General features: G+C 68.9%; 45 protein-coding genes (1 of these 45 cut by a window edge). 23 read left to right on the forward strand and 22 right to left on the reverse strand.

Features of this window, described 5'->3' with window-relative positions; translation table 11 throughout:
- The 4 genes from QMA07_RS11015 to QMA07_RS11030 form a co-directional block, all read right to left on the reverse strand.
- On the reverse strand, positions 1–1,099 hold the 5' portion of the coding sequence (locus QMA07_RS11015; RefSeq protein ID WP_290161793.1) for a beta-L-arabinofuranosidase domain-containing protein. The gene continues 764 nt to the left of window position 1, outside the view; only the first 1,099 of its 1,863 coding nucleotides appear in the window; it begins with the start codon at positions 1,097–1,099; the stop codon falls past the left edge of the window.
- A 2-nt stretch (positions 1,100–1,101) separates the two neighbouring features.
- Positions 1,102–1,992: a carbohydrate ABC transporter permease gene (locus QMA07_RS11020; protein WP_290161794.1), complete on the reverse strand. Its 891-nt coding sequence runs from the start codon at positions 1,990–1,992 to the stop codon at positions 1,102–1,104.
- 24 nt (positions 1,993–2,016) lie between these two features.
- Positions 2,017–2,922 carry a sugar ABC transporter permease gene (locus QMA07_RS11025; protein ID WP_290161796.1) on the reverse strand — a complete coding sequence of 302 codons (906 nt, stop codon included), beginning with the start codon at positions 2,920–2,922 and terminating at the stop codon, positions 2,017–2,019.
- A 71-nt stretch (positions 2,923–2,993) separates the two neighbouring features.
- Positions 2,994–4,289 carry a sugar ABC transporter substrate-binding protein gene (locus QMA07_RS11030; protein ID WP_290161798.1) on the reverse strand — a complete coding sequence of 432 codons (1,296 nt, stop codon included), beginning with the start codon at positions 4,287–4,289 and terminating at the stop codon, positions 2,994–2,996.
- Positions 4,290–4,478: 189 nt separating this feature from the next.
- On the opposite strand from QMA07_RS11030, the gene QMA07_RS11035 reads away from it, so the two are divergent.
- Positions 4,479–5,501: a LacI family DNA-binding transcriptional regulator gene (locus QMA07_RS11035; RefSeq protein ID WP_290161800.1), complete on the forward strand. Its 1,023-nt coding sequence runs from the start codon at positions 4,479–4,481 to the stop codon at positions 5,499–5,501.
- 49 nt (positions 5,502–5,550) lie between these two features.
- Here QMA07_RS11035 and QMA07_RS11040 read toward each other — a convergent pair whose 3' ends face one another.
- The 3 genes from QMA07_RS11040 to QMA07_RS11050 all read right to left on the reverse strand — a co-directional run bounded on the left by QMA07_RS11040 (position 5,551) and on the right by QMA07_RS11050 (position 7,913).
- Positions 5,551–6,270 carry a hypothetical protein gene (locus QMA07_RS11040; protein WP_290161802.1) on the reverse strand — a complete coding sequence of 240 codons (720 nt, stop codon included), beginning with the start codon at positions 6,268–6,270 and terminating at the stop codon, positions 5,551–5,553.
- 17 nt (positions 6,271–6,287) lie between these two features.
- Positions 6,288–6,920, reverse strand: a complete 633-nt coding sequence (locus tag QMA07_RS11045; RefSeq protein ID WP_290161805.1) for a hypothetical protein — start codon at positions 6,918–6,920, stop codon at positions 6,288–6,290.
- 147 nt (positions 6,921–7,067) lie between these two features.
- Complete coding sequence (locus QMA07_RS11050; protein WP_290161807.1) at positions 7,068–7,913, reverse strand: NAD(P)-dependent oxidoreductase; 846 nt, start codon at positions 7,911–7,913, stop codon at positions 7,068–7,070.
- A 57-nt stretch (positions 7,914–7,970) separates the two neighbouring features.
- Between QMA07_RS11050 and QMA07_RS11055 the strand changes: the two genes are divergently transcribed.
- From QMA07_RS11055 to QMA07_RS11075, 5 genes are all read left to right on the forward strand, one after another.
- Positions 7,971–8,987, forward strand: a complete 1,017-nt coding sequence (locus tag QMA07_RS11055; RefSeq protein WP_290161809.1) for a LacI family DNA-binding transcriptional regulator — start codon at positions 7,971–7,973, stop codon at positions 8,985–8,987.
- Positions 8,988–9,329: 342 nt separating this feature from the next.
- Complete coding sequence (locus QMA07_RS11060; RefSeq protein WP_290161882.1) at positions 9,330–10,016, forward strand: L-ribulose-5-phosphate 4-epimerase; 687 nt, start codon at positions 9,330–9,332, stop codon at positions 10,014–10,016.
- Entirely contained in the window at positions 10,013–11,614 is a 1,602-nt protein-coding gene (locus QMA07_RS11065) for an FGGY-family carbohydrate kinase (RefSeq protein ID WP_290161811.1), read from the forward strand. Before QMA07_RS11060 ends, QMA07_RS11065 begins: the two co-directional genes overlap by 4 nt.
- Positions 11,615–11,656: 42 nt before the next feature.
- Complete coding sequence (araA, locus tag QMA07_RS11070; RefSeq protein ID WP_290161813.1) at positions 11,657–13,180, forward strand: L-arabinose isomerase; 1,524 nt, start codon at positions 11,657–11,659, stop codon at positions 13,178–13,180.
- Positions 13,180–14,136, forward strand: coding sequence for an aldose 1-epimerase family protein (locus tag QMA07_RS11075; protein WP_290161815.1), 957 nt, complete (start codon positions 13,180–13,182; stop codon positions 14,134–14,136). The genes araA and QMA07_RS11075 overlap by 1 nt, the downstream gene beginning before the upstream one ends.
- Before the next feature lie 186 nt (positions 14,137–14,322).
- On the opposite strand, the gene QMA07_RS11080 is transcribed toward QMA07_RS11075, so the two are convergent.
- Positions 14,323–14,910 (reverse strand): antibiotic biosynthesis monooxygenase, encoded by a 588-nt coding sequence (locus tag QMA07_RS11080; RefSeq protein ID WP_290161817.1) that lies wholly within the window; start codon positions 14,908–14,910, stop codon positions 14,323–14,325.
- A gap of 198 nt (positions 14,911–15,108) precedes the next feature.
- Here QMA07_RS11080 and QMA07_RS11085 point away from each other — a divergent pair, with 198 nt between their 5' ends.
- Positions 15,109–16,293 (forward strand): acetyl-CoA C-acyltransferase, encoded by a 1,185-nt coding sequence (locus tag QMA07_RS11085; protein WP_290161819.1) that lies wholly within the window; start codon positions 15,109–15,111, stop codon positions 16,291–16,293.
- Between the two features lie 150 nt (positions 16,294–16,443).
- On the opposite strand, the gene QMA07_RS11090 is transcribed toward QMA07_RS11085, so the two are convergent.
- Positions 16,444–17,193 carry a DUF559 domain-containing protein gene (locus QMA07_RS11090; protein ID WP_290161821.1) on the reverse strand — a complete coding sequence of 250 codons (750 nt, stop codon included), beginning with the start codon at positions 17,191–17,193 and terminating at the stop codon, positions 16,444–16,446.
- 700 nt (positions 17,194–17,893) lie between these two features.
- On the opposite strand from QMA07_RS11090, the gene pulA reads away from it, so the two are divergent.
- Positions 17,894–23,926, forward strand: a complete 6,033-nt coding sequence (gene pulA, locus QMA07_RS11095; protein ID WP_290161823.1) for a pullulanase-type alpha-1,6-glucosidase — start codon at positions 17,894–17,896, stop codon at positions 23,924–23,926.
- 62 nt (positions 23,927–23,988) lie between these two features.
- Here pulA and QMA07_RS11100 read toward each other — a convergent pair whose 3' ends face one another.
- The 9 genes from QMA07_RS11100 to QMA07_RS11140 form a co-directional block, all read right to left on the reverse strand.
- A complete protein-coding gene (locus QMA07_RS11100; protein ID WP_290161825.1) occupies positions 23,989–24,954 on the reverse strand; it encodes an aldo/keto reductase in 966 nt (321 codons plus the stop codon).
- Positions 24,954–27,014 (reverse strand): beta-galactosidase, encoded by a 2,061-nt coding sequence (locus QMA07_RS11105; RefSeq protein WP_290161827.1) that lies wholly within the window; start codon positions 27,012–27,014, stop codon positions 24,954–24,956. The genes QMA07_RS11100 and QMA07_RS11105 overlap by 1 nt, the downstream gene beginning before the upstream one ends.
- 44 nt (positions 27,015–27,058) lie before the next feature.
- Positions 27,059–28,060, reverse strand: coding sequence for a LacI family DNA-binding transcriptional regulator (locus tag QMA07_RS11110; RefSeq protein WP_290161829.1), 1,002 nt, complete (start codon positions 28,058–28,060; stop codon positions 27,059–27,061).
- The gene (locus tag QMA07_RS11115) at positions 28,053–29,201 is read right to left on the reverse strand and encodes a ThuA domain-containing protein (RefSeq protein ID WP_290161831.1); all 1,149 of its coding nucleotides are present in this window, start codon (positions 29,199–29,201) and stop codon (positions 28,053–28,055) included. The genes QMA07_RS11110 and QMA07_RS11115 overlap by 8 nt, the downstream gene beginning before the upstream one ends.
- Positions 29,194–30,159 carry an aldo/keto reductase gene (locus QMA07_RS11120; RefSeq protein ID WP_290161833.1) on the reverse strand — a complete coding sequence of 322 codons (966 nt, stop codon included), beginning with the start codon at positions 30,157–30,159 and terminating at the stop codon, positions 29,194–29,196. The genes QMA07_RS11115 and QMA07_RS11120 overlap by 8 nt, the downstream gene beginning before the upstream one ends.
- On the reverse strand, positions 30,156–31,160 hold the full coding sequence (locus tag QMA07_RS11125) for an ABC transporter permease (protein ID WP_290161836.1): 1,005 nt from the start codon (positions 31,158–31,160) through the stop codon (positions 30,156–30,158). The genes QMA07_RS11120 and QMA07_RS11125 overlap by 4 nt, the downstream gene beginning before the upstream one ends.
- Positions 31,157–32,167, reverse strand: a complete 1,011-nt coding sequence (locus QMA07_RS11130) for an ABC transporter permease (protein ID WP_290161838.1) — start codon at positions 32,165–32,167, stop codon at positions 31,157–31,159. The genes QMA07_RS11125 and QMA07_RS11130 overlap by 4 nt, the downstream gene beginning before the upstream one ends.
- Positions 32,168–32,207: 40 nt before the next feature.
- Entirely contained in the window at positions 32,208–33,287 is a 1,080-nt protein-coding gene (locus tag QMA07_RS11135; RefSeq protein WP_290161840.1) for a substrate-binding domain-containing protein, read from the reverse strand.
- A 71-nt stretch (positions 33,288–33,358) separates the two neighbouring features.
- Positions 33,359–34,168 (reverse strand): ATP-binding cassette domain-containing protein, encoded by an 810-nt coding sequence (locus tag QMA07_RS11140; RefSeq protein ID WP_290161841.1) that lies wholly within the window; start codon positions 34,166–34,168, stop codon positions 33,359–33,361.
- 208 nt (positions 34,169–34,376) lie between these two features.
- On the opposite strand from QMA07_RS11140, the gene QMA07_RS11145 reads away from it, so the two are divergent.
- From QMA07_RS11145 to QMA07_RS11160, 4 genes are read left to right on the forward strand one after another with little or no spacing between them, the layout of a single operon-like run.
- Positions 34,377–35,879, forward strand: coding sequence for a CoA-acylating methylmalonate-semialdehyde dehydrogenase (locus tag QMA07_RS11145; protein WP_290161843.1), 1,503 nt, complete (start codon positions 34,377–34,379; stop codon positions 35,877–35,879).
- A 31-nt stretch (positions 35,880–35,910) separates the two neighbouring features.
- A complete protein-coding gene (locus QMA07_RS11150; protein WP_290161845.1) occupies positions 35,911–37,092 on the forward strand; it encodes an acyl-CoA dehydrogenase family protein in 1,182 nt (393 codons plus the stop codon).
- A complete protein-coding gene (gene mmsB / locus QMA07_RS11155; RefSeq protein ID WP_290161847.1) occupies positions 37,089–37,997 on the forward strand; it encodes a 3-hydroxyisobutyrate dehydrogenase in 909 nt (302 codons plus the stop codon). Before QMA07_RS11150 ends, mmsB begins: the two co-directional genes overlap by 4 nt.
- Positions 37,998–38,036: 39 nt before the next feature.
- Complete coding sequence (locus tag QMA07_RS11160; RefSeq protein WP_290161849.1) at positions 38,037–38,813, forward strand: enoyl-CoA hydratase; 777 nt, start codon at positions 38,037–38,039, stop codon at positions 38,811–38,813.
- A gap of 127 nt (positions 38,814–38,940) precedes the next feature.
- Here QMA07_RS11160 and QMA07_RS11165 read toward each other — a convergent pair whose 3' ends face one another.
- Genes QMA07_RS11165 through QMA07_RS11175 form a run of 3 tightly spaced genes read right to left on the reverse strand, consistent with a single transcriptional unit; the run spans position 38,941 to position 40,401 of the window.
- Entirely contained in the window at positions 38,941–39,384 is a 444-nt protein-coding gene (locus QMA07_RS11165) for a YdeI/OmpD-associated family protein (RefSeq protein WP_290161850.1), read from the reverse strand.
- Positions 39,381–39,863 carry an SRPBCC family protein gene (locus QMA07_RS11170; protein ID WP_290161852.1) on the reverse strand — a complete coding sequence of 161 codons (483 nt, stop codon included), beginning with the start codon at positions 39,861–39,863 and terminating at the stop codon, positions 39,381–39,383. Before QMA07_RS11170 ends, QMA07_RS11165 begins: the two co-directional genes overlap by 4 nt.
- A 1-nt stretch (position 39,864) precedes the next feature.
- A complete protein-coding gene (locus QMA07_RS11175) occupies positions 39,865–40,401 on the reverse strand; it encodes a MarR family transcriptional regulator (protein ID WP_290161854.1) in 537 nt (178 codons plus the stop codon).
- 131 nt (positions 40,402–40,532) lie between these two features.
- Between QMA07_RS11175 and QMA07_RS11180 the strand changes: the two genes are divergently transcribed.
- The 3 genes from QMA07_RS11180 (at position 40,533) to QMA07_RS11190 (ending at position 43,967) form a co-directional block, all read left to right on the forward strand.
- The gene (locus tag QMA07_RS11180; protein WP_290161856.1) at positions 40,533–41,309 is read left to right on the forward strand and encodes an electron transfer flavoprotein subunit beta/FixA family protein; all 777 of its coding nucleotides are present in this window, start codon (positions 40,533–40,535) and stop codon (positions 41,307–41,309) included.
- A 1-nt stretch (position 41,310) separates the two neighbouring features.
- Positions 41,311–42,282 carry an electron transfer flavoprotein subunit alpha/FixB family protein gene (locus tag QMA07_RS11185; RefSeq protein WP_290161858.1) on the forward strand — a complete coding sequence of 324 codons (972 nt, stop codon included), beginning with the start codon at positions 41,311–41,313 and terminating at the stop codon, positions 42,280–42,282.
- Positions 42,283–42,725: 443 nt separating this feature from the next.
- The gene (locus QMA07_RS11190) at positions 42,726–43,967 is read left to right on the forward strand and encodes a cytochrome b/b6 domain-containing protein (RefSeq protein ID WP_290161860.1); all 1,242 of its coding nucleotides are present in this window, start codon (positions 42,726–42,728) and stop codon (positions 43,965–43,967) included.
- Between the two features lie 112 nt (positions 43,968–44,079).
- Here the strand turns inward: QMA07_RS11190 and QMA07_RS11195 are convergent, their stop codons facing one another.
- Positions 44,080–44,586: a GNAT family N-acetyltransferase gene (locus QMA07_RS11195; RefSeq protein WP_140038193.1), complete on the reverse strand. Its 507-nt coding sequence runs from the start codon at positions 44,584–44,586 to the stop codon at positions 44,080–44,082.
- Between the two features lie 130 nt (positions 44,587–44,716).
- Here QMA07_RS11195 and QMA07_RS11200 point away from each other — a divergent pair, with 130 nt between their 5' ends.
- The 8 genes from QMA07_RS11200 to rocD all read left to right on the forward strand — a co-directional run bounded on the left by QMA07_RS11200 (position 44,717) and on the right by rocD (position 54,182).
- The gene (locus tag QMA07_RS11200; protein ID WP_290161865.1) at positions 44,717–45,277 is read left to right on the forward strand and encodes an acyl-CoA thioesterase; all 561 of its coding nucleotides are present in this window, start codon (positions 44,717–44,719) and stop codon (positions 45,275–45,277) included.
- A gap of 4 nt (positions 45,278–45,281) precedes the next feature.
- A complete protein-coding gene (locus tag QMA07_RS11205; RefSeq protein WP_290161867.1) occupies positions 45,282–46,106 on the forward strand; it encodes a hypothetical protein in 825 nt (274 codons plus the stop codon).
- 131 nt (positions 46,107–46,237) lie between these two features.
- The gene (locus QMA07_RS11210) at positions 46,238–49,930 is read left to right on the forward strand and encodes a proline dehydrogenase family protein (RefSeq protein WP_290161869.1); all 3,693 of its coding nucleotides are present in this window, start codon (positions 46,238–46,240) and stop codon (positions 49,928–49,930) included.
- Positions 49,931–50,209: 279 nt separating this feature from the next.
- Entirely contained in the window at positions 50,210–50,656 is a 447-nt protein-coding gene (locus QMA07_RS11215; protein ID WP_290161871.1) for a hypothetical protein, read from the forward strand.
- Positions 50,656–50,886, forward strand: coding sequence for a helix-turn-helix transcriptional regulator (locus QMA07_RS11220; RefSeq protein ID WP_042541438.1), 231 nt, complete (start codon positions 50,656–50,658; stop codon positions 50,884–50,886). Before QMA07_RS11215 ends, QMA07_RS11220 begins: the two co-directional genes overlap by 1 nt.
- A gap of 1 nt (position 50,887) precedes the next feature.
- Positions 50,888–51,934, forward strand: a complete 1,047-nt coding sequence (locus tag QMA07_RS11225) for an NAD(P)-dependent alcohol dehydrogenase (RefSeq protein ID WP_290161875.1) — start codon at positions 50,888–50,890, stop codon at positions 51,932–51,934.
- A gap of 164 nt (positions 51,935–52,098) precedes the next feature.
- Complete coding sequence (ddaH, locus tag QMA07_RS11230; RefSeq protein WP_290161876.1) at positions 52,099–52,986, forward strand: dimethylargininase; 888 nt, start codon at positions 52,099–52,101, stop codon at positions 52,984–52,986.
- Complete coding sequence (gene rocD / locus QMA07_RS11235) at positions 52,983–54,182, forward strand: ornithine--oxo-acid transaminase (protein ID WP_290161878.1); 1,200 nt, start codon at positions 52,983–52,985, stop codon at positions 54,180–54,182. Before ddaH ends, rocD begins: the two co-directional genes overlap by 4 nt.
- Positions 54,183–54,323 lie beyond the last annotated feature (141 nt).

A 54,323-nucleotide genomic window follows, 5' to 3' on the forward strand; every position in this document is an offset into this window, starting at 1 on the left:
ACCCCGGCGACGTCGCGACCACGTTGAACAGGGTGCGCTCGATCAGATCGGCGTACTGCGACTCGCCGGTCGCGAGCAGCAGCCGCCACGAGAACATGATCGAGCCGATGCCGGCGCAGGTCTCGGAGTAGGCGCGATCCGGCGGCAGCTCCCAGTCGTCTCCGAAGGCCTCGTCCTGATGGTGCGACCCCTGGCCGCCCGTGACATACGTGCGCCGTTCGACCGTGCGATCCCACTGCGACCGCAGCGAGGCGAGCAGCGCGTCGTCTGAGAGCTCCGCTGCGACATCGGCCGCCGCCGACGAGAGGTAGTTCGCCCGCACGGAGTGCCCGCGCAGTGCCTCCGCCTCACGCACAGACACGTCATCCTGGAAGTAGCTGCGGCCCCACTCGATCTCGCCCAGAGACCCCCGGCCATGCCGCTCGACGAACAGCGCCGCCTGGTCGATGTAACGCTGCTCGCCGAGAGCGCGCCCGAGTTCTGCGAGACCGACCTCGACCTCGGCGTGCCCGCAGATCGCGTCGCGCCCGTCCGGGCCGAACTCGAGGCACACGAGTTCCGCAGCGCGGCGCGCGATGTCGATCAGCCCGTCGTCGGCATCCGGCCTCGTTCGCACCCGAGCGACGGCCGCCTGGAACAGGTGTCCGAGGCAGTAGAGCTCGTGCCCCCACTGCAGCGCCGACCAGCGTTCGCCCTGTCCCTCACGCCCGAACATGGTGTTGAGGTACCCGTCGGGCTCCTGCGCGGCGGCGACACGGTCGACCACGCGGCGGAATCGCTGCTCGAGGTCGCCTTCGGCCGTGGCATCCGTCCGTCCGATCTCCCACGCCATCGCCTCGAGGAACTTGTAGATCTCGGAATCCGCGAACTCGCGCCCCCGGCGCCCCTCCGGCAGGGTGCCGGCGGCGGCGAGGTCGAAGTTCGGCAGCCACCCCTCGGACTCGAGGCGCGACTCGATGTGCGCGAGGGTGGCAGCGCCGTTCACAGTCTGGCGGTCACCCCAGAATCCTCCGGTGATGCGCACCTCGTCGAGGCCGAGAGGGCGCAGACGGCCGCGGGTGGGAACCACCGGCGCTGCCGGTGCAGTGGTGTCGAACATGGTCATCCCTTGAAAGCGCCGGACATGAAGCCGCGCACGTAGTGTCGTTGCAGGATCAGGAAGAGCAGGATGCAGGGGAGCGCCAGCACGACGACTCCCGCCTCGGTGGCGCCGTAGTCGACGACGCCCTGCACCTGCCCACGGAGGTTGGCGACCGCGAGCGGCAGCGTCATGCGGTTCGTGTCGTTGATGAGGATCAGCGGAGCCATGAAGTCGTTCCACGCCGTGAGGAACGCGAACAGCCCGACCGTGACGAGCCCGGGCTTGACCGCCGGGAGCAGCACCCGCCACAGGGCGCCCCAGCTGGAGCATCCGTCGACCATCGCGGCCTCGTCCATCTCGCGCGGGATCGACTCGAAAGAGATGCGCATCATGAACATCGAGAACGGCAGCTGGAACATCGTGATCACGAGCGCCACACCGACGAGCGAGTTCTGCAGGCCGACCGCGTTGAGGATCACGTAGAGGGGGATCAGCAGCGTCGCGTAGGGCACCATCAGGATCGCGAGGGTCAGCAGGAACAGCGCGTTCTTGCCGGGAAAAGAGAAGCGCGCGAACGCGTATCCGCCCAGCAGCGAGATGAACAGCGTGAGGGCCACGGTGAGCACCGAGACGAACAGCGAGTTGCCGAGGTAGACCCAGATGCCGGCCTGGTACTCGCCGAGCGCGGCGTAGTTGCCGAAGCCCCAGCCGTCGGTCTGACTGGTGCCGGCCAGCGGACTCACGGACGAGACGCCGGTCCAGATCAGGGGGTAGAGGAAGATCACCGCGAGGGCGGTCGTGAACACCCAGTAGGGGATGCCGAACACGACGCGGGCCGCCTTCGAGCGGTACCGGGGTGCGGTGGGCTGATGATTCGGGGCGACGATGGTGCGGGTCAATGTCTGTGACATGATTCTCAGCTCTCGGTTCGGTTCTCAGTCGTCTTCTGGGCGGCGGAACGCGCGCAGCTGGAAGACGTTGATGACGATGAGCGCGAGCAGCACGATCACCGAGAGGGCGCCGGCGATGCCGAGGCTGTTCTGCCCCTGGAAGGCGACGTTGTAGATCAGCTGCACGACGGTCATGGTGCTGTTGTCGGGTCCGCCTTTGGTGAGGATGTAGAACTGCTCGAACGCGAGCAGCGACCCCGTCACGCACATCACTGTGGTGAGGGCGAAGGTCGGCTTGAGCAGCGGCACCGTGATGTCGCGGAACGTCTGCCACCGGTTCGCTCCGTCGATGCGCGCCGCCTCGTACACGTCGTCGGGGATGCCCTGCAGGCCCACGAGCATCAGCAGCATGTAGAAGCCCGCATAGCGCCAGACGATCAGGAAGATCGTCGACCACAACGCGCCTTCGGGAGTGCCGAGGAACGTGATTCCCCACGACTTCATGAGGTCTGCGAAAGGTCCGGCGATCGGGGAGTACAGCACGTAGAAGAGCAGCGAGGCGGATGCCAGGCCGAGGGCGCTCGGGATCAGGAACGCCGTGCGCAGGAACCCCTTCCAGCGGGTCGACTCCTGCACGAGCAGGGCGAGGGCGAGTCCGAGGCCGATCAGGATCACGGTCGTGATGAGCGTGTAGAGCAGGGTGAAGCGGATCGAGTCCCAGAAGAGGCGGTGGGTGACGGCATCCGCGTAGTTCTCGGGGAAGTTGATGCCCTGATTTCCGCTCAGCAGAGGCCAGTCGGATGCCGACATCTGCACCACCAGCACCAGCGGCACGATGAAGAGCAGAGCGACGAAGATCGCCGTCGGGGCCGCGTACAGCCAGCCCTGCACCGGGCCGCCGAAGGCGGTGCGGCGTCTGCGGCGACGCAGCGGAGGTGCGGTCGAGGTCATCAGATTCTCTTTCGATCGGGGGACTGATGAGCGGATGCGGGGGCGGTGCGCGGCACCGCCCCCGCGATGGGTCACTGCGACAGGATCGCTGTGATCTCCTCGTTGTCGGCCGGCACCGAGTCGTCGCCGTTCAGCACCGCGTTGCGCACCAGCGTCAGCCACGGGCTGCCCGGGGCGTTGAAAGCCTGCTGGAAGTTCAGCGCCACCGGGGTGTCGCCCTGGGCGGCGACCTCGTTGATCGTGACCAGTCGCGGGTCGGCGGCGGCGTACTCGTTGTCGGCGAGGTCGCCGCGTGAGACGGCGTTGCCGTCCTTCGCGAGCACCTCGACCTGCGCCTCCTCCGACATCATCCAGTTGAGGAAGTTCCAGGCCTGCGCCGCCTTCTCAGAGTCCTTCGAGATGCCGATGCCGTCGCCGCCGACGAACGTCGAGGCGCCGCCGTCGACACCGGGGATGCCGGCGACTCCTGCGTCGAACTCCAGGGAGGGGAGCAGCGTCGCGGGGAACGGCATCACGCCGACCTTGCCCTCGCTGAACGCCGCGGTCCAGGTGGGGCCGGCCTCATCCGTCGAGCTGGGCAGGATCGCCCCGGCATCCTGCAGCTCGGCCCACGTGTCGTAGACGGCCTGGGCGGAGTCGCCGTCGAGCAGGGATTCGGTGCCGTCGTCGCTCATGACCTCGTCGCCCGATGCCCAGATCGAGGGGAACCAGGTGAAGACCAGGCAGCCTCCGCAGTTGAGGCCGGTCGCCGTTCCGTAGGTGTCCGGCTTGTTCAGCGCCTGCACGGCCATGGCCGCCTCGGCGAACTCCTCGAGTGTCGCGGGTGCCTTCTCGGGGTCGAGGCCCGCTTCGGCGAACAGCTCCTTGTTCCAGAAGAGCATCGAGAGGTCGAGGGCGAAGGGCAGCACATACTCCGCGCCGTCGACCGTGCCGGCCGACAGATGACCGGGGTTGATCTCGTCCTTGAAGTCGAGCGCATCGATCTGCTCGGACATGTCTTGGAACAGGCCCTGTTGAGCCCAGTTGGGCACGTAGACGATGTCGGCGGCGAACAGGTCGGGCAGACCGTCCGACCCTGCAGCGGCACCGACCTTGGCGACGTAGTCATCGTTGGGGACGACCGTCAGCTCGACCTGGTTCTCGTGGCTGTCGTTGTAGGCGTCGACGAGCAGCTTGGCCTGGCGCTCGATCGGAGCGCGGGTCCACAGCGTCAGCGTCGTGCCGTCGTCGGTGCCTTCGGCGGGGATCGGCTCGTTCGACGCCTCGTCGGCGGCGGGTGCGCAGGCGGCGAGACCGCCGACGAGCAGACCGGCCGCGATGACCGCGGCTGCGGCCCGGCGGGCGGCGTGGGTTCGAGTGGTGTTCATGGGCGGGGGCTCCTCTGGGCTCTTCCTCGAGCGGATGCGGTGTGGCGCTTCGACAGTGCAGCGCCGGGAGTGAGGTGGTGTGCGATCGGGAATCTCGAAATCTACGAAAACCCTTTCGAAAAGGTATAGCGTGGTTCTCGCAGGGCCGTCAACCCTTGTTCCGATAACCTTTCAGCAACAGGGAGTGGGATGACTGATACGAGTGGAACGCGGGCTGTGACCCTCGGTGACGTCGCCGCGCGTGCGGGGGTGTCGATCTCGACGGCCTCGAAGGCGCTGAACGATCGCGGTGACGTCTCGGCGGCGACACGGGTCAAGGTGCGGGCGATCGCCGACGAGCTGTCGTTCACGCCGAACGCCATGGCGCGCGGCCTGCTTGCAGGGCGCACGGGCACCGTCGGCCTGCTCACCAGCGACCTCGAGGGCCGCTTCATGCTGCCGATCCTGATGGGCGCTGAGGATGCCTTCGGCGCCGGTCGCATCAACGTCTTCCTGTGCGATGCGCGCGGCGACGCGATCCGTGAGCAGCATCATCTCCGTGAGCTCCTCAGCCGCCGGGTCGACGGCATCATCGTCGTCGGGCGGCAGACAGATCCGCGGCCCTCGCTCGGGCAGGAGATCCCCGTGCCGGTCGTCTACGCGTACGCGCCGTCCGACGACCCTCGCGACCTCTCACTGACTCCTGACAACTACGCGGGCGGACGGCTGGCGATCGAGCATCTGCTGGCGTGCGGGCGTCGGCGCATCGCACACATCTCGGGCGACCCGACGTATGCCGCAGCTCAAGACCGCCTCGCCGGGGCCAGGGCCGCCCTCGCCGAAGCCGGCCTCGAGCTCGTCGGCGAGCCGATGTTCTCGGAGTGGACGGAGCACTGGGGGCGCGACGCCGCGGCGATGCTGCTGAACCGGCATCCCGACATCGACGCCGTGTTCTGCGGCTCGGACCAGATCGCTCGCGGCGTGCTCGACTCGGCGCGGGATCTCGGCCGATCGGTGCCCGACGACCTTGCGGTGATCGGCTACGACAACTGGGAAGTGCTCGCGACGAACGCGCGACCCGAGCTCACCAGCATCGACGCCAACCTGCAGCAGCTGGGGCGTCAGGCGGCGCTTCGGGTGTTCGACGCGATCGACGGCATCGACATCGGCGAGGGGTCGCACCATCTGCCGGTGCGGCTCGTGATCCGCGGATCGACCATCGCCCGGCGCTGAGGCTCGCACGCCCGCGCCGGGGTGCGGTCAGGTCCTGCCGCGCCGTCCGTCAGCCGATGATGAGCTTGCGTTGCTCGTCAGTCAGGCCATCCAACCGCCCTCCCGGGAGAACGTCGGTGAGTTCCCCGGTTGCGCGCGATCCCAAGAACGGCCAGATCTGTTCGCCAGGGTCGGATGGGTTGGTGACGATGAACCCCTGGGGGCTCACGAGGGGCCATCGGGGTTTGCCTGCCGCCTCAGCGTCGCCTGTCTCGACTCGATACTCCTCGGACACCTGCAGCTGCTCTGGGGTCAACTCGTCGTCGAGATATGCCACCACGTTGAGGTCTCGGGGCAACGCATCGGCGACCTCTTGAGGCTCCGACGACGGAGAGATCACGGGAATGTAGACGATGTCCCCCGGCTGCAGCGATGTCTCGTCCTTCACAGTGACCTCGGTGACCTCGACTTCGGCGAGGAGGGCTGCACCGACGGGTGTTCCGGTGGCGGTGGTGACCTTGTCTCCCGCGAGCCAGCGGTGCACGGTACCGGTGACCACAGCCGCGGAGCGTTGGCCGAGGTCTGTCGTGTTCTGGAAGACGATGGTCGAGACAGCACTGATATCGAGAGACAGAAGGATCTCAGCGGCATCAGATCGTGTTGCTTCCTGCGCGACAGATACCGGTGCTGGGTGGGTTCCTGGCGCCGTCGCGCATGAGCTAAGTAGCAGTGCCAATGTCGGCACCAGCGTCAGGCTTACATGCGATCGCCGGCTGCGTTGTGCGTTCATGATCGGTCCTGTCTTCATCAATGCGCAGCGTTGATGTGATCAACGTGGTGCTGTGGATAGTAGAGGACTTGCGTCGATAGAGTGGAATTCATGCACCCTCCGACGCCGGTATCGTGATAAACCCCGACGGCGTGCCCAATCTCATGGCAGAGGACGTTCCGGCGCGCATTTGCCAGCTGCGTGCTGTTCCAACCCCATGTGCGCGACTGTAACCACGACGAACGGATGTTGAAGATCAGACTGGCCTGGTCGCAGCGCGCGACGCTCGGCATCCTCTTCGTGCAGATGTACATGCCCAGCACGTTATCGGGGAGCTCGACTTCACCGGTGACCCCGTTGCGGTGGGCGCCAAGGTCTGTCTGAGTTCCACACGGATTCATGTAAGTGTCATAGAGATCGGTCTGGTTGTCGAGGTTGGACATCGCTTCGCCGAACCTCTGCCCGATCGTAGGATCCCATGGTTCGACCGTGCAATAGTCCATGTTCGCGTCATCGGCTCGGCAGGGTACCTGTGTTGCGGGCCATTGATTGCAGCTCGCGGAATATGTATCGGCTTGTGCTGCCGCGTTATTGAATGGCACGAGCGCGATCACCGCAATCACGATCACCGCGAGAGAAATGCCTTTATGAACGAAACTACGTTGTTTCATGCGGTGAGACTACGGGCTGGCGGCCGATATGGTGGGATTCTATTACCGGCACCGGTTCGTTAGAAGCGACGAAGTTGTTGCTTGCCCAGCAGTCGGATCGACCATCGCTCGGCGCTGACGGGTTGCCGCGTCGTGCGGCTGGCCGGCTCAGGCGTGGTCGCGCCAGGAGTGCTGCGGGTCGAACCCCAGCACGCGGCGGGCCTTGTCGATCGACAGCAGCGTCTCGTTCGGTCCGAACTCGCGAGCGACCGGCACGTCGGGGAAGACCTCGGCGAGCAGCTCGGCGTTCGGCCGCGACATCACGGTGTCGGCGGCGGCGATGATGAAGTTGTCGAAGCCCGGGGCCGCGACCTCGAGCGCTCGCTGCACCGCCTGTGCACCGTCGCGGGCATCGATGTAGCCCCAGAGGTTCCACTTGCGGCGCAGGGCGTCGGCGTCGAAATCGGGGAACTCGGCATAGTCCTCGGGGTTCATGACGTTCGAGAACCGCAGGGCCGTGATCGAGAGGTCGGGGTGCCAGCGCACGAGCTCCCTCGCCAGCTGCTCCTCGAGCGTCTTGACCAGCGAGTACACCGATTCGGGGCGGGCGGGGTAGTCCTCGTCGACAGGTACGTAGGGCGGCGGCACGTCGAACGGCAGGCCGAGAACGGTCTCGCTCGACGCGTAGACGACGCGCCGGATGCCGAGGCGCACCGCCGCCCAGAACACGTTGAACGTGGCCGGCATGTTGTTGTGGAACGTGGCGACATCGCTGCGGATGCCGGGGGCCGGGATCGCGCCCAGATGCACCACGGCGTCGATGCCGTCGTGCCGGTCGCCGACGGCAGTGAAAGCATCCACCACCTGGCCGTAATCCGTGAGGTCGACCTGCACGAAGTCAGGTCCGCGGACTCCTGCGACGTCCATGCCGATGACCTCGTGGCCGTGGGCGCGGAGTTCCCGCGCGACGACGCTGCCGAGCTTGCCCGATGATCCCGTGAGTGCGATGCGCATGTCACCAGAGTGGCACGAAGAAGAGGCGCCGGGGCCGCTCGGCATACACTCGTCGGCGTGAGTGACACGAGCAGCGAGCCCCGCCGCACCGTCGGCGTGCGTGATGTCGCCGTGCTCGCCGGGGTCTCTCGGCAGACGGTGTCACGGGTGCTGAACGACCACCCCGAGGTCGCCGCCGAGACCCGTGAGCGCGTGCTCGCCGCGATGACCGAGCTCGGCTACCGCATGAACAACGCCGCCAGGGCGTTGGGCACGCGGCGCTCCCGCACTCTCGGGGTGCTGGCCACCGACGCGCTGCACTACGGACCCTCGCGTAGCGTCGCCGCGCTCGAGGCCGCAGCCCGCGAGGTCGGCTACTGGCTGAGTGCGGCATTCGCGGATGCCGGAGACGCCGACGCTGTCATCGCCGCGGTCGACCACCTCGTGATGCAGGGCGTCGAAGGCATCGTCGTCGTCGCCCCGCACGCCCACACCCTCGACGCGCTCGACGAGGTGCGCATCGGGGTGCCTGTCGTGACCCTGCATGCGGCCGACCGGGGAGCCCGCGGCCTCTCGGTCGACCAGGCGGCCGGAGCCAGGCTCGCCGTCGCGGCGCTCGCCGACGCGGGGCACACACGCATCGCGCACCTCGCAGGTCCGGCCGACTGGCTCGAAGCCGAGTCCCGCACGCAGGGATTCGCGGCCGAGCTGGCCGCCCGCGGACTCGCGGCCGGACCCGTGATCGAGGGCGACTGGACCGCGGGGTCGGGGTACGCGGCTGTCGAGGCCGTGCGGAAGTCGGGCGTGACGGCTGTGTTCGCGGCCAACGACCAGATGGCGCTCGGGCTGCTCGGCGGGCTGCATGAGGTCGGGCTCTCGGTGCCGGGCGACATCAGCGTGGTGGGCTTCGATGACACCCCGGATGCCGCCTACTACTGGCCCAAGCTGACGACCGTGCGACAGGACTTCTCCGAGCTGGCGCGCCGTGCGGTGGCGGCGGTGCTGGCGGACAGCGACGGAGCGCCGGCATCCGATCTCCCGCCCGTGGCGCCCGTGCTCGTGACCCGTGATTCGGCCGCCCCGCCCCGGGGGTGACCCGCGCTGCCCCGGGCGTGACCGCCCTGCGGTCGGCGTGCACCCGTGGCTCCCCGCGCTCGAGGCGTCGATCCTCCGAATCTGTGAAGCGCACCGCGTTCACAACTCAGGACGAACGGCTCCACCCCCGTGCAGAATCCGCGTGATTCCGGGCGGCCGATCGCGTTGCCGCCGTGCTCTTCCTGAATTGTGAACGGCCGACCACCGAGCCGCGTCCCTTGACCGCCCCCATGCCCCCGTGACACACTTCTGTGACCGGTCACAGTGACCACCGACGACCCCGAGGTATCCGTGAGCAACGAAGCCCCCGCTTTCTCTGACGAGAACGTCTTCTCCGCCGAGATCGACGCATCGATCCAGGCCGTCCGCGAGGACGTCGCCCGTCTGCACGCCGAACTCGTGCGCTACGGACTCGTCGTCTGGACCGGCGGCAACGTGTCGGGCCGCGTCCCCGGCGCCGACCTGTTCGTCATCAAACCCTCAGGCGTGAGCTACGACGACCTCACCCCCGAGAACATGATCCTGTGCGATCTCGACGGCGCCGTGATCCCCGGCACCGCCGGCAGCGACCGTTCGCCCTCGAGCGACACCGCCGCCCACGCCTACGTCTACCGCCACATGCCCGACGTCGGCGGGGTCGTGCACACGCACTCGACGTTCGCCGTCGCCTGGGCCGCGCGCGGCGAGGAGATCCCCTGCGTCATCACGGCCATGGCCGACGAGTTCGGCGGACCGATCCCGGTCGGCCCCTTCGCGATCATCGGCGACGACTCGATCGGCCGCGGCATCGTGCAGACCCTCGCCGGTCACCGCAGCCGGGCCGTGCTCATGCAGAACCACGGCCCCTTCACCATCGGGGTCGACGCGAAGGATGCCGTGAAGGCCGCCGTCATGGTCGAGGACGTCGCGCGCACCGTCCACTACGCCCGTGAGGCCGGCCCGCTGATCCCGATTCCGCAGGAGGCGATCGACAGCCTCTTCCACCGATACCAGAACGTCTACGGACAGAACTCGGACGCCCGACGATGAGCGACACGACCCGCACCACCGCGCACGACGACATCCTCGCCGCCCGCACGAGCCTCGGCATCGAGCTCGGCTCCACGCGCATCAAGGCCTGCCTGATCGGATCGGATGCCACCGAGGTGCTGGCAACCGGAGCCTTCGCGTGGGAGAACCGACTCGAGGACGGTCTGTGGACCTACTCGATCGACGACGTGTGGACGGGTCTGCAGGCCGCCTATGCCGCCCTGGTCGCCGACGCGCACGAACGCCACGGCGTGCGCCCCGAGACGTTCGGCGCGATCGGTATCTCGGCCATGATGCACGGCTACCTCGCGTTCGACGCGCAGGCTGAGCTGCTCACGCCCTTCCGCACCTGGCGCAACACCAACACGGGCGCCGCGGCGGCCGAGCTGACCGACCTGCTCGGCGTCAACATCCCGCTGCGCTGGTCGATCGCACACCTGCACCAGGCGGTGCTCGACGGCGAGGCGCACGTGCCGCAGCTCGACTTCGTCACCACCCTCGCCGGCTATGTGCATACGTGTCTGACGGGCGAGCGCGTACTCGGGGTGGGCGACGCCTCAGGCATGTTCCCGATCGACTCGGCCACCGGAGACTACGACGAGCGGATGCTGCAGGCGTACGACGCTCTCGCCGCCGACCGTCTTCCCGCGGCCGCACGAGACCTGCTCCCGACCGTGCTCCCGGCGGGCGCCGCCGCAGGATCCCTCACGGCGGAAGGCGCGCGGCTCCTCGACCCGACCGGCGCACTGCAGCCCGGCATCCCGCTGTGCCCGCCCGAGGGCGACGCGGGCACCGGCATGGTGGCGACCAACTCGGTGTCGCCGCGCACGGGAAACGTCTCGGCGGGAACGAGCATCTTCGCGATGGTCGTGCTCGAGCGACCGCTCGCCGAGGTGCATCACGAGCTCGACCTCGTGACGACTCCCGCGGGTGACGCCGTCGCCATGGTGCACTGCAACAACGGCGCGAGCGAGCTCGCCGCCTGGGCGGGGCTCTTCACCCGCTTCTCGGCAGCCGCGGGGCAGCCGCTGAGCGACGATGCCGTCTTCGACGCCCTGTTCCGCGAAGCACTCGACGGCGAGGCGGATGCCGGTGGACTGCTGGCGTACAACCACCTCGCCGGCGAGCCGATCGCGGGTCTCACCGAGGGGCGGCCGCTGTTCGTGCGCACGCCCGACAGCGCCTTCACTCTCGCGAACTTCATGCGCTCGCAGCTGTACGGCGTCTTCGGCACGCTCGCGCTCGGGATGCAGGTGCTCGCCGCCGAGGGTGTCGAACTCGACCGCATGTTCGCGCACGGGGGCATGTTCCGCACGGCCGGAGTCGCGCAGCGCTTCCTCGCGGGTGCGCTCGGCGCTCCGGTCGCGGTCGGCGAACTCGCCTCCGAGGGTGGCGCCTGGGGTATCGCGGTGCTCGCGTCGTACCTCGCGCACTCCGAGACGGCGTCGCTCGGCGAGTACCTCGAACGCGACGTCTTCGCCTCAGCATCCCTCGCGGTCGCCGACCCCGACCCTGCGGACGTCGCCGGCTTCGCCGCCTACCTCGACCGCTACCGCGCGGGCCTCGCCATCGAGGCCGCCGCCGTCGACTCGCTCTGACGCGTCGACAGGCTCAGCGACTCACCTTCTGAAAGGACTCTCATGACCCGCACCCCGCTCGCCACCTCGCTCGACGGCTACGAAGTCTGGTTCCTCACCGGCAGCCAGCACCTCTACGGCCCCGAGACGCTGGCGCAGGTCGCCGAGCAGTCGCAGCAGATCGCCCGCATGCTCGACGAGGCCGGCGAGGTTCCGGTGAAGATCGTCTGGAAGCCGGTGCTCACGGACGCCGCCGCCATCAAGCGCACCGCGCTCGAGGCCAACGCCGACGACCGGGTCATCGGGCTGATCGCGTGGATGCACACGTTCAGCCCCGCGAAGATGTGGATCGCCGGCCTCGACGCGCTGCAGAAGCCCCTCGCGCACCTGCACACGCAGGCGAACGTCGAGCTGCCCTGGGCCGACATCGACTTCGACTTCATGAACCTCAACCAGGCGGCCCATGGCGACCGCGAGTTCGGCTACATCCAGACCCGTCTGGGCGTGCCCCGCAAGACCGTCGTCGGTCACGCGAGCGATCCGCGAGTGCGTCAGGAGATCGCGACCTGGCAGCGTGCGGCCGCCGGCCTCGCGGCATCCCGCTCGCTCAAGCTCGCCCGCTTCGGTGACAACATGCGCTTCGTCGCCGTCACCGAGGGTGACAAGACCGAGGCCGAGCTGCGCTTCGGCGTGCAGGTCAACACGTGGGGCGTGAACGATCTGGCGGATGCCGTCGCCGCGGCATCCGACTCCGAGATCGACGCCCTCGTGGCCGAGTACGAAGAGCTGTACGAGGTCGTGCCCGAGCTGCGTCGCGGTGGCGAGCGCCACCAATCGCTGCGTGACGGCGCCGCGATCGAGATCGGTCTGCGGACGTTCCTAGAGGAGGGCGGCTTCGGCGCCTTCACCACATCCTTCGAAGACCTCGGTGCCCTGAAGCAGCTGCCGGGTCTCGCGGTGCAGCGCCTGATGGCCGAGGGCTACGGCTTCGGTGCCGAGGGCGACTGGAAGACCGCGATCCTCGTGCGCGTCGCCAACGTGATGGGTGCGGGTCTTCCCGGCGGCGCGAGCCTCATGGAGGACTACACCTACGACATGACCCCCGGCGACGAGCTGATCCTCGGGGCGCACATGCTCGAGGTCTCGCCGTCGCTCACCACCTCGAAGCCGACGCTCGAGATCCACCCGCTCGGCATCGGCGGCAAGGACGACCCGGTGCGCCTCGTCTTCACCGCCGACCCCGGCCCCGCGATCGTCGTGGCGCTCAGCGACATGCGCGACCGGTTCCGCCTCACCGCGAACGTCGTCGAGAACGTGCCGCCGCGGCAGTCGCTGCCGAAGCTGCCTGTCGGCCGCGCCGTGTGGAAGCCGCAGCCCGACTTCACCACCTCGGCCGCTGCGTGGCTGACCGCCGGCGCTGCGCACCACACCGTCATGTCGACCGCCGTCGGGCTCGAGGCCTTCCGTGACTTCGCCGAGATGGCCGAGGTCGAGCTGCTCGTGATCGACGACGCGACCACGCTCCCCGAGTTCCAGAAGCAGGTCCGTTGGAACCAGGCCTACTACCGACTCGCCCAGGGGCTGTGATGGTCGACGTCTCTTCGGCCGCCGTGGATCTCGCGACGGCGGCGCGACCGCGTTCCGGTCGTCAGCTGCGCATCGAGGGGCACGGCTATGAGGCTGTCATCGCGAGCGTCGGGGCATCGCTGCGCGTGCTCACGTTCGACGGGCGCGACCTGGTCGTGCCGTTCGACGCCGACGAGGTACGGCCCGGATACCGCGGCACCACCCTCGCGCCGTGGCCCAACCGCATCGTCGACGGGAAGTACACGTTCGGCGGCTCCGAGCACCAGCTGGCCCTCACCGAACCTGCCCGCGGCCAGGCACTGCACGGCCTGCTGGCGTGGGCCGAGTTCGAGGATCGCCTCGTGCTCGACGACCGCGTCGTGCTCGCCGCCGTGATCGAGCCGCAGACCGGGTACCCGTTCCGCGTCGAGGTCGAGGTCGAGTACCGCATCGACGTCGACGGGCTGCGTCAGACCGTCACGGCGCACAATCTCGGCGCGGATGCTGCGCCCTGGGGCACCGGACCGCATCCGTATCTCGTCGCAGGCCCCGGCCGGGTGGACGACTGGACACTGACCCTGCCGGCATCCGAGGTGCTGACCGTCACGCCCGACCGGCTGAGTCCTGTCGGTCTCGAGGCCGTGTCGGCGCATCCGGAGTGGGACTTCCGCGCTGCGCGCCCGATCGGCGACGTGTTCATCGATCACGCGTTCACGGGCCTTGCTCGCACCGACGGCGTCGCCGAGGTGCGCCTGGTGACGGATGCCGGAACCGGCGTCGCGATCACGTTCGACGAGCGCTGCCCGTGGGTGCAGGTGCACACGGCCGACAACCCGGGGATCGATGCGATCCATCGGATCGGTCTCGCGGTCGAGCCCATGACCTGCCCGCCCGACGCGTTCAACTCGGCGACCGATCTGGTCGTTCTCGAGCCGGGGGCGACGCACGCCGCGTCCTGGAGGATCGCCGCCGTCTGAGGCGCTCGTGCCCGGCGCGCCGTGGCTCCGCAGAGCCGTGCGGGGTCGATTCCGCATCCGACGGGCGATGCGGGGTCAGTTCCGCACCGGAATCGGACGTTTCCGGTGCGGAACTGACCCCGCGAGGGTGTGGCCCGTGTGAGCCGCGGATGCCGCAGCCCACCCGGACCGCAGACGAGCCGAGCCTCAGCGGTTGAGCCAGCGACGCAGCGACCGCGTCACGAGCGGCAGCACCCAGTAGGTCATGATCGGGGTCAGCACGACGGTCGTGGCGAGTACGCGCAGCCAGATCGGCAGCTCGTTCCAGCCCGGGATCGGACTCATCGCATAGGTGAAGACGAGGTTGAGGGGGAAGAACCCGAGCCAGATCGACACTGCCTGCTTCCACCGAGGGGGAGTGCTGACCATCGCGACGGTGGTCGTCGTGCCGTCCGCCCGGGGGAGAGTGATGGTGTCGGTGGTCGGCTCATCGAACCAGCCCTCGATGCCGCTGCGGCGCCGCACGCGCTCGCTGCGCACGAACTGCTCGCCGGTCGACTTCCACCACTCGCGCTCGCCAGACTGCTCCCAGGCGACGAGAGACTTCTCGTCGGAGAACCGGTAGAGCATGTGCCAGACGTGCGAGTCCTCGCCGTCGCGCACCCATCCGGATCCGAGGAACCCCGGGTACCGGTGGGCGAGATTCACGCCGGTCTGCACCCAGGCAGTGGCCTCGGCCACATGCTCGGGATCGAGCTCGCGGCGGATGGAGACGGTGATGGGTTCGCTGGACATGGTGGGTCCTCGGAGAGTGCGGTCGCCCGGGTCGCGGGCGCCTCGACGGTGGGGGGATGCGCCAGGGTGCGGGCGCACCATCGATTGTATTTCGGATGCCGGGGCCCGCCCCCCGTTTTCGCGGCGCGCGAAGACGGCATCCGCCATCGATGTCGGCGTCCCGCGACGCGACCCTGCGGCAGGGTGAGAATAGGAGGCATGAGCACGCGCAGCGAAGCCGTCCTGGTCGATATCGTCCGCACCCCCGTCGGGCGGGGCAAACCGGGGGGTGCCCTGTCGGGCGTGCACCCGGTCGATCTGGCGGCGGGCGCGCTCGCCGCCATCCTCGAACGCAACGGCCTCGACTCGCTGCAGATCGACGACGTGATCCTCGGCTGCGTGAGCCAGGTGGGCGATCAGTCGTCGAACATCGCTCGACAGGCCGTGCTCGCTGCAGGTTTCGCCGAGATCGTTCCCGCCACGACGATCGATCGTCAGTGCGGGTCGAGTCAACAGGCGGTGCACTTCGCCGCGCAGGGGATCATGGCCGGCGCGTACGATGCGGTCATCGTCGGCGGTGTCGAGTCGATGAGCCGCGTGCCGCTCGGGTCGTCGGCGGTCGGCGGAAGCCCGATGTCGCCCCGGCTGCGCGAGCGCTATCCCGATGGTCTCGTGAACCAGGGAGTCTCGGCCGAGCTGATCGCCCAGCACTGGGGCCTCGACCGCGCAGCGCTCGACGAGTACGCCGCCGAGTCGCACCGACGTGCGGCCGCCGCGTGGCACGCGGGATTCTTCGACCGCACGGTGATCCCGGTCGCCGAGGCGCAGGATGCCGTGGCCGACGAGACCGTCCGCGCCGGCACGACCGCCGAGGGGCTGGCAGGGCTGAACCCGGCGTTCCGCACGGACGCGCTCGCTGCCCGCTTCCCCGAGCTCGACTGGCGGATCACGCCCGGAAACTCGTCACCCCTCACCGACGGAGCATCTGCCGCTCTCTTGATGAGCGCCGAGCGGGCCGAACAGCTGGGCCTCACGCCACGAGCCAGGTTCCACGCGTTCAGCGTTGTCGGAGACGATCCGCTCATGATGCTCACAGGGCCGATCCCCGCCACGCGGCGCATCCTCGAACGCACCGGACTCACGATCGATGACCTCGACGCCTACGAGGTCAACGAGGCGTTCGCGTCCGTGCCGCTCGCGTGGGCGGCGGAGCTCGGGGCGGATGCCGCGAAGCTCAACCCGCGCGGAGGGGCGATCGCCCTCGGACACGCTCTCGGTTCATCGGGCACCCGTCTGCTCGGAACTCTGATCGACCACCTCGATGCGGTCGGCGGACGCTTCGGCCTGCAGACCATGTGCGAGGGCGGCGGCATGGCGAACGCCACGATCATCGAGCGCCTGTAGCCCCGGCATCCGCATCCTGCCCTTCGAATCGCGCGATTGACCCGATATGCGGGCCGATCGTGTTGTCCACCATCAGGGGCGTTCGAATCGCGCAAATGACCCGAAACTCTCTCCGAATGCGGTCATTCACGCGATTCGAGCGGAAGCAGATCAGCGCCGCAAAGCCGCGGCGACGCGACGCACGAGCTCTTCCGGGTTCTTCAGGAGCGGTGACGTCACCTCGATGACCGTCCAGCCGGCTGCGCGCAGACCCGCGATGCGCTCCACGTCCGCCGCCCACCTGTCACCGTGCAGCATCCCGAGGTATTCGATGATGACGCGTTCGTGCCGATAGGCCATGTCCACGCAACCGAGAAAGCGACCGCGATCGTCGAAGAGGTCGACATTGAGCTCGGGTTCGGGAAGACCAGCCGTGATGAGGATGCATCGCACCTTCGTCTCTCGAGGCGACCAGGAGTCCTCTCGGATCAGATCGATCGCCGCACGGAGGCGCGCGGCGCCGCGGCGCCGTCCGGCATCTAGCGATGCTCGGAGCTCGTCGACGGTGCTGAGGGGCGGGCGGCCCGGCGACGGTCGGCCCCGGCCCTGCCGCCAAGTCCTGCACAGGTAGTCTCCGAGCGCCACGACATCGAGTAGGGGGAGTGTTCCCAGCGACACCCAGGTGGCGGCCGCGGACGTGACCCGGAGGCCACCCTGATCGCTGATCGAAGTGAGGCTCGCGAGGGTCCGGTGCCCCTTGATCCCGGCCGCTCGGGGGAACGGAGTCGGTCCGGCAGCGCTGACGTGGAGGGGCAGCTCGGTATAGCCCGCGATCTCGTCTGCGTCAGTGAACTCCAGGGGCAACGGTGCACCCCAGATCGACGCTGCGGTCTGGTGGCTGAAGAAATGGCCCGGGTGCATCCCGGGAGCATAGGTGCGCGCCCGGTGAACCCGCGCCTGCCGCTGCCGTTCGTATGGATCCTCGATGTCGCGGAAAGACGGTGTGCTTCCGCGGAGGATGCGTACTCCGTGGAACGGCGCCTCCAGGTCCCGACCGCGAAGGCGACTGCGGCTCACCCCGTGCAGGCGAGCGATTCGGACCGGGAATCCGTCGCCGCATTCATCTGGAAGCTTTTGCGTTCGTCCCATGGCGCCACGGTGACATGATTCCGACAGCCCGATTGTGTTGTCCACAACCAGGGGCCTTCGAATCGCGAGAATGGCCCGATATTCCGTCGAAATGGGGTCATTCACGCGATTTGAACGCTCTGAAGACAGAGAAGACCCCCGCCGACCCGATTCGGCGGGGGTCTTCGGGAGCAGACGCTCACCGTTTGCGCGGATGACGTGACTACCCGATCCGGTCTGAGTCTGTGTCCGCGCACCTGCAGTTGTAGTCGGCGAAGGTGTCCGGAGGGTGAACACGGCGAGAAATCGTCACCCTCCGGGAGTCGTGGCTCTGGAAGCGCTTGCGACTTTCGGCCAACGGCGCAGCGTTGGCCCGTGACTTTTCGCCAAAGCACCTCTGCAAGCGCTTGCAGTCCTCGGCGACACCCTGCTAGCTTCACTCGCAAGCCTTCGGACACGTCGTCGTGTCCGCCCGCCACCCAGGGAGCATCTCTTGTTCAAGTCGGCTCGGTCGAAGACGACCGCCTCACGTCCGCTCGCCCTCATCGCCGCCACCGCGCTCGTCGTCTCGGGGTTCGGCACAGCCGGCGTCCTCGGCACGCCGCCCGCTTCCGCCGCAGATCGCACGGCGGCCCTCGTGGGCTCGCTGCAGTCCGAGCTCGGCTGCGCTGCCGACTGGGCGCCCGACTGCGCCGAGACCGAGCTCGAGCCCACGGGCGCGGAGGGCATCTACTCCGCCGAGTTCGAGGTGCCAGCGGGCAGCTACGAGTACAAGGTCGCGCTGAACGACGGTTGGGACGAGGCGTATGGCCTCGACGGCGGCGCCGACGACATCCCTCTCACGGTCGCGGGCCCGACGACTCTCCGCTTCACGTTCGACGACAACCTCAAGCGGGTGGGTCTCGAGACCACCGACCTGCGCGGCGGATACACGGCAGGCGACGACGCACTGATAACGAGCCCGGTGCGCCAGGCCGGGGCCGGTGAGCAGTTCTACTTCGTGATGACCGACCGCTTCGCGAACGGTGACACCTCCAACGACACCGGCGGCCTCGAGGGCGACAGGCTCGCGACCGGGTTCGACCCCACAGACAAGGGCTTCTACCAGGGCGGCGACATCGCCGGCATCCGTGACAACCTCGACTACATCGAGGGCCTCGGCACGTCGGCCATCTGGCTGACTCCGAGCTTCGCCAACAAGCCGGTGCAGGGCGATGGCGCGAACGCCTCGGCCGGGTACCACGGCTACTGGATCACCGACTTCACACGCATCGACCCGCACCTCGGTACCAACGAGGAGCTGCAGGCGCTGATCGCCGAGGCCCATGACCGCGGCATCAAGGTGTACTTCGACATCATCACGAACCACACGGCCGACGTGATCGACTACACCGAGGGCCAGTACTCCTACATCGACCAGGCGACCAGCCCCTACACGGATGCCGCGGGCGCGGCGTTCGATCCGGCCGACCACGCGGGCACCGACGGCTTCCCCGAGCTCGACCCGGCGACGAGCTTCCCCTACACGCCGGTGGTCGCCGACAGCGAGGCCGACGTCAAAGTTCCCGCCTGGCTGAACGACCCCACGCTGTACCACAACCGCGGCAACTCGACCTGGTCGGGCGAGTCGGTCACCTACGGCGACTTCGACGGGCTCGACGACCTGATGACCGAGCACCCGACGGTCGTCAACGGCTTCGTCGAGGTGTACAACCAGTGGATCGATCTCGGGATCGACGGCTTCCGCATCGACACGGTCAAGCACGTGAACTTCGAGTTCTGGGAGAAGTGGACCGCCGACGTCCTCGACTACGCCCATGAGCAGGGCAACGACGACTTCTTCATGTTCGGCGAGGTCTACGATGCCGATCCGGTGAAGCTCGCGCCGTACGTGCGAGACACCGACATGAACTCGATCCTCGACTTCACGTTCCAGTCCTCCGCCGTCAGCTACGCGTCGGGCAACTCGGCCAGGGGGCTGCAGTCCCTGTTCGCGGGTGACGACCGCTACACGACACCCGATTCGTCGTCGACCGCCCTGCCTACGTTCCTCGGCAACCACGACATGGGGCGGGTCGGATCCTTCCTTCAGTCGACGGATGCTCCGCTGCAGCGCGACGAGCTGGCGCACGAGCTCATGTTCCTCACCCGCGGCCAGCCCGTCGTCTACTACGGCGACGAGCAGGGCTTCACGGGCGCCGGCGGCGACAAGAACGCCAGGCAGTCGCTGTTCGCCACCCAGGTGGCCGAGTACGCCGACCAGAACCTGATCACGGGCGAGCAGGCCGGCTCCGTCGACCGCTACGCGACGGATGCCGCGCTCTATGAGCACATCGCCGCGCTCTCCGAACTCCGTGAGGCGAACCCGGCGCTCGGCGAGGGTGCGCAGATCGAGCGCTATGCGGCGGCCGGCGCGGGGGTCTACGCCTTCTCTCGGGTCGATGCCGACAACAGAGTCGAGTACCTGGTCGCGGTGAACAACGCCGCGACACCGCAGACGGTCGACCTCGCGACGCTCACCGCCGATGCGTCGTACGAGGTGCTCTACGGCGACGCCGCACCCCTCACGACGGATGCCGGTGCGGCTGCCTCGATCACGGTGCCCGCTCTGTCGGCCGTGGTCTGGAAAGCCGACTCCACCGTCACGGCCCCGACCGAGGCGGCATCCGTCGAGGTAGCCGTGCCGACCGCCGGAGCCGGTGTCACCGGACAGTCCGCCGTGCAGGCCGACATCGCCGACCAGTGGGCGCAGACCAGCTTCGCCTGGCGCGTCGTCGGCTCGGACGACTGGCAGCCTCTCGGCACGGCGGAAGACACGGATCCGCGGGTCTTCCATGACATCCGCGATCTCGCGAACGGCACGCTGATCGAGTATCGGGCAGTGACGACGGATGCCGCCGGAAACCATGCCGCCGCCTCGACCTACGCGTCGGTCGGCAATGCCGTGACGCTCGAGGTCGGCGAGGAGCCCGAGTCGCCGATCGACATGCTGACGGTTCCCGGCAGCCTCAACTCCGAGATGGGCTGCGCAGGCGACTGGGACCCGGCGTGCGAGAAAGCCACGCTGGCTCTGCGTGCCGACGGAGTGTGGGCGGGTACGTTCGACCTGCCTGCCGGTGACTACGAGTACAAGGCCGCAGTGAACGGCAGCTGGGCGATCAACTACGGAGCGAACGGCGTACCCGACGGTGCGAACGTCACGCTCACCCACGCGGGCGGACCGATCACCTTCTACTTCGACCCGCGCACGAACATCGTGCAGTCCACGGCAGACGGCCCCATCGTGACGCTGCCCGGCTCGCTGCAGGACGAGCTCGGCTGTGCGGCCGACTGGTCGCCCGACTGCCTCGGCACGCTGATGGCCGACGGCGACCGTGACGGCGTCTACGAGTTCTCGACCGCGGATCTGCCGACCGGCGCCTATGAGCTCAAGGTCGCACACGGCCTGAGCTGGGCTGAGAACTACGGCGCCGACGGAGTGCCGGGCGGCGCGAACATCTCGTTCAGCGCCACGGAGGGCACGGTGACGTCGTTCCGCTACACGCTGGCGACGCACGTCCTCGAGGTCGGCAGCGACACCCCGCAGCTTCCCGGCGCCGGCGAACAGCGCGCGCACTGGGTCGATGCCGAGACGATCGCGTGGCCGGCGACCCTCGGCTCGGTCGACCGGGCTGCCTACCAGCTGTACTCGTCGGCCGACGCGTCACTCGCTGTGGCCGACGGAGAGGTCACGGGAGCAGGGCCGATCGCGCTCGAGGTGATCGAGGGCGGCCTGAGCGACGAGCAGCTCGCCCGATTCCCGGCGCTCGACGGCTACCTCGCTCTGCGGGTGGCCGATGCGGATGCTGCTGCGCTGCTGCGCACGCAGCTCGCGGTCGCCCAGCGCGACGAGGCGGGCACGCTCACGGCGTTCAGCGGCGTGCAGATCGCGGGAGTGGTCGACGACCTTTACGCCGCTGCCCTCGCCGACGTCGAGCTCGGTGTGACGTTCTCGGGCAAGAACCCGACCTTCCGGCTGTGGGCGCCGACTGCGCAGAGCGCGACGCTGCTCACCTGGAACGAGGGTGCAGAGGGCGGCCCCGTGCGCCACGAGGCCACGTGGGATTCCGCATCCGGTGTCTGGTCGGTCAAGGGCAAGAAGGATCTCAAGGGTGACGAGTACCTCTGGGAGGTCGTCGTCTACGCTCCGACCGCCGGCGCGATCGAGACCAACCAGGTCACCGACCCCTACTCGACGGCCCTCACGCTGAACTCGCAGCGTTCGGTCGCCATCGATCTCGACGACAAGGCCTGGCAGCCGAAGCAGTGGCAGAAGGCCGAGGCGCCGGTCGTCGAGCGCGCGGTCGACCGCGCCATCTACGAGCTGCACATCCGCGACTTCTCGATCAGCGACGAGACGGTTCCGGTCGAGGAGCGCGGCACCTACCTCGCATTCGCGCGCGACAGTGCGGGCACCGACCAGCTGACACAGCTCGCGGATGCCGGCATCAACACCGTGCATCTGCTGCCCTCATTCGACATCGCGTCGATCGAGGAAGACAGAGCGGCACAGGCCGTGCCCGACTGCGACCTCGCCTCGTTCGGCCCTGCCGACGCGACGCAGCAGGCGTGCATCCAGGCCGTCGCCGATGCCGATGCGTTCAACTGGGGCTACGACCCGTACCACTTCTCGACCCCCGAGGGCTCGTACGCGGTCGATGCCGAGGGCGGCGCCCGGGTGAGCGAGTTCCGGTCGATGGTCGGTGCGCTGCACGACATGGACCTGCAGGTCGTGCTCGACCAGGTGTTCAACCACACCGCTGCATCCGGTCAGGCCGAGAAGTCGGTGCTCGACCAGGTGGTTCCCGGCTACTACCACCGGCTCAACGCGGCGGGTGGCGTCGAGACCTCGACGTGCTGCCAGAACGTCGCGACCGAGCACCTCGGCGCCGAGAAGCTCATGGTCGACTCGATCGTGACCTGGGCGCGTGACTACAAGGTCGACGGCTTCCGGTTCGACCTCATGGGGCACCATTCGACGACGAACATGCAGGCGATCCGTGACGCGCTCGACGCGCTGACCCTCAAGAAGGACGGCGTCGACGGATCCGCGATCCACCTGTACGGCGAAGGCTGGAACTTCGGTGAGGTCGCCGACAACGCCCTGTTCGAGCAGGCCACGCAGGGCCAGCTCGGCGGCACCGGCATCGGGACCTTCAACGATCGGCTGCGCGATGCCGTGCATGGCGGAAGCCCGGTCGACTCGTCGTCGACGTTCCGCCAGGGGTTCGGCACCGGTCTCGGCACCGATCCGAACGGCGACCCGATCAACGGCACCGTCGAGCAGGCGCTCGCCGACCTCGGACACGAGACCGATCTGGTCAAGCTCGGGCTCGTGGGCAACCTGCGCGACTTCTCGTTCACGACGAGCGACGGCGCGGTGACGGCGGGCGACGGCATCGACTACCGCGGCTCAGCGGCCGGCTATGCCGACCAGCCCGACGAGGTGATCAACTACGTCGACGCGCACGACAACGAGACGCTCTACGATCTCTCGGTGCTCAAGCTGCCCGAGGACACTCCGATGGCCGACCGCGTGCGCATGAACACACTGTCGCTGGCGACCGTGACGCTCTCGCAGTCGCCCTCTTTCTGGCACGCGGGCACCGAGCTCTTGCGCTCGAAGTCCCTCGACCGCAACAGCTACAACGCCGGGGACTGGTTCAACCGCATCGACTGGACGGGGCAGGAGTCGACGTTCGGCTCCGGGCTCCCGGCCGCGGCCGACAACGAGGAGAAGTGGCCGATCATGGCGCCGCTTCTCGCCGACCCCGCGCTCAAGCCGGCTCCCGTCGACATGGCGGCAGCCGAGGCATCCGCCCTCGATCTGCTGCGGGTGCGCGAAGAGGTCGACCTGCTGCGTCTCGGCTCCGCCGAGCTGATCCAGCAGAAGGTCACCTTCCCGAACGGTGGAGCGGACGCAGCGCCGGGCGTGATCCTCATGCAGATCGACGACCTGGCAGGTCCCGATGCCGACGCCGAGCTCGACGGAGCACTCGTCGCGTTCAACTCGTCACCCACGCCGGTCACGCAGACGGTTGCGGGCCTGGCCGGGCGCTCGTTCGCGCTGACGCCGGCCCAGGCGAACGGAGCGGATGCCGTGGTCAAGACCACCACCTGGGATGCCGCGACCGGCACCGTGACGATCCCCGCCCGTTCGGTCGCCGTGCTCGTCGACGACCAGGTGCAGCCGCTCGACACCCGGGTGCGAGCTACGTCGGACGTCCTCGTGAAGGTGGGCAAGAGCGCGACCGTGAAGGTGACGGTCACCGCCGACGACGACACGGCCCCGGTGGGCACCGTGACGGTGCACGACCGCGGCAAGGTCGTCGCGACGGCCGAGCTGACCCCGGCGGACAAGGGCAGGGTCACGGTCTCGGTGCCGAAGCTCGGTCGTGGAATTCACCTGCTCACGGTGCGGTTCGACGGCACGGAGCCGTGGCAGGACTCTCGCGGCCCGCGCAGTCTGCCCGTGATCGTCTACTAGAACGAAGAGACCGGATGCCGGGGCGCATGTCCCCGGCATCCGGTCTCTTCGTTGCGGATTCGCTACCAGGCGTACGCCTCGGGAGCGGGCCCACCGGGACCCGGCCAGATGCGATCGAGCTCGGCGAGCGTGTCGGCGTCCAGCGTCACGTCGAGCGCCTCGACGGCCGAGTCGAGCTGGTCGATCGTGCGCGGACCGATCACGGGCGCGGTCACCGCCGGCTGGTGCAGCAGCCAGGCGATCGCGACGACCCCGGGGCGGATGCCGAGCTCGGCGCAGAACGCCTCGTAGCGTTCGATCGCAGGACGTCGGTCGCCGAGCGCGTCGAGGCTCGACCGGGAGCGGTCGGTCTTCTGCAGCACGCCGCCGAGCTGCCCGCTGGCGAGCGGCGACCAGGGCAGCAGCCCCATGCCGTACTGCTCAGCGGCGGGCACGACCTCGAGCTCGACGGTGCGCTCGGTGAGGTTGTACAGGGACTGCTCTGTGACCGGGGCCGGATAGCCAGCGGCCGCAGCGATCTCGTGCACGCGCGCGAGGTGCCAGCCGGCGAAGTTCGAGCTGCCGAGGTAGACGATCTTGCCCTGCTCGCGCAGCGTCGCGAAGGCGCTGAGCGTCTCGTCGAGAGGCACGTCGCGGTCGATGTGGTGCATCTGGTACAGGTCGATGTGGTCGGTGCCGAGTCGCCGCAGCGAGTCCTCGACCGAGGCGCGGATGTGCACCGCCGACAGACCCCGATCGTTCGATCGAGGGCCCATCACGCCGAACACCTTGGTCGCGACGATCAGGTCGTCGCGGTTTCCGCGGTCCTTCATCCAGCGTCCGACGATCTCCTCCGACTGTCCGGGGTGGTCGCCCCACCGGCCGCCGCCGTAGACGTCGGCCGTGTCGATGAAGTCGATGCCGGCGTCGATCGCGCGGTCCAGGATGGCGCGCGAGGCGTCCTCGTCGATCACCGGACCGAAGTTCATGGTGCCGAGAGCCAGGCGGCTCACGCGCGCCCCCGCTCGTCCGAGACGTGTGTACTGCATCAGCTGTTCTCCTTCTGTGAGTGCTGCGATGACGACGAGTCGCTCGTGTCGATGAACGCCCAGCCGTACGCGCCGAGTTCGCGGCGTGCATCGGTCGACCCGGTGAGCACATCGGTTCCTGGCACGTCGACGGCGAAAGGCTCGACACTGTGGTTGATCACGGTGAGGATGCCGCCGCGACGCGCGATCTCGACGTGCTCGGGCAGCCCCTCGATCTCTGCCGCCACCCCGGCGTCGGCGGCGAGCCAGCCCAGCACGGCGCGCATGCCGTCGTCGTCGGGGATCGTCGCGAGGTAGTACCCGCGGCCGGCCCCGGTTCGCTTGCGGGTGAAGGCCGCGCGCCCGGCGGTGCGACCCTCTGTGAAGCGGCCCAGCACTTCGGCATCCTGCACGATCAGCTCTTCGGCGAAGTACTGCCCGATGATGCGACCGGCGGGTCCGTCGAGCGGTGCCTCGGACTGACCGGGCCCATCGGGCACGGCGTGGCTCGCGACCTCTCCGGCCGAATCGGCCGAGCGCACGGACTCGGGCGGCACGAGCGCCCCGAAGTCCTCGAGCGCGACCCCGAGAACATCGCGCAGCGAGACGATGAATCCGCCCTCGCGGAACGCGTCGTCCTGGTCGACCACGTCGCTGAACGCCGAGACGAACAGGGTGCCGCCCTTCTCGACGTAGGCCGAGAGGTTCGCCGCACCTTCGTCGCCGAGCAGGTACTGCTGCGGTGCGACGATGAGCGAGTAGGCGCTGAGATCGCTGGTCGTGTTCACGATGTCGACCGCGAGGTTCTGCCGGTGCAGCGCCGCGTACCAGCGGTGGGCGAGCGTCAGGTAGTCGAGCACGATCGGGTGGTCGCGGCCGTCGATGGCCCACCAGTTCTCCCAGTCGAAGACGAGCGCGATCTTCGCCCCCGATGAGACGTCCGGCAGATCGGGCAGCTGGGCGAGCTGGCCTCCGAGCTCGACGACCTCGCGCCACGTGCGTGTGTCGAGCCCCGCCTGCGGCACCATCGCCGAGTGGAACTTCTCGCTGCCTCGGCGCGACTGGCGCCACTGGAAGAACATGATGCCGTCGGCGCCGCGGCCGACCGCCTGGGCGCTGATCGCCGCCATCTGGCCCGGTGCCTTCGGCGCGTTGGTCGGTCGCCAGTTCAGGGCGTTCGTCGACTGCTCGGTGAGGATCCACGGCACGCCGGGCTTCAGGCCGCGCATCAGCTCGCGGGCGAACGCCGCCCCGCGGAACGACTCAGGGTCGTTGGGGTCGGGGTAGTTGTCGTCGCTGATCACGTCGACCTCGGCCGCCCACTTCCAGTAGTCGGCCGGCGGGAACGCGCCCATGAAGTTCGTCGTGATCGGCTGGGTCGCGCCCGAGGCGCGGATGATGTCACGCTCCATGACGTACAGCTCGAGCAGTGTGTCGGAGGTGAACCGTTTGAAGTCGAGCACACTCGTCGGATTGATGCTGTACGGCGCCTTGCGCGGCGGTACGATCTGCTCGAACGCGGTGTAGCGCTGCGACCAGAAGTCGGTGCCCCAGGCGTGGTTCAGCGCGTCGATCGTGGAGTACTTGCGCTGCAGCCACACGCGGAAGGCGTCGCGCGCCGAGTCGGAGTAGTCGTAGTGCAGGTGGCATCCGTACTCGTTGTTGACATGCCAGAGCACGACGGCCGGATGCTGCGCATAGCGCTCGGCGAGAGCCGTGACGAGCTCCGCGGCCAGGCGGCGGTAGACCGGAGAGGAGGGGGCGAACGCCTGCCGGCTGCCCGGCCAGAAGGTCGTGCCGTCGGCATCCTGCGGCAGCATCTCGGGGTAGGCGGTCGTGGCCCATGGTGGAGGGGATGCGGTGGCGGTGGCGAGATCGACCTGGATACCGCCATCGTGCAGGAGCCCTACGATCTCGTCGAGCCACTCCCAGTCGAACTCGCCCTCGGCCGGCTGAATGCGCGACCACGAGAAGATGCCGAGGCTCACCATCGTCACGCCCGCTTCGCGCATGAGCCGCACATCTTCGGGCCACACCTCTCGTGGCCACTGCTCGGGGTTGTAGTCGGCGCCGTAATGCATGGGTCTCCTGGGTCGGTGGTCGCGATGACCGGTCGGTGGGAAGGTCAGAGGGTGCGGGTCGAGGCTCGCACGACGAGCTCGGGCACGAAGCGCGCTTCGATCGGATCGTCGGACCCTGCGAGATGGTGCATGAGCAGCTCGATCGCCCGGGCTCCCATCTCGCGAGCCGGCTGGCGCACCGAGGTCAGCGGCACCACCGCTGCGCCGGCGAACTCGATGTCGTCGTAGCCGACGAGAGAGATGTCCTCGGGCACGCGCAGCCCGCGTCCGACGAGACCCTGCAGCAGTCCGAGGGCGAGATGGTCGTTTCCGGCGAAGATCCCGTCCGGGCGGTCGGCCGCCCGCAGGTCGGCGATCTGTTCGCCGATCTCGCGGCCGAGTCCGGTGTTGAGGGTGGTCGTCTCGATGAGCGTGGTGCGCACGCCCGCGGCATCCGCCACCTCGTGCAGCCCCGCGAGACGCTCGCTCATCTGCTCGCGCGACGTCGGGCCGCCCACGAAGGCGAGGTGTCGGCATCCGCCGTCGAGCAGCGCCTGCGCCGCGATGCGTCCGCCGAGCCGGTTGTCGACGGAGACCGACGAGAACGTGCCGTTCGGATGCCGCTGATCGACGAGCACGACCGGCACGCCCCGGCGGCGGAAGCGCTCGAGATACTCCTCGTGGTACTCGACCGGGGCGATGAGCACCCCGTCGACCCGCTGCCGCTCGAACAGGTCGAGGTAGCGCGACTCGCGTTCGGCGGAGTCGAAGCCGTTGCCGACGATCACCGAGTATCCGGCGGTCAGCGCCTGCTCTTCGGCACCGAACGCGAGGTCGGCGAAGAACGGGTTGGTGATGTTGATCACTGAGAACCCGATGGCGTCGCTGCGTCCGGCCTTCAGCTGGCGGGCGGCGATGTTGGGCACGTAGCCGAGTTCGTCGACCGCTGCGGCGACCCGGGCCGCCGACGCCTCGGACACGAGCTCGGGTCGATTGAGCGCGTTCGAGACGGTGCCGATCGAGACCCCCGCACGTTCGGCGACGTCTCGCAGGCCGATATCAGGCATGCTGCTCCTTCTGCGTCTCGGGCAGCGCCCTCAGGTCGTCGAGCAGCCGGATGCGATTGTCGAGCTTGGTCGACGCCGGGCCGTGCACGACGACGACGCGCCAGTCCTCTCCGAGCAGGATCGCAGATCCATCGCCTGTGCTTCGCCATTCGCCCGCTTCGGCGACGAGCGCGATGCCGGCGGCCTCTGCCCGCAGCGTCCGTCCGTCGACCTCGGCACCGAGCAGATCCACCTCGAGCCCGAGTGCGTCGGCGATGATCCGTCCGACGTCGCGACCGTGGCTGCGCAGCGCCGCGCCGCCGTTCGGCAGGCGCTCGACGAGCAGGTATCCGGATGTCAGCAGCTCGCCGTCGTCGAAGCGATCCGTGAAGCCCGTCTCCGCCATGGTCACGCCGCGCGGCGCGAGAGCGATGAGCTCGTAGTCCAGTACGGTGGCCTCGAGGTCGGCCCTGGCGCCGGTGGCAGGCTGAGACGAGGGCACAGGGTGTGCCGTGTGCTCGGCGCCGAGCAGTTCGTCGACCAGTGCATGCACGAGCTCGCGGGTCCCCGCCGATCGGTACGCTTCGACGCCATGGCCGAGCGCCGAGTAGGCGACCCCGCCATGCCCGGCGACTCCCCGCCGCGACCAGGCGAGCGCGTGGGTGATCCCGTCATCGGTGTGGACCGCACGGAGGTCCGAGCCCGAGCCGATCTCGAGATACGAATAGCGCTCGTCGTAGACACGGAACGGGGCGAGCGGCGCCGTCGGCTGCACCAGGCTCCACCCGATCTGCGGATGCATGGTCACCCCGGGCACCCACCGTCCGCCGAGCAGCTCGCCCCAGCGCGGGTCGTCGCGGAAGGCGAGGGAGGAGGAGTGCACCGCGAGCAGCGGGATGCCGGAGGCCACGGCCTCGAGCAGCGGATCGAGCACCGCGCTCGCCGCGGCGGCATCGGTCGCGAGGTCGCCGCTGATGTTGACGACGAGCAGCGCGGCGTCGGTCAGCGCAGGAGCGCCTGCGACCTCGTCGGTGTCGAGGCGGTGCACCGGCATCCGCTCTTCCAGCACACTCGCGAGTGCGGTGCTTGTCGCGGCGAGGCCGTGCCACGGATCGGCGTGCGCGCCGACCCCGGTGATGAGAAGGGCCGGGCGGTCAGTCATCGATCCAGGTCTCCTTCGACGGGCGCAGGGCCTCGAGTTCTTCCCAGAGGGCATCGGGAACGACGGTCTCTGCCATGCGCACAGTCTGGTCGAGCTGCGCGGGGGTGACCAGTCCGCACACGGTCGAATGGATGCGGGGGTCGCGCAGCGAGCTCTGCAGCGCGGCAGTGATCAGGGGTACCCCGTGGCGCTCGCATGCCGCTCCCATCGCATCGATCGCGGTCAGCATCTCGGGCGCGGCGGGTGCGTAGTGGTAGCGGTCGGAGGTCCTCGGCCAGCTCGCCAGGATCCCCCCGCCGTAGATCGCCGCGTTGACCACGCCGATCCGGGCCGCGGCCGCCGAATCGAGCAGGGCGTCGGCCGTGCGGTCGACGAGCGTGGCGCGGTTGTGCGTGATGAGGACGTCGAAGACGCTTGTCTCGACGAACTGCGTCAGCATGCGCGCCGGCCCTCCCGAGATGCCGATGAAATCGGCGTAGCCCTCGTCGCGCAGGGCCTGCAGAACTTCGATGGGGCCCCCCGGCGCCATCGCGGCCTCGAACCCGATGTGCTCGGGGTCGTGCAGGTGCAGGATCGGCACCCGGTCGATGCCGAGCCGGTCGAGGCTCTCGTCGAGCGAGCGACGCATGCGGTCGGGGTCGAACGAGTCGGTCTGGGGGTCGCGATCGAGCTTCGTCTGGATTACGAACCCGTCGGGCACGCCGCCGGCTCGGCGCACGGCCAGGCCGATACGGCGCTCGCTCTCGCCGTCACCGTAGTTGTTCGAGGTGTCGATGAAGGTGACGGGGCTGTCGAAGGCGGCGAGCGTGAGCTGCACAGCATCCTCCTCCGGCACGGTCAGACCGTGCACGGGAGACGAGACGCCCCAGGCCGCGGTGCCGATGCAGATCGGCGAGACCGACAGGCCGGTGCGGCCCAGGACCCGGCGCTCGAGAGTCGTCTGCTGACGAGCGCTCACTCGAACGCGTCCCCACCGCGGAAGCGGTCGACGAGTACAGCGGCGAGCAGGATCACGGCGACGATGAGGTCGAGGTAGTCCGGATCGATGAAGCTCACGTTCAGGATGTTCGTGATGCCCGCGACGACGAGCAGACCGAGCAGCGCGCCGATCGGGTTGCCGACGCCACCGCGGGTGATCGAGTAGCCGCCGATCATCAGTGCCGCGTAGATCTGGAACTCGAGTCCCGTGCCGAGGATGTTCGATGCCGAGCCGAGCTGCCCCACATAGAAGATGCCGCCGATCGCCGCGCCGACCGCGCTCACGATCAGCGCGACCGTGCGTACCCGGACGACCGAGATGCCGGCGCGCTGGGCGGCCCGAGGGTCTCCGCCGACGGCTTGGATCTTCCGGCCGATGCGCGTCTTCGAGACGACACCCGCAGCGACCAGGGTGAGGCCCACGCCCATCAGCAGCAGGGTCGGGATCCCGAAGGTGGTGCCCTGTGTGACGTCGTAGAGCGGCTCGATGAGGGTCGTGGGTGGGGCCTGCACGACGATCGCCTGGCACACTCCCCGCAGAAGCGTCAGCATGCCCAGTGTGACCGCGAGCGGTTCGGCACCGAGACCTACGATCACGAAGGCGTTGATCGAGCCGACGACGACTCCGAGCAGGATCGTCACGCCCGCGGCCATCCACGGATCGATGCCCGAGGCGACGAGCTGGTTGAAGGCCACGGCGCCGAAGCCGACCATCGAGCCGATCGACAGGTCGACGACGCCGGCGAGTAGAGCGAACGATGCCAGCACCCCCACGATCAGCGGGATCGCGACGGCTACGCCGACGATGCGCACGTTCGAGGCTGAGAAGAACGCCGGGCCGACCGCGACGGCGCCGATGATGACGACGGCGGCGAGCATCAGCGCGATGCTGCCGACCGGGCCCTTGAGGTACGCGAGCACCCGGGGGAGCAGGCCTTCGGATGTCTGCACATCGGATGCCGGGGCGAATGCCATGGTCATCGTGCACCTCTCTTGATGCGGAAGCCGTCGATGCCGACGGCGATGATGAGGAGCGCGCCCTGGAAGATCAACGCGAATGCCGGCGGGAGGCCGAAGAAGGCGATCGACACCGGGATGGTCGAGAGGAAGCCGACGCTGAGCAGCAGCACGAGGAAGTTGCCCTTGCCGCCCGAGAGGCTGATGCCTGCGAGGATCACCGCGGCGATCACGATGAGCTGGTAGCTGGCTCCGGCGTTGGGGGTGAAGCTCGGGGTCACCGAGGCGAACAGCACACCCGCGACTCCGGCGACCGCGCCTGCTCCCGAGAACGTCGCCAGGCGCACGCGACGCAGCGAGATGCCGCGGGCGCGAGCGGCCTGGGCGTTGCCGCCCACGGCGGTGAGGCGTCGGCCCCAGCGCGTCCAGGTGATGGCGAGCCCTGCGAGCACGAGGATCACGAGCATGGGCCAGAAGATGTTCGGGAGGCCCAGGAACTGCCCGAGTCCGAAGGCGCGGAGAGCCGAGCCCGACGGGATCTGCGCCGACTTGAATCCGATCATCATGATCGCGAGGCCACCGAAGCCGGTGGCGAGCGTGACGATGATCGGGTTGAGCTTGCCGTAGACGACGATCAGGCCGTTCAGCAGGCCCCAGGCGCCGCCGGCGACGATGCCGCAGAGCACCGCGAGCGGATCGGGCACACCGGCACCCAAGAGGGTGACGGTGGCCCAGGCGCTGACGACCAGGGCCACCGGCAGGCTGAGGTCGAGCAGCCCGCCGCCGATGACGACGATGCCCTGCGCGACCGAGAGGACGCCCGAGATCGCCATCGTGAAGGTGATCGCGAGCAGCGACTGCGTCGAGAGGAAGTCCGGGCGGACGATGGTGGTGGCCGCCGCGAGCAGGAACCAGACCGCGGCGATGGTGAGCGCATCGCGCAGTGCGGTGCGGCTCCCCGCGTCCGGGCGCGCTGTGCGCGCACCCGAACGCGGGGCGGCCGGATCGGCCGTGAGGGTGGGTGTCGTCATGAGAGTCTCGTTCTTCTCGAGACCGATCCGGGAGGAACGGTTAGTTCTTGCAGTAGAGGTCGTAGAGGGTCGTGCCCTCGTCGGCCTGGGAGATCTCGGCGACGCGCTCCTCGATGCCCGGGATCGCGGCGGCCTGCTCCTGGGTCACCGCGCACGGCTGCACGCTCACCGCGGCGTCGTCGCCCGTGTCCTTGACCTCGGGTGCATCGCCTGCGGCGATCTCGTCGAGGATCTGGAAGGCGTAGGCGGCGTACCCCTCGAGGAAGTACATGACGCTGCCTGCGAGGTTCGGGTCGACGTTGTCGCCCGTGATCAGGCCGCCGTCCTGGCCCCAGCCCATGATGTTGGAGTCACGGCCCAGCTGCGTCGCCGCCTGCAGGGCGCCGACGACCGCCTGGTCGTTGAGCCCGACGACGAGGATGTTCTCGGCGTCCGGGTGCGCCGCGAAGACGCCGGGGGCGTTCTGCAGCGAGGTGGTGAGGTTGCCGTCGGCCTCGTACGCGACGTACGCGTCTTCGGGGATGTCGGGGCAGACCTCGCCGATCGCCGTCGCCGCGTTGCCGGTGCGCCAGGTGTCGATCTGTCCGGCCGCGGTGCCCTGCGCCGAGATGACGAGGTCGACGTCGCAGTCCCACTCGCTCTTGGCGAGTTCGCCGAGCGCTGTCCCGCCCTCGGTACCGGCTGCGGCGTTGTCGATCCCGACGAAGTACCAGCCCTCCTGGGCGATGTCGAACGTGATGACCGGGATCTCGGCATCCGCGTACTTCTTCGCGATGACCGGGTTGGCCTCGGGGCGTCCGTTGAACATCATGACCGCGTCGACGCCCTGCTGCACGAAGAGATCGGCGTTCTTGACGGCCGTCGCCTCGTCGCCGTCGTTGCTGAGCTCGACGTACTTCCAGCCGCGCTGCTCGGCGAGCGCCTGGGCGACGTCGCCCTGGTAGTCCTGCCAGTCGGCGTCGGCCTGACCGCCGACCGCGAAGCCGAGGGTGAAGGTGTCGTCGTCTCCGCCGGAGCCGCCGGATGCCTGGTCGGCGCAGCCGACCATCGCGATGCCGGCGACGAGTGCGACGCCGGCGCCGAGAAGGCGCAGGGCGGTGCGGGATGAGTGATGCGTCATTGCAGTGCTCCTCTGGAATGGATGTGTTCGGGTGGTGCGGGTTTCTTGCGGGTGGTGAAGTCTGGTGGTCGTCAGCTGACGAGCGTCTCGGTGTCTTCCGGGGTGGGGACGTCTGCAGGCAGGGCCCCGGTGATCAGGCCGACGATGTCCTGCGCGGTGACGTCGGCGATGTCGCGCACGGCGACCGACCGACCGAGGCGCATCACGGTGACGCGATCGGCGACGGTGTGCAGCTGCTGCATGTTGTGGCTGACGAGGATCACGCTGACTCCGTGCTCGCGCAGGCGCCCGATGAGGTCGAGCACCTGCTGCGACTCGCGCACGCCGAGTGCGGCGGTGGGCTCATCGAGGATCACGATGCTGCGGCCCCAGAGCAGCGCGCGGGCGATCGCGAGACACTGGCGCTGTCCGCCCGACATGCCCTTGACCGACACGTTCACCGACTGGATGCCGACGCCGAGCTCGGCGAGAACCTCGCGCGAGCGGGCGCGCATGCCGCGGTCGTTCACGATGTTCAGCGCCTTGAGGATCGGGTTGCTCGACAGCTCCTCACGACCCAGGTATACGTTCTGCACGGCCGACATCGTGTCGACGAGCGCGAGGTCCTGGTAGACGGTCTCGATGCCGGCGGCCAGGGCGTCGGTCGGGCGACGGAAGTCGACCGGCTTGCCCTCGACCTCGATGGTGCCGTCGTCGGGCACCACCGCGCCCGAGAGCACTTTGAGCAGTGTCGACTTGCCGGCTCCGTTGTCGCCGACCAGACCCATGACCTCGCCGCGGCGCAGGGTGAGCGACGCGTCGGCGAGAGCCGTGACCGCACCGTACCGGCGCGAGATGTTGCGGGCGTGTAGAACCAGATCCTGGTCAGCAGCGAGTGCCATGATCAACCTCATTGTCGAAGGGCCGAAACGTGACTTTAAACGTTTCAGGTGGTTAAAACGTTTCAGACTCTACCTCTCGACCTCTCGAACCGGCAAGAACTTTTCTCGCGAGCCCCACGATGTCAACTACAAGGACGCCCTAGTAAATCTCAGGACACCGAAGTACCATCGTCATAGTGCCAACGACGGCGCGAAGGGACATCGCACAATGACTCGTACCATTCCCCATTTCGTAGGCGGAAAGCACCTCACCCCCGAGGGCGGGCGCTTCGCCGACGTGTTCGATCCGAGCACTGGATCCGTCCAGGCACGCGTGCCGCTGGCCTCCGCCTCGGAGGTCGCCGACGTGATCGCGAACGCCGAGGCCGCGCAGGCCGAGTGGGCGGCGACCAACCCGCAGAAACGCGCTCGGGTGCTGCTGCGATTCCTCGATCTCGCGCAGCGAGAGATGCAGTCGCTCGCCGAACTGCTCGCGAGCGAGCACGGCAAGACGGTCGATGACGCGAAGGGCGACATCCAGCGGGGGCTCGAGGTCATCGAGTTCTCCGCAGGCGCACCGCATCTGCTCAAGGGCGAGTACTCGACGGGCGCGGGTGCGGGAATCGACGTGTACTCGATGCGGCAGCCGCTCGGAGTGGTCGCCGCAATCACTCCGTTCAACTTCCCCGCCATGATCCCGCTGTGGAAGGCGGGCCCCGCGCTCGCCGCAGGCAACGCCGTGGTGCTCAAGCCCAGCGAGCGCGACCCCTCCGTTCCGGTGCGCATCGCCGAGCTGTTCCTCGAAGCAGGGCTGCCTGCCGGCGTGCTCAACGTCGTGCACGGTGACAAGGAGGCCGTCGACGCGCTGTTGACCGACGATCGCATCCGTGCCGTGGGGTTCGTCGGCTCGACCCCGATCGCCGAGTACATCTACTCGACGGCCGCCGCGCACGGCAAGCGGGCGCAGTGCTTCGGCGGTGCCAAGAACCACATGATCGTCATGCCCGATGCTGACCTCGACCAGGCCGTCGACGCACTGATCGGTTCCGGCTACGGCTCGGCGGGGGAGCGCTGCATGGCGATCTCGGTCGCGGTTCCGGTGGGCCAGCAGACGGCGGATGCTCTCGCAGCCAGGCTCACCGAGCGCGTGGCGCAGCTGCGCATCGGGCCCTCTCTCGCGCCAGACGTCGATTACGGCCCCCTCGTCACCCGGGCGGCGGTCGAACGGGTCGAGGGATACATCCAGCAAGGAGTCGACGAGGGGGCGACGGTACTCGCCGACGGCCGCGGCTTCACGGTCGAGGGGCACGAGCAGGGGTTCTACCTCGGCCCGACGCTGTTCGATCACGTGACCACCGACATGGCGATCTACCGTGAGGAGATCTTCGGGCCGGTGCTCGTTATCGCCCGCGCCGCCGACTACGAAGAGGCGCTGCGCATGGCATCCGATCACGAATACGGCAACGGCGTCGCGATCTTCACCCGCGACGGAGATGCGGCCCGCGACTTCGCCGCACGCGTCGAGGTCGGCATGGTCGGGGTGAACGTGCCGATCCCCGTGCCGATCGCGTATTACACGTTCGGCGGCTGGAAGCGCAGCGGGTTCGGCGACCTCAACCAGCACGGCGCCGACGCCTTCCGCTTCTACACGAAGACCAAGACCGTCACGAGCCGCTGGCCTGCGGCGGGCATTCGCGACGGCGCGAGCTTCGTGATCCCCACCATGCACTGACCCCCGCGCTGACCTCCCACAAGGAATCGACATGACCATGACCACCGTCACCACCACCGCCGAAGAACGCGAGGCCATTCTCGACGCCGTCCGCGAGTTCGCCGACACCGAGCTCGCACCGTTCGCGGCCGAGCGCGACGAGAAGCACCTCTTCCCGCGGGAGTCGCTCGGCAAGGCGGGCGAACTCGGGCTCGGCGGCATCTACGTGCGCGAGGACTTCGGCGGCACCGGTCTCAGCCGCTCCGACACCGTCGCGATCTTCGAAGAGCTCGCCAAGGGCGACCCTGCCGTCGCCGCCTACATCTCGATCCACAACATGGTGGTCTGGATGATCGACACATACGGCGACGACGCGCAACGAGGCCGGTGGCTGCCACGGCTCACCACGATGCAGGAGTTCGGCGGGTACTGCCTGACCGAGCCCGGGGCCGGATCGGATGCCGCGAACATCGCCACGAGCGCGGTGCGCGACGGAGACGACTATCTGCTCACCGGCGTGAAGCAGTTCATCTCGGGTGCCGGCGAGGCCGCGGTCTACGTGGTGATGGCACGCACCGGCGAGCCGGGTGCCCGCGGCATCAGTGCCTTCCTGGTTCCCGGAGACGCCGAGGGCCTGAGCTTCGGGGCGCCGGAGAAGAAGATGGGCTGGCATGCGCAGCCGACCCGCCAGGTGATCCTCGACGGCGTGCGCATCCCGGCATCCGGAATGCTCGGCGACGAGGGCCGTGGCTTCGCGATCGCGATGTCGGCGCTCAACGGAGGCCGCCTCAACATCGCGGCCTGCTCGCTGGGTGGCGCGCAGTGGGCCCTCGATCGCGCGGTGCAGTACGTGCACGAGCGCGTCGCCTTCGGCGAGCCGCTGGCAGAGAAGCAGTCCATCATGTTCGCGATCGCCGACATGCGCACCGATCTGCAGGCCGCGCGTCTCATGGTCCGAGACGGCGCCGTGGCCGTCGACGAGCAGGCGCCGGATGCGACCATGCGCTGCGCCATGGCCAAGCGCTTCGCGACGGATGCCGGATTCGACGTCGCCAACCGCGCGCTGCAGCTGCACGGCGGCTACGGCTACCTGCAGGACTACGGCATCGAGCGCGTCGTGCGTGATCTGCGGGTGCATCAGATCCTCGAAGGCACCAACGAGATCATGCGACTGATCGTCGGGCGTGAGATGCTCCGCCCCGCGGGTTCGGCGTCGATGCGGAGCGCATCATGAGCGAGGCGGCCAAGGCGCGGATCGCGTTCCTCGGACTCGGCCACATGGGTCTGCCCATGGCGAAGAACCTGGTCGCGGCGGGGCACGAGGTGCACGGCTTCGACCTGGTACCTGCCGCGATCGAGGCGGCGCGGTCCGCCGGCATCCCCGTCGCGGCCAGCGGAGCGGATGCCGTGCGCGCGGCCGACGTCGTGATCACGATGTTCCCCGCCGGACGACATGTGATCGACGCCTACCGCACGGAGCTGCTGGCCGCTGCTCGGCCTGACACCCTGTTCATCGAGTCGTCGACGATCGCGGTCGACGAAGCCCGTGCCGCCCACGCCCTGGCGCTCGCAGCCGGGCATCGCAACGTCGACGCCCCGGTGTCGGGTGGTGTCGTGGGCGCCGAGAACGGCACGCTCGCCTTCATGGTCGGGGGCTCGGAGGACGACTTCGCAGCCGCGCTGCCGGTGCTCGAGGTCATGGGAAAGCGCATCGTGCACTGTGGCGGCCCCGGACTCGGGCAGGCCGCGAAGGTCTGCAACAACATGGTGCTCGCGGTGTCGCAGATCGCGGTCGCCGAGGCGTTCGTGCTCGGCGAGCGGCTGGGGCTCGAGCATCAGGCGCTGTTCGACGTCGTCTCGCAGGCATCCGGTCAGTGCTGGTCGATCACGACTAACTGCCCCGTGCCCGGGCCGGTGCCGACCAGCCCGGCGAATCGCGACTACCAGCCCGGATTCGCCGGTGCGCTGATGGCGAAGGACCTCGGCCTCGCGCTGCAGGCGATCGAGCAGACGGCGACCGACGCGCAGATGGGGCGGCTCGCGCAGCAGCTCTATGCCTCCTTCGCGGCGGGCGACGGTGCGACCCGTGACTTCTCGGGCATCATCACGGACATCCGCGACGGCTCTCCCGGACACTGAGCGACATACTGAGATGACCACGACGGAGAGGGCTTCACGATGACCGAATACGAGACGATCCTGGTCGAGCAGCGCGGACGGGTCGGATGGATCACCCTCAACCGACCCGAGGCCCTCAATGCGCTGAACAGCCGCCTCGCGGAAGAGGTCACTGCGGCCGCCGTGGCGTTCGACCTCGACGACGGCGTCGGTGCGATCGTGGTCACCGGATCCGAGAAGGCGTTCGCCGCGGGGGCCGACATCAAGGAGATGGAGGGCATGTCGGCCGCCGAGATGATCGAGACGGACCACTTCGGTGTCTGGCACGACTTCGCGGCGGTGCGCACCCCCGTGATCGCCGCCGTCTCGGGCTTCGCGCTCGGGGGAGGATGCGAGCTCGCCATGATGTGCGACATCATCCTCGCCGCCGACACCGCCAAGTTCGGTCAGCCCGAGATCAACCTCGGCGTCATTCCGGGCATGGGCGGCACGCAGCGCCTGATCCGGGCGGTCGGATACTACAAGGCGGCAGAACTGGTGCTGTCCGGTCGATTCATGGGCGCCGAAGAGGCGGAGCGGTCCGGACTCGTCTCGCGGGTCGTGCCGGCTTCCGAGTTGCTCGCAGAAGCCACGAAGCTGGCCGAGACGATCGCGTCGAAGTCGCTGCCGTCGGTGTTCGCGGCCAAGGCCGCGCTCGACGCCGCCATGGAGACGACGCTCGCCGACGGTCTGGCACATGAGAAGCGGGCGTTCGCCGCGCTGTTCGACACCGAAGACCAGAAGGAAGGCATGTCGGCCTTCCGGGAGAAGCGTGCGCCCGACTTCCAGAACCGCTGAGTTCCGCGAAGGTGGAGCGGTTTCGCGGTTCACAACTCAGCATGGATGGCGCCAGAAGGGCCCGCCGGTACCGATCCGGCACGCCGGTCACCGGTTGATGCTGAGTTGTGAACGAGCGGCGGGAGGTTCAGCCTCGCAGCGCCTCGACGATCTTCTCGACGCGGCGCTCGCGGGTCGCGTCCTGCTTCGCCTCGGCCACGGTGCGGGCATGCTCCTTGCGCACCGAGTACGACAGGGCATCGAATGCGGAGCGCAGCTCGGCGTCGGAATCGAGGACTGTCGCAAGAGCTGGCGGAATCTCGACCTTGCGCTCGGCGGCATCCAGACGGATGGCGGCGTCGACCTCCTGGCCGATCTCCACCCCGAGCTCGGATCGGACGGCCTTGCTGAAGCCGATCATGTTCTGGCCGCCCATGCGGGCCAGGCGCAGGCGTGCGGTGCGTCCGTCGATCGTCACGGCGACAGGGAAGGTCTTGCCCGCCCCGAACGAGGCGACCTGCTCGTCGGTGAGAATGATCGCGGCGGCCGGGCCACGGCCTTCGAGGGTCGTGTGCAGGCGCAGTTCGCTCATGCGGGCAGTGTACGCCCGCGCCCGTCTGCCTCTGCTTCGGCCTCTGCGGCCAGCTGGTCGTTGCGCTGCTCGATCAGGCGTCGCATGTACTCGCGCAGTACGAGCCTGTCCACCAGCCGTCCGATGGGACCGAACGGCGAGTGGAATCTGATCGTGTCGCGCATCAGCGTGCCCTGCAGGTGCTCCTCGAACGCATGTTCGTGCCAGAACGAGCCGAACGGTCCCGAGATCTGCCGGTCGCGGAAGCCGCGGGGCGGATCGATGTCGTACACGACGGAACGCAGCCGGAACGGGATGCCGAAGTGCCGAGCCTGCCAGGTGACGATCGACCCTTCGCTGAACACACCGCCCGCCGGGGCCTCGGCCATCGTCTCGCCGTACCGAGCCATCGACCGCAGATGCAGCCCTGGGTCGAGCGCCACAGCGAAGACCGTCACACGCGGGGCGGCGATCACGCGCTCGAGCACGAACTCGGCCACGTCAGAGCGCGTCCGGCTGCGGCTTCGGGTCGCTGAAGTCTCCGGCCGCCTTGCGCATGCGCGCGACGATCGCGACCAGTTCCGTCGCGTCCTCCTTGCTGACGCCGGGGTCGGCGAAGACATCGGCGTTGAGTGCGGTGGTGGCGCGCTCGACGAGTTCGCGGCCGGCGTCGGTCAGGGAGAGCAGAGCCGCGCGGCCGTCGTGCGGATGCGGCTCGCGCACGATCAACCCGTCGCGCACCAGGCGCTCGGCCGTGCTCGTGACGGTCGTCGCGTGCACCTGGAGTCGGGCGACCACGCTGGACAGCGGCAGGCGGCCGGATCGACTGAACGCCAGCAGCCGCAGCATCTCGTAGCGGGCGAAGCTCAGCGCGAACGGCTTGAGCGCCGCATCGACCCTGGCGAGCAGCAGCTGCTGTGCCCGCATCACCGAGGTGACCACGGTCATGCCGTCGGCGGCATCCGTCCATCCGTGCGCCAGCCACTGCCGCTTCGCCTCGGCGAGCGGATCGACGGGCAGAGGGCGGGGTCGGACCACGGTTCTACGGTAGGGCATCGGGCTCGGACTCCGGGGATGTGCTCACCGGGACGGCGGCTGGTTCCCAGTCGCTCGTCGAGTGGGACTCAGTATCAACGCGCTAGAATCGACGCAGTCGTGAGGAGCAATCGATGAAGATCTTCGTCCTGGTCAAAGAGGTGCCCGACACCTACGGCGATCGCAAGCTGAATCTCGAGACAGGGCTCGCCGAGCGCGGCGCCGGCGACGTGGTGCTCGATGAGATCACGGAGCGTGCGCTCGAGGTCGCGCTGAGCCATGCCGACAAGAACGAGGGCACCGAGGTCGTCGCTATCGCGATGGCCCCCGCTGGGTCGACGGCGTCGGTGCGGAGGGCGCTCGCGATCGGCGCCGGATCCGCCGTGCACATCGCCGATGAGCAGCTCGCCGGGGCCGACCTCGGGCTCACGGCGGAGACTCTGGCCGCGGCGATCCGTCGGGCCGAGCCCGACCTGGTGATCACCGGCAACCTCTCGACCGACGGTTCGGGCGGGGTGATGGCCGCCATGCTCGCCGAGCACCTCGGCTGGGCCCACGCGACCGCGCTCACCTCTGTCGAGATCACGGCCGACGGCATCACGGGCACACGAGGGGCGGATGCCGGAGCGCAGCCGATCTCGGCATCCCTCCCCGCCGTCATCTCGATCACCGAGGCGCTGCCCGACGCGCGCTTTCCGAACTTCAAGGGCATCATGGCGGCGAAGAAGAAGCCGCTCGAGGTCCTGTCCCTCGACGACCTCGGCGTCTCGGCCGACCCGGCCGCGGCTCCCCGCACGATCATGACCTCGGTCGCCGAGAAGCCGCCGCGCGCGGCCGGTGTGAAGATCGTCGATGAGGGCGATGCCGCCGAGAAACTCGTCGAATACCTCGTGCAGAACAGGCTGGTGTGACATGACCTACCCCGAGAACCCGATCCTCGTCGTGGTCGACCTCGACCCGGCAGGCAACCCCGCCAGCAGCACTGCGGCCCTGATCGGCGCCGCCTCGACGGTCGGCGCACCGGTCGCGCTCGTCGTCGGCGGCTCGACGGAGGCCGCAGCTCAGGTCGCCGCCGCCGGAGCATCCGTCGTGCTCATGGCCGATGCCGACGAGACGATCCTCACTGTGCCGGTCGTCGATGCGCTGCAGGCCGCCTTCGAACAGGTGCGACCGGATGCCGTCCTCATCTCGAACTCGATCGCGGGGCGCGACGTCGCCGGCCGATTCGCGGTGCGCGAGAAACTGGCGCTGTCGGTCGACGCCGTCGGTGTCTCGCGCGATGACGAGGGCATCGTCGCGAACCACTCCGTGTACGGCGGTGCCTACCTCACAGACTCGGCCCCCACCCTCGGCGCCCCGGTGATCACGGTGCGCCAGGGTGCTGTCGATGCTCGCGCAGAGGCGGTCGCGTCGCCGACCGTCGAAGCGCTGACCGTTGCGGCTTCCGGCTCCGCTGCTGCCACCGTGGGTGCTGTCGAAGCGGTCGAGGCCACCTCATCCCGCCCCGAGCTGCGCGGTGCGACCCGGGTCGTCTCCGGCGGCCGTGGACTCGCGTCGAAAGAGAAGTTCGTGCTCGTCGAAGAGCTCGCCGATGCGCTCGGTGCAGCCGTCGGCGCCTCGCGGGCCGCGGTGGATGCCGGATACATCCCGCAGTCGCACCAGGTGGGTCAGACCGGTGTCTCGGTGTCTCCGCAGCTGTATGTCGCCCTCGGCATCTCGGGTGCGATCCAGCACCGTGCGGGCATGCAGACGGCCAAGAACATCGTCGCGATCAACAAAGACGGCGAGGCGCCGATCTTCGACGTCGCGGACTTCGGCATCGTCGGCGACCTGTTCACGATCGTCCCGCAGGTGATCGCGGGCCTCGAGGCGCGGAAGAAGTAGTCATGGCGACGCGAATGCTCAGGCGCGGGCTCCCGCGTGTGCCCGGCGGCGAGCCGTGGCCTCCCGGGCTCGCCGTCACGCCGGGCGCGGCCGGGTCCGACGCGCCCGTGCCCGCCGCTGCCGCGCCTCCTGCGGCCGCACCTGCCACTTCGGGGGCCGACACGCCGCTCGAAGGGCCACCTGTCCAGGCGCATTCGACATCTGGTGTGTCTGCCCCTGTTCTGAACGGGTCGGCAGCGCGGGGCTCCACCTCCGTGCGTCGCGGGCTTCCGCGGGTGCCGGGCGGCGAGGCGTGGCCGCCCGCGAATGCGGCGCCGGAAGGTGCCGCGCCGGAACGTGCCGCGCCCGAAGTCATCGCGCCCGAAGTTGCCGCTCTTGCTTCCACTTCGGGGGTCGATGCTCCACGTGAAGAGCCGTCTGCCCCGCAGCATCCGACGTCTGGTGTGTCGGCCTCCGAAGTGGGCGGTGCGACGACGCAGCGTGGGTCGTCGGTCCGTCGGGGTCTTCCGCGCACGGCGGGTGGCGAGCCCTGGCCTCCCGCCGACACCGAGGTCGTGGAGCGCATCTCGTCTCGGTCGGCTTCGCCGTCGTCGCTCGACGAGCGGGCGGATGCCGCGCCGGTTTCGCCCGACGAGCAGGGGGATGCTGCGCCGGTCGTCGACGCGACCGCCGTCACCACCCTCACCGCGCCCGCTCTCGGCGATCCGTCGATTCCGTTGCCGGCTCCTCGCACGGTCTGGAACGGCAGCGCTCCGCGGCACGTCGCGGCGACCGCTCCGGCATCCGACCGCCCTCGGCCCACCTGGACCCAGGCGATCGCCGGGCTGCTCGGAGCCGCAGCCGTCGGCATCCTGGCCGCGGCAGCGGTGGCCTTCGTGCGGGCGCTGCTGAGCTTCCCCTTCATGCAGGACTTCCTCGCGGCGTTCCCCGGCGAATACGCCCCGGCCGTCGCGGTCGAGCCCGGGTTCGCGCCGTGGGTCAACTGGGCGCACTTCTTCAACGTGTTCCTGATGGTGCTGATCATCCGGTCGGGCCTGCGCATCCGCAATGAGAAGCGGCCGACCGCCTTCTGGACCCCGCGGGGTGACCCCAAGGGCAAGGTCAGTCTGACGATCTGGTTCCACCAGGCGCTCGACATCCTCTGGCTCGTCAACGGCGTGATCTTCGTCGTGCTGCTGTTCGCCACCGGACACTGGGCGCGCATCGTGCCGACCAGCTGGGAGGTCATCCCCAACGCGCTGTCGGCGGCGCTGCAGTACGTGTCGTTCGACTGGCCGACCGAGCACGGCTGGGTGAACTACAACAGCCTGCAGCAGCTGGCGTACTTCGTGACCGTGTTCATCGCGGCGCCCTTGGCCGCGGCGACCGGTTTCCGCATGTCGGGCATGTGGCCCAAGAAGGCCGAGCGGCTGTCGAAGGCCTACCCGATCGAGTGGGCCCGCGCGCTGCACTTCCCGGTCATGATCTATTTCGTCGTGTTCATCATCGGCCACGTCGCCCTGGTTTTCCTCACCGGGTTCCTGCGCAACCTCAACCACATGTATGCCTCATCGGATGCCGTCGGCTGGACCGGGTTCTGGGTCTTCGTCGCGTCGCTGGTCGTCATCGCCATCGGCTGGGTCGCCGCCCGCCCGCTGGTCATCGCCCCGATCGCGAAGCTGTTCGGCAGTGTCTCGGGTCGCTGATCCGTTCACGATTCAGCACAGATCTCTCCTGGACCCAGCGAAACGGCCCCTTGCCGGTGGCAGGGGGCCGTTCATGCTGAATCGTGAACGCTGATCTCAGCGCACGCCGGGATCAGCGCACGAAGCGGACCTCGGTCAGCGTCTCGCCGAGGAACGGCTCGGTGTGGCTCGCGCCGTCGAGCGCGAAGCCGTTGCGCGCATAGAAGCGGTGTGCGCGGGGGTTGTCCTCCGCGACCCACAGGTAGAGGGGCTCGTCCTTCTCGACGGCCGCGTCGAACAGCTTCTGACCGATCCCGGTCGAGTGGTACGCGTCGAGCAGGTAGATGAAGTACAGCTCGCGGAATGCGGGGGCGTCCTTGTCGCGAGCGGGACCTGAGCCGACGAAGCCGACGATCTCGCCGTCGACGAGGGCGGCGCGCATCGTGAAATCGGGGCCCTGAGAGGCCCAGTGCGTCCACAGCTCTGCCATGCGACGGGGCGAGACTTTCTCGAGTGCGGCCTTGCTGATCAGGTGGTCGTAGGTCTCGTGCCAGCACTGCGCGTGCACGCGACCCAGGGCTTCCGCATCCACATCACGGACCGGACGGACGATGACTTCAGGCTGGGCTTCGGCGCTCATAGCGCGACTCTACGCGCGGCCTCCACGAACCGGAAATCGAGCGGGAGCGTTCCCAGACCGACGATGGGGTGCTGGAGGGATCGCACAACGATGTTCGCGAATCGTTCGCCGATGGCTACGATCAGTGCTCGTGAACGTGATCTGGCGCACTCTCCTCGTGATCCTCTCCGCCCGTCGCCGCGTGCGGCGAGGCAAGACCCTCGACGCGGCATCGGTCAGCAGCATCCGGCTGACGACGCTGCCGACCGACATCGACATCCTCCGTCATATGAACAACGGCCGATACCTGTCGCTCTTCGACCTCGGCCGGTGGGATCTGCTCATCCGCACCGGGCTGTTCGATGCGATGAACGAACGCGGCTGGTACGCGGTCGTCTCGAGCGAGACCGTGACGTTCCGCAAGTCGCTGCAGCTGTGGCAGCGGTTCGAGGTGCAGTCGCGGTTCATCGGTCATGACGACAAGGCGGTGTTCCTCGAGCACAGGGCGGTCGTCGACGGCGAGATCTACGCCCGCGTCATCGTGCGATCGAGGATGCTGCGCCGTACCGGCGGCACGGTCAGCAACGAAGAGCTGTTCGCCGCCGTCGGCAAGCCGGAGGGCGTGCCCGAGATCGACGCCTGGGTGCACGACTGGGCCGCGGCATCCGCTCTGCCTCCCGTGCGCACCCCTGCGCCGAGCGTGTGGAGCTGACCCCGTGACCGATCCCTGGGGTCTCGAGACACGAGCACCGCGCGACGTGCTCCTGGTCGGATGCGGCAAGCTCGGCATCCGACTCGGCGAACGCCTCGTCGCAGGGGGCTCACAGGTCACCGCCATCCGGCGCAACGCGGGCGACCTGCCTTTCCCGACCATCGAGGCCGATCTGCGGCATCCGCTCGACCGCGAGCTGCCGGCATTCGACTCGGTCGTGATCACTCTGCCGCCCAGCACCGAGGGCGACTCGATCTATCCGCCGGCGCTGCGTGGGCTCGCGAAGGCCCTGCCGACGATGCCGGAGCGGGCCGTGTTCGTGTCGTCGACGCGAGTGTTCGAAGGGCGGCCCGGCGAGACGCCGCTGACCGAGCGCGACGCGCCGCGGGTGTCGAGCGAGCGGGGCGGTGATCTGGTCGAGGGCGAGCGTCTGGCGATGGAGCTGTTCGGTGCGCGTATCGTGCGCCCGGCCGGCATCTACGGTCCCGGTCGAGACTTCCTGATCCGGCGGGTGCGCGAGGGCGCAGCGGTCGACCACACCCGCCGCACCAACCGCATTCACGAGACCGATCTCGTGCGGCTGCTCGAGGCGATGCTGCGGGCCGATTCCGCGCCCCCGCTGATCCATGCCGTGGATCGGGAGCCGGTGGTGCTCGGCGAGGTCGTCGCGCACATCGCCTCCCGGCTCGGCCTCGCGCCACCGCCGCATCTCGACCCGGAGGTCGGCGGTGGGACGGTGCTCGAGGGGCGCCTGCTGCAGGAGTTCCTCGGCGATCTGGAGTATCCGACCTTCCGTGAGGGCTACGACGAGATGATCGCCGCGCTCTGAACCCTCCCTCTCGGTTCCGGTCGCAGTTCACGCCGCCCGTTCGCGCGGGAGGCGACGCGAACTGCGACCGGAACCACCCGACGCGACCGTCGCTCAAGGGCAGGCGGGCACTGCAGTCCTAGGCTGTGCTCATGGCCGACCCGATGCCCACCGCGGATCTCGAATCCGTCCCGCTCGCGGACCGTGCCGTCGAGCTCGCCCGCCGCTGGGCGATCGAGGCCGCCGCAGCCGATGTCGACCCGGCAGCAGAGCGCCTCGCGGGTGTGCTGCAGGATGCCAACGGGCTGCCGTTCACGCTCGGATTCGTCGACGGCGTCATGCGCCCCGAGAGCCTGAGCGCCGCGGCATCCCAGCTGCGTCGCATCGCTCCGATCGTGCCCGAATTCCTGCCCTGGTACCTGCGGTCGGCCGTGCGGGTCGGTGGCGGCATCGCCCAGATGCTGCCGACTCCCGTGGTGCCCATCGCACGTCGGGTGCTGCGCGACATGGTCGGCCACCTGGTGGTCGACGCCCGCCCCGCGAAGCTCGGACCCGCGATCGCGAGGATCCGCGAATCGGGCGCCCGGCTGAACCTCAATCTGCTCGGCGAGGCGGTGCTCGGCGAGGCCGAGGCGCAGCGGCGGCTCGACGGCATCCACGAGCTGATCCGTCGCCCCGATGTCGACTACGTGTCGGTCAAGGTGTCGGCGATCGTCAGCCACATCTCGATGTGGGCGTTCGACGAGGTCGTCGAGTCGGTCGTCGAGCGACTGCTGCCGCTGTACCTGACGGCCGCCTCGGATCGCACCTTCATCAACCTCGACATGGAGGAGTACCGCGATCTCGATCTGACGATCGCGGTGTTCACCCGCATCCTCGAGGATCCGCGTCTCGAGGGTCTCGAGGCGGGCATCGTGCTGCAGGCGTATCTGCCCGACGCGCTGCCGGCGCTGCAGCAGCTCACCGCCTGGGCGCGCGAGCGCGTCGACCACGGCGGAGCCTCCATCAAGGTACGCCTCGTCAAGGGAGCGAACCTCGCGATGGAGCGGGTCGAGGCGCGGATGCACGGGTGGACGCAGGCCACCTACGACACCAAGCTCGACACCGACGCCAACTATCTGCGCTGCCTCGACTGGGCGATGCGTCCGGAGAACGTCGACGCGGTGCGTCTCGGCATAGCCGGGCACAACCTGTTCGGCATCGCGTATGCGTGGCTGCTCGCGGGCGAGCGCGGGGTGCGTGCTGCCGACGGCGCGGCCGAGGACTCCCAGCCGCCGGTCGAGTTCGAGATGCTGCTCGGCATGGCGCAGGGGCAGGTGCAGGCGGTGTCGCGCGAGGTCGGTGAGGTGCTGCTCTACGTGCCGGTCGTGAACCCCGGCGAGTTCGATGTCGCCATCAGCTATCTCGTGCGTCGGCTCGAGGAGAACGCGTCGAGCGACAACTTCCTCTCCGCCGCGTTCCGGCTGGGCGACGACGAGTCGCTCTTCGTGCGCGAACGCGACAGGTTCCTCGACGCCGTCGAGCGTTCGACCTCGCCGACGCTGCGGGTGGGCCCGTTGCGCAGCCAGGATCGGCTGGCGCCGGTGCACGAGTCGATGCGCCCCGTGCCCGTGGCGCCTGCGCCCGAAGAGGGACTGACCCAGGCGGTGCTCGGCATCTCCCGCGGTTCGGAAGACACGGGCGGGCCGTTCCTCGAGACGGCGGTGTACGCCCCGCGCGAGCTCGACGAGACGACGGGCGGAGCTCCCGGCTTCGCGAACACCCCTGACAGCGATCCGTCGCTTCCGGCCAACCGCGACTGGGCGCGCGAGATCCATGAGCGTATCGCCGGGTCGGCCCTCGGTGTCGCGACCGTCGAAGCGGCCCGCGTCGCCGATGCCGACGCGCTCGAGAGCACGATCGCCGGAGTGCGCGATGCCGCAGCTCTGTGGGGCGCGCGACCCGCCACCGAACGCGCCGAGGTGCTGCTGCGCGCGGCGGCCGCGCTCGAGGGGCGGCGTGGAGACCTCATCGAGGTCGCCGCCTCCGAGACGGGCAAGGTGTTCGCCGAAGCCGACGTCGAGGTCAGCGAGGCGGTCGACTTCGCCCGCTACTACGCGGCCAAGGCCAGAGAGCTGGATGCCGTCGCCGGCGCCGCATTCGAACCGGCGCGTGTCACGGTCGTCACGCCTCCGTGGAACTTCCCGCTCGCGATCCCGGCCGGGGGAGTGCTCGCCGCGCTCGCCGCAGGCTCCGGCGTCGTCTTCAAGCCCGCCCCGCAATCGCGTCGCTGCGCCGCCGTCATCGCCGAGACCCTCTGGGAGGTCGGTGTTCCGCGCGATGTGCTCGCTCTCGTCGACATCGACGAGGGCGACCTCGGTCGCGAGCTGATCTCCCATGAGTCGGTCGACCGTGTCATCCTCACCGGGTCATGGGAGACCGCCGCGATGTTCCGCGCCTGGCGGCCCGACCTGCCGCTGCTCGCCGAGACGAGCGGCAAGAACGCGATGATCATCACCCCGTCGGCGGACCTCGATCTCGCGGTCGCCGATCTGGTGCGCAGCGCCTTCGGGCACGCGGGGCAGAAGTGCTCGGCGGCGTCACTCGCTATTCTCGTCGGCCCGGTCGGGCGGTCGAAGAGATTCGCCCGTCAACTGGCCGATGCGACGCGGTCGCTGCATGTCGGCTGGCCGAACGACCCGCTGGCCGAGGTCGGACCCGTGATCGAGCGACCGGTGGGCAAGCTCGCCTGGGCGCTCGCCGAACTCGAGGGTGACGAGCAGTGGCTCATCGAGCCGACCGTCTCGGACGAAGACCCCTCCGGTCGACTGTGGCGACCCGGCATCCGTGTCGGGGTGCAGCCGGGGTCGCGCTTCCACACCGAGGAGTTCTTCGGGCCGGTGCTGGGCATCATGCACGCCCCGACGCTGGAGCGTGCGATCGAACTGCAGAATGCGGTGGAGTACGGCCTGACGGCGGGGTTGCACACGCAGGACCCTGCGGAGCTCGCCCTGTGGCTCGATCGGGTGCAGGCCGGCAACCTCTACGTGAACCGCGGCATCACGGGTGCGATCGTGCAGAGGCAGCCGTTCGGCGGGTGGAAGCGATCATCGGTCGGACCCGGTGCCAAGGCGGGCGGACCGAACTACCTGATCGGACTCGGGTCGTGGCGCTCGAGCGGATCCGGCACGGTGTCGAGCACGCTGCACCTGCGCGGGCTCGATTCGCGCATCACCGACCTCATCGAGGCGGCACAGCCCTCGCTCGGCTTTGAGGCGTTCGAGTGGCTGCGTCGTTCGGCGCTCTCCGATGCGCTCGCCTGGGACCGTGAGTTCGGGCAGGTGCGCGACGTCTCGCATCTCGGTGTCGAGCGCAATCTGTTCCGCTACCGTCCGGTGCGTGTCGCGATCAGAGCCACTGCGGATGCCGGCTGGCAGGAGCTGCTGCGCGTGGTGATCGCCGCGGTGCGCGCCGGAGCCGGATTCGTGCTGTCGACCCCCGTCGGTCTGCCCCCGGCGGTGCGCCACGCGCTCGGTGAACTCGGTGCCGTCGTCTACATGGAGACCGACGACGAATGGATCGAGCGGATGCGGCGGCGCGGCGAAGACACGAGCGGAGTGCTCGAGTCGGCAGACGACGAGCTGCGGCCGAGCCGGGCACGACTGGTCGGCCCGCGCGACTCGGTGGCCGCGCTGCACCGCGCACTGGCCGTGGCAGTCGGAGGCGACCCCGACCTCGCGGTGTACGACGGCGAGGTCACCTCTGCCGGGCGCATCGAACTGCTGCCCTTCGTGCACGAGCAGGCGATCGCGATCACCGCGCACCGCTACGGCAACCCCGACGACTGGAGCGCCGCGGTCATCTGATCCGGTCGCTCTCCGGCATCCTCCTCTCGCGCTTCGCGCCTCGCGCTTCGCGCTTCGCGCTTCGCGCTTCGCGCCCCGCTTCGGCATCCCGTCGTCCCGACTCCCGCCGGCTGAGCGTGGTCAAAAACGCATCCCCACAGCGCGATTCCGATGCCTTTTCGACCCCGCCTGCGCCCGCAGATGCACTTTTGACCCCGCCTGGCGCGCACCGCCCGAGGTGTAAAGAATTCTTGACACACCGGATGCCGCGGGCGTACTCTCGTGTCAAGAATCTTTTACATGGGAGGCATCATGGTCTACGAAGAGCGCAACGCCTGGGCCGGTCTCATCGTCGGTGTCGTGGTGATCGGGGCGTATGTCGTGATCGTCCTGCAGCAGGCGGCCGGCGGACCGGTGACCGACGTCGACTGGTTCCCGCTCATGATGTGGACGATCGGCGTCGGGATCGTGGCCACGATCGTGCTCAGCATCGTCTGGGGCATGATCGCCGGCGCGAAGGATCCTGACGGGGTCGGCAAGTCCGACGTCCGCGACCGCGACATCAGTCGCATGGGCAGCCGCGTGGAACAGTCCTTCGTCGTGATCGCCGGCCTCGGCGTGATCACCCTGTGCGCGGTGGGCGCCGACCTCTTCTGGGTCGCCAACACGATGTTCGCGGGGTTCGCCGTCTCGGCCATGGTCGGCAGCGTCGCGCGAGTCGTCGCCTACCGTCGGGGGCTCGTCTGATGGTCAAGCCCACACTGGTCTCCAACCGCATCCGCGCTCATCGCGAAGCGGCGGGGCTCACCCAGGCCGAACTCGCCCGCAGCATCGGCGTGACCAGGCAGACGCTCATCGCGATCGAGCAGGAGAAGTACTCCCCGTCGCTCGAGCTCGCGTTCCAGATCGCTCGCGCCTTCGGCGTGGGGCTCGACGACCTGTTCCAGTACCCGCAACCCACGAGCACGGAGGTGTGACATGACCGAGACCGACAAGACCCCGACGAACAAGACCGAGATGATGCCGGCGTGGAGTCGCGAGACCTACGGCTCGGCCGACGGCTTCCGGCTCGGGCAGATTCCCGTTCCCGTGCCTCGGCGCGGCGAGGTGGTGCTGCGAGTGGAGGCGACCGCGCTGCATGCCGGCGACGTCCGCCTCATGCTCGGCGACCCGCTGCTCGTGCGCCCGATCTTCGGGCTGACGCGTCCCAAGTATCCGGTGCGCGGCATGGAGGTCGCGGGAACCATCGTGGCGGTGGGGCCGAATGCGATCGGCGCCGAGCTCGGAGAGCGTGTCGTCGGTGAGCTCACCGGTGGTGGAGGACTCGCGTCGCATGCCGCTGCGCCTTCGGCGCGTCTCGTGCCGATCCCGCCCGATGTCACCTCCGAGACCGCAGCGTGCCTGGCGGTCTCGGCAGGAACGGCCTGGCAGGCCCTCGACCGCGCGGGAATCGGCTTCCGCCCGGCCAGAGGCAGTGCGGCCGGACACGTTCCCCGCGTTCTCGTGATCGGAGCCTCCGGGGGAGTCGGCACGTTCACGGTGCAGCTCGCGGCGCTGCGCGGCGCCGAGGTCTGGGCCACGTGCGGCGAACGCAACTTCCGGCTCGTCGAGCACCTCGGAGCCGTGCGCACCCTCGACCACCGCACGTCGCCGCTGGCCGATCTGCCCGTGGCGCACTTCGACGCGGTGATCGACATCGCCGGCGGCATGGGGCTGCGCGAACTGCAGCGACTCGTCGTGCCCGGTGGGTCGGTGGTGCTCGTGACCGGCGACGGCGGACACGTGCTCGGGCCGATCCCGCGGATGCTGAAGGCGGCGTTCCTGTCGATCGGGTCGAGCCGTCGCATCCACCCGCTGGCGGCGACGGCTCGCCCCGAGATCCTGGCCAAGCTGCTCGAGCTCACCGCTGAGGGGCGCATCACGCCCGTGATCGAGCGGGAGTATGCCTTCGACGAGGCATCCGACGCCCTCGCTCACCTCGAAGCGGGTCACACGGTGGGCAAGGTGGTCGTGCTCGGAACCTGACCCCGAGGGGCCGCGCTCTGGCGGCGTCCAGGGGGCGGGTGACAGAATGGAGGCTGGCGTGCCCGAGTCGCATCTTCCCCTGGCGTCGGCTCTCACCGAGCGACGCGGGTCGAAGGACCGCCGGGCCCCTGGACAGCGTCCGCCGCATCCGTTCGAGGAGCCCCATGTCTGTCGAAACCACTGCGCCGGCATCCGAGACCGTCGCCCCGGTCCGCACCGCACACCACCGTCGCTATCTGATGTGCAAGCCGTCGCACTTCACGGTGAACTACTCGATCAACCCGTGGATGGAGCCGACCAAGCCCACCGACACCGCGCGCGCCGTCGAGCAGTGGCAGAAGCTCCACGACCTCTACCTCGAGCTGGGTCATGAGGTCGAGCTGATCGAGCCCCTCGCCGGGTACCCCGACATGGTCTACACCGCGAACGGCGGGTTCCTGATCGACGGCCGCGCGTACGTGCCGAAATTCCGCTTCGTCGAGCGTCAGGGCGAGGCCCCCGCGTTCGCCGACTGGTTCCGCGGCGCCGGCTACGACACCGTGATCCCCGAAGAGGTCAATGAGGGCGAGGGCGACTTCCTGCTCGTCGGCGACGTGATCCTCGCGGGCACCGGCTTCCGCTCGACCGGCGACAGCCACCGCGAGGTCGGAGAGGTCTTCGGCCGCGAGGTCGTGTCGCTCAACCTCATCGACCCGCGCTTCTACCACCTCGACACCGCGATCGCCGTGCTCGACCCGGTGCAGGGCGTCGAGAACGGCGGCCCCGAGCGCGCGAACATCGCGTACCTGCCCGGTGCCTTCGACGACGCCAGCCGGGCGATCCTCGAGGAGCGGTTCCCCGACGCGATCCTCGTGTCCGACGAGGACGGGTCGGTGTTCGGACTCAACTCGGCGAGCGACGGCTACAACGTGGTCATCTCGCCGCGCGCCCTCGGCTTCGAGAAGCAGCTGCGCGAGCGCGGCTACAACCCGATCATGGTCGACCTGTCCGAGTTGCTGCTCGGCGGCGGCGGCATCAAGTGCTGCACTCTCGAACTGCGGGGTGAGGCGTGACCGCCGCCGACGCGGGCGTGTCGGCAGAGCCGCACGTCGCCCACAACTATCACCCGCTGCCGGTCAACATCGCGCGCGGTGACGGAGCCTGGGTGACGGATGTCGAGGGCAAGCGGTACCTCGATCTGCTCGCCGCCTACTCGGCGGTGAACTTCGGCCACCGGCATCCTGCTCTCGTCGCGGCTCTCACAGAGCAGCTCGGTCGGGTCACGCTGGTCAGCCGGGCGTTCCAGAGCGATCGGCTCGAGCCGTTCGCAGCGGCGCTCGCGAAGCTCGCCGGCAAGGACATGGTGCTGCCGATGAACACCGGTGCCGAAGCGGTCGAGACGGGCATCAAGGTCGCCCGCGCCTGGGGATATCGGGTCAAGGGCATCGCCGACGGGCAGGCGCGGATCATCGTCGCCGCCGGGAACTTCCACGGACGCACCACCACGATCGTCAGCTTCAGCGACGACGAGCAGGCGCGAGCCGACTTCGGCCCCTACACGCCGGGCTTCGACGTGGTTCCCTACGGGAATGCGGATGCCGTCGCCGCCGCGATCACCGAAGACACCGCCGCGGTGCTGATCGAACCGATCCAGGGCGAAGGCGGAGTGGTGATCCCGCCGGAGGGGTACCTGCGCCGGATCCGCCAGATCTGCGACGAGAAGAACGTGCTGTTCATCGCCGATGAGATCCAGTCCGGACTCGGACGTGTCGGCGAGACCTTCGCGTGTGACCGCGAGGGCGTCGTGCCCGACCTGTACCTGCTGGGCAAGGCGCTGGGCGGCGGCATCCTGCCGGTGTCCGCTGTGGTGGGTGACGCCGATGTGCTCGGAGTCATCCGTCCGGGTGAGCACGGGTCGACCTTCGGCGGCAACCCGCTCGCCGCGGCCGTGGGGCTGCGCGTGGTCGAGATGCTCGAGTCGGGGGAGTTCCAGGAGCGCGCTCGCGCACTCGGTGCTCACCTCGCTGCCGGGCTCGAGCCGCTGAAGGGTCATGGGGTCACCGAGGTGCGCATCGCCGGCCTGTGGGCGGGCGTCGACATCGATCCCGCCAAGGGCACCGGGCGTGAGATCGCCGAGAAGCTGCTCGACCGCGGGGTGCTGGTGAAAGACACGCACGGGCAGACCATCCGCATCGCGCCGCCGCTCGTCATCCGCGCGACCGAGCTCGACTGGGCCGTCGAGCAGCTGAAGCTGGTCCTGGGGCACTGAATCCCCGGTCCGCCGGGCGACACGCCCGGCGGACGGCCTGGATTTGCCGGAACCCCGGAACCCACGTAACTTATTACTTGTTCGCCCCACAGGGAAGCGGAGAGGCCGAGAGCTTCACCCCCCTCAAGCGGAGAACCACCT

Origin of the sequence: Microbacterium sp. APC 3901 (assembly GCF_030407765.1) — a bacterium.
Lineage (GTDB): Bacteria > Actinomycetota > Actinomycetes > Actinomycetales > Microbacteriaceae > Microbacterium.

What these genes read in the sequence shown, in the direction of transcription:
- QMA07_RS11050 (WP_290161807.1), bottom strand. Translation starts at nt 7,913, where the DNA reads ATGCGCATCGCACTCACGGGATCATCGGGCAAGCTCGGCAGCGTCGTC.
- QMA07_RS11110 (WP_290161829.1), bottom strand. Translation starts at nt 28,060, where the DNA reads ATGCCTGATATCGGCCTGCGAGACGTCGCCGAACGTGCGGGGGTCTCG.
- QMA07_RS11035 (WP_290161800.1), top strand. Translation starts at nt 4,479, where the DNA reads ATGACTGATACGAGTGGAACGCGGGCTGTGACCCTCGGTGACGTCGCC.
- QMA07_RS11210 (WP_290161869.1), top strand. Translation starts at nt 46,238, where the DNA reads ATGGCCGACCCGATGCCCACCGCGGATCTCGAATCCGTCCCGCTCGCG.
- mmsB (WP_290161847.1), top strand. Translation starts at nt 37,089, where the DNA reads ATGAGCGAGGCGGCCAAGGCGCGGATCGCGTTCCTCGGACTCGGCCAC.
- QMA07_RS11125 (WP_290161836.1), bottom strand. Translation starts at nt 31,160, where the DNA reads ATGACCATGGCATTCGCCCCGGCATCCGATGTGCAGACATCCGAAGGC.
- QMA07_RS11130 (WP_290161838.1), bottom strand. Translation starts at nt 32,167, where the DNA reads ATGACGACACCCACCCTCACGGCCGATCCGGCCGCCCCGCGTTCGGGT.
- QMA07_RS11065 (WP_290161811.1), top strand. Translation starts at nt 10,013, where the DNA reads ATGAGCGACACGACCCGCACCACCGCGCACGACGACATCCTCGCCGCC.
- QMA07_RS11105 (WP_290161827.1), bottom strand. Translation starts at nt 27,014, where the DNA reads ATGCATTACGGCGCCGACTACAACCCCGAGCAGTGGCCACGAGAGGTG.
- QMA07_RS11040 (WP_290161802.1), bottom strand. Translation starts at nt 6,270, where the DNA reads ATGAACGCACAACGCAGCCGGCGATCGCATGTAAGCCTGACGCTGGTG.
- QMA07_RS11140 (WP_290161841.1), bottom strand. Translation starts at nt 34,168, where the DNA reads ATGGCACTCGCTGCTGACCAGGATCTGGTTCTACACGCCCGCAACATC.
- QMA07_RS11220 (WP_042541438.1), top strand. Translation starts at nt 50,656, where the DNA reads ATGGTCAAGCCCACACTGGTCTCCAACCGCATCCGCGCTCATCGCGAA.
- QMA07_RS11115 (WP_290161831.1), bottom strand. Translation starts at nt 29,201, where the DNA reads ATGACTGACCGCCCGGCCCTTCTCATCACCGGGGTCGGCGCGCACGCC.
- QMA07_RS11020 (WP_290161794.1), bottom strand. Translation starts at nt 1,992, where the DNA reads ATGTCACAGACATTGACCCGCACCATCGTCGCCCCGAATCATCAGCCC.
- QMA07_RS11180 (WP_290161856.1), top strand. Translation starts at nt 40,533, where the DNA reads ATGAAGATCTTCGTCCTGGTCAAAGAGGTGCCCGACACCTACGGCGAT.
- ddaH (WP_290161876.1), top strand. Translation starts at nt 52,099, where the DNA reads ATGTCTGTCGAAACCACTGCGCCGGCATCCGAGACCGTCGCCCCGGTC.
- QMA07_RS11150 (WP_290161845.1), top strand. Translation starts at nt 35,911, where the DNA reads ATGACCATGACCACCGTCACCACCACCGCCGAAGAACGCGAGGCCATT.
- QMA07_RS11030 (WP_290161798.1), bottom strand. Translation starts at nt 4,289, where the DNA reads ATGAACACCACTCGAACCCACGCCGCCCGCCGGGCCGCAGCCGCGGTC.
- QMA07_RS11145 (WP_290161843.1), top strand. Translation starts at nt 34,377, where the DNA reads ATGACTCGTACCATTCCCCATTTCGTAGGCGGAAAGCACCTCACCCCC.
- QMA07_RS11090 (WP_290161821.1), bottom strand. Translation starts at nt 17,193, where the DNA reads ATGCACCCGGGCCATTTCTTCAGCCACCAGACCGCAGCGTCGATCTGG.
- QMA07_RS11135 (WP_290161840.1), bottom strand. Translation starts at nt 33,287, where the DNA reads ATGACGCATCACTCATCCCGCACCGCCCTGCGCCTTCTCGGCGCCGGC.
- QMA07_RS11075 (WP_290161815.1), top strand. Translation starts at nt 13,180, where the DNA reads ATGGTCGACGTCTCTTCGGCCGCCGTGGATCTCGCGACGGCGGCGCGA.
- QMA07_RS11185 (WP_290161858.1), top strand. Translation starts at nt 41,311, where the DNA reads ATGACCTACCCCGAGAACCCGATCCTCGTCGTGGTCGACCTCGACCCG.
- QMA07_RS11085 (WP_290161819.1), top strand. Translation starts at nt 15,109, where the DNA reads ATGAGCACGCGCAGCGAAGCCGTCCTGGTCGATATCGTCCGCACCCCC.
- araA (WP_290161813.1), top strand. Translation starts at nt 11,657, where the DNA reads ATGACCCGCACCCCGCTCGCCACCTCGCTCGACGGCTACGAAGTCTGG.
- QMA07_RS11215 (WP_290161871.1), top strand. Translation starts at nt 50,210, where the DNA reads ATGGGAGGCATCATGGTCTACGAAGAGCGCAACGCCTGGGCCGGTCTC.
- QMA07_RS11045 (WP_290161805.1), bottom strand. Translation starts at nt 6,920, where the DNA reads ATGAAACAACGTAGTTTCGTTCATAAAGGCATTTCTCTCGCGGTGATC.
- QMA07_RS11100 (WP_290161825.1), bottom strand. Translation starts at nt 24,954, where the DNA reads ATGCAGTACACACGTCTCGGACGAGCGGGGGCGCGCGTGAGCCGCCTG.
- QMA07_RS11025 (WP_290161796.1), bottom strand. Translation starts at nt 2,922, where the DNA reads ATGACCTCGACCGCACCTCCGCTGCGTCGCCGCAGACGCCGCACCGCC.
- QMA07_RS11225 (WP_290161875.1), top strand. Translation starts at nt 50,888, where the DNA reads ATGACCGAGACCGACAAGACCCCGACGAACAAGACCGAGATGATGCCG.
- QMA07_RS11165 (WP_290161850.1), bottom strand. Translation starts at nt 39,384, where the DNA reads ATGAGCGAACTGCGCCTGCACACGACCCTCGAAGGCCGTGGCCCGGCC.
- QMA07_RS11080 (WP_290161817.1), bottom strand. Translation starts at nt 14,910, where the DNA reads ATGTCCAGCGAACCCATCACCGTCTCCATCCGCCGCGAGCTCGATCCC.
- QMA07_RS11195 (WP_140038193.1), bottom strand. Translation starts at nt 44,586, where the DNA reads ATGAGCGCCGAAGCCCAGCCTGAAGTCATCGTCCGTCCGGTCCGTGAT.
- QMA07_RS11160 (WP_290161849.1), top strand. Translation starts at nt 38,037, where the DNA reads ATGACCGAATACGAGACGATCCTGGTCGAGCAGCGCGGACGGGTCGGA.